At 28.6% G+C, this 57,671-nt stretch carries 50 protein-coding genes, 1 other RNA gene and 1 riboswitch (3 of these 52 only partly in view); of the genes, 28 read left to right on the forward strand and 23 right to left on the reverse strand.

Going from position 1 to position 57,671, the window contains the following annotated elements; all coding sequences use genetic code 11:
* Positions 1-2, reverse strand: partial view of a HAMP domain-containing sensor histidine kinase gene (locus MKD34_RS02795; protein ID WP_240219625.1) — a 2-nt sliver only. The gene continues 1,351 nt to the left of window position 1, outside the view; only 2 of the gene's 1,353 nt are visible here; only part of the start codon is in view: it crosses the left edge, with 2 bases visible at positions 1-2; its stop codon lies off the left edge, out of view.
* Positions 1-639, reverse strand: partial view of a response regulator transcription factor gene (locus MKD34_RS02800; RefSeq protein ID WP_023051169.1) — the 5' portion only. The gene continues 18 nt to the left of window position 1, outside the view; 639 of the gene's 657 nt are visible here — the first part of the coding sequence; the start codon lies at positions 637-639; the stop codon falls past the left edge of the window. The genes MKD34_RS02795 and MKD34_RS02800 overlap by 20 nt, the downstream gene beginning before the upstream one ends.
* Positions 640-650: 11 nt before the next feature.
* Positions 651-1,970, reverse strand: coding sequence for a ribosome biogenesis GTPase Der (der, locus tag MKD34_RS02805; RefSeq protein WP_023051168.1), 1,320 nt, complete (start codon positions 1,968-1,970; stop codon positions 651-653).
* 2 nt (positions 1,971-1,972) lie between these two features.
* The gene (locus MKD34_RS02810) at positions 1,973-3,679 is read right to left on the reverse strand and encodes a YgiQ family radical SAM protein (RefSeq protein WP_240219626.1); all 1,707 of its coding nucleotides are present in this window, start codon (positions 3,677-3,679) and stop codon (positions 1,973-1,975) included.
* A gap of 6 nt (positions 3,680-3,685) precedes the next feature.
* Positions 3,686-5,293, reverse strand: a complete 1,608-nt coding sequence (locus tag MKD34_RS02815; protein WP_023051166.1) for a putative manganese-dependent inorganic diphosphatase — start codon at positions 5,291-5,293, stop codon at positions 3,686-3,688.
* 193 nt (positions 5,294-5,486) lie between these two features.
* Here MKD34_RS02815 and MKD34_RS02820 point away from each other — a divergent pair, with 193 nt between their 5' ends.
* The 8 genes from MKD34_RS02820 to MKD34_RS02855 all read left to right on the forward strand — a co-directional run bounded on the left by MKD34_RS02820 (position 5,487) and on the right by MKD34_RS02855 (position 12,562).
* The gene (locus MKD34_RS02820; protein ID WP_240219627.1) at positions 5,487-6,245 is read left to right on the forward strand and encodes a TatD family hydrolase; all 759 of its coding nucleotides are present in this window, start codon (positions 5,487-5,489) and stop codon (positions 6,243-6,245) included.
* 9 nt (positions 6,246-6,254) lie between these two features.
* Positions 6,255-6,629, forward strand: a complete 375-nt coding sequence (gene acpS / locus MKD34_RS02825) for a holo-ACP synthase (RefSeq protein WP_240220050.1) — start codon at positions 6,255-6,257, stop codon at positions 6,627-6,629.
* Positions 6,626-7,045, forward strand: a complete 420-nt coding sequence (locus tag MKD34_RS02830) for an NAD(P)H-dependent oxidoreductase subunit E (RefSeq protein WP_240219628.1) — start codon at positions 6,626-6,628, stop codon at positions 7,043-7,045. The genes acpS and MKD34_RS02830 overlap by 4 nt, the downstream gene beginning before the upstream one ends.
* A 19-nt stretch (positions 7,046-7,064) precedes the next feature.
* Positions 7,065-8,169, forward strand: a protein-coding gene (gene prfB, locus MKD34_RS02835; protein ID WP_185891789.1) for a peptide chain release factor 2 whose coding sequence is annotated in 2 segments (ribosomal slippage) — positions 7,065-7,136 and positions 7,138-8,169 — 1,104 coding nt in all. Because the reading frame shifts where the segments join, the coding sequence is not laid out codon by codon here.
* Between the two features lie 73 nt (positions 8,170-8,242).
* Entirely contained in the window at positions 8,243-9,751 is a 1,509-nt protein-coding gene (gene gltX / locus MKD34_RS02840; RefSeq protein WP_185891787.1) for a glutamate--tRNA ligase, read from the forward strand.
* 115 nt (positions 9,752-9,866) lie between these two features.
* Positions 9,867-10,775 (forward strand): hypothetical protein, encoded by a 909-nt coding sequence (locus tag MKD34_RS02845; RefSeq protein ID WP_240219629.1) that lies wholly within the window; start codon positions 9,867-9,869, stop codon positions 10,773-10,775.
* A gap of 9 nt (positions 10,776-10,784) precedes the next feature.
* Complete coding sequence (locus tag MKD34_RS02850; RefSeq protein ID WP_240219630.1) at positions 10,785-11,240, forward strand: DUF2147 domain-containing protein; 456 nt, start codon at positions 10,785-10,787, stop codon at positions 11,238-11,240.
* Positions 11,241-11,254: 14 nt separating this feature from the next.
* A complete protein-coding gene (locus MKD34_RS02855) occupies positions 11,255-12,562 on the forward strand; it encodes an ATP-dependent nuclease (RefSeq protein ID WP_240219631.1) in 1,308 nt (435 codons plus the stop codon).
* 38 nt (positions 12,563-12,600) lie between these two features.
* On the opposite strand, the gene MKD34_RS02860 is transcribed toward MKD34_RS02855, so the two are convergent.
* The 4 genes from MKD34_RS02860 to MKD34_RS02875 are packed head-to-tail and all read right to left on the reverse strand — an operon-like array spanning position 12,601 to position 16,145.
* On the reverse strand, positions 12,601-13,368 hold the full coding sequence (locus tag MKD34_RS02860) for a sulfite exporter TauE/SafE family protein (RefSeq protein WP_240219632.1): 768 nt from the start codon (positions 13,366-13,368) through the stop codon (positions 12,601-12,603).
* Positions 13,369-13,399: 31 nt separating this feature from the next.
* Positions 13,400-13,936, reverse strand: coding sequence for a chromate transporter (locus MKD34_RS02865; RefSeq protein WP_240219633.1), 537 nt, complete (start codon positions 13,934-13,936; stop codon positions 13,400-13,402).
* Positions 13,933-14,463: a chromate transporter gene (locus tag MKD34_RS02870; RefSeq protein WP_023051155.1), complete on the reverse strand. Its 531-nt coding sequence runs from the start codon at positions 14,461-14,463 to the stop codon at positions 13,933-13,935. The genes MKD34_RS02865 and MKD34_RS02870 overlap by 4 nt, the downstream gene beginning before the upstream one ends.
* 59 nt (positions 14,464-14,522) lie before the next feature.
* Positions 14,523-16,145, reverse strand: coding sequence for an ABC-F family ATP-binding cassette domain-containing protein (locus MKD34_RS02875; protein WP_240219634.1), 1,623 nt, complete (start codon positions 16,143-16,145; stop codon positions 14,523-14,525).
* Between the two features lie 165 nt (positions 16,146-16,310).
* Between MKD34_RS02875 and MKD34_RS02880 the strand changes: the two genes are divergently transcribed.
* The 3 genes from MKD34_RS02880 to efp are packed head-to-tail and all read left to right on the forward strand — an operon-like array spanning position 16,311 to position 19,005.
* Positions 16,311-17,267 carry an NADH:flavin oxidoreductase gene (locus tag MKD34_RS02880; protein ID WP_240219635.1) on the forward strand — a complete coding sequence of 319 codons (957 nt, stop codon included), beginning with the start codon at positions 16,311-16,313 and terminating at the stop codon, positions 17,265-17,267.
* Complete coding sequence (gene earP, locus MKD34_RS02885) at positions 17,267-18,430, forward strand: elongation factor P maturation arginine rhamnosyltransferase EarP (RefSeq protein ID WP_240219636.1); 1,164 nt, start codon at positions 17,267-17,269, stop codon at positions 18,428-18,430. The genes MKD34_RS02880 and earP overlap by 1 nt, the downstream gene beginning before the upstream one ends.
* An 11-nt stretch (positions 18,431-18,441) precedes the next feature.
* Positions 18,442-19,005: an elongation factor P gene (gene efp, locus MKD34_RS02890; protein WP_023051151.1), complete on the forward strand. Its 564-nt coding sequence runs from the start codon at positions 18,442-18,444 to the stop codon at positions 19,003-19,005.
* A gap of 77 nt (positions 19,006-19,082) precedes the next feature.
* On the opposite strand, the gene ffs is transcribed toward efp, so the two are convergent.
* The 4 genes from ffs to MKD34_RS02910 all read right to left on the reverse strand — a co-directional run bounded on the left by ffs (position 19,083) and on the right by MKD34_RS02910 (position 22,963).
* Positions 19,083-19,182: signal recognition particle sRNA small type (gene ffs, locus MKD34_RS02895), an RNA gene on the reverse strand.
* A gap of 58 nt (positions 19,183-19,240) precedes the next feature.
* Entirely contained in the window at positions 19,241-20,506 is a 1,266-nt protein-coding gene (locus MKD34_RS02900; protein WP_240219637.1) for a hypothetical protein, read from the reverse strand.
* A 63-nt stretch (positions 20,507-20,569) separates the two neighbouring features.
* Positions 20,570-21,295, reverse strand: a complete 726-nt coding sequence (fabG, locus tag MKD34_RS02905) for a 3-oxoacyl-[acyl-carrier-protein] reductase (protein ID WP_023051817.1) — start codon at positions 21,293-21,295, stop codon at positions 20,570-20,572.
* A 78-nt stretch (positions 21,296-21,373) separates the two neighbouring features.
* Complete coding sequence (locus MKD34_RS02910) at positions 21,374-22,963, reverse strand: ClC family H(+)/Cl(-) exchange transporter (RefSeq protein WP_240219638.1); 1,590 nt, start codon at positions 22,961-22,963, stop codon at positions 21,374-21,376.
* Between the two features lie 158 nt (positions 22,964-23,121).
* Here MKD34_RS02910 and dapF point away from each other — a divergent pair, with 158 nt between their 5' ends.
* Positions 23,122-23,955 carry a diaminopimelate epimerase gene (gene dapF / locus MKD34_RS02915; RefSeq protein WP_240219639.1) on the forward strand — a complete coding sequence of 278 codons (834 nt, stop codon included), beginning with the start codon at positions 23,122-23,124 and terminating at the stop codon, positions 23,953-23,955.
* Positions 23,946-25,256 carry a hemolysin family protein gene (locus MKD34_RS02920; RefSeq protein ID WP_240219640.1) on the forward strand — a complete coding sequence of 437 codons (1,311 nt, stop codon included), beginning with the start codon at positions 23,946-23,948 and terminating at the stop codon, positions 25,254-25,256. Before dapF ends, MKD34_RS02920 begins: the two co-directional genes overlap by 10 nt.
* A 31-nt stretch (positions 25,257-25,287) precedes the next feature.
* On the opposite strand, the gene MKD34_RS02925 is transcribed toward MKD34_RS02920, so the two are convergent.
* The 5 genes from MKD34_RS02925 to MKD34_RS02945 form a co-directional block, all read right to left on the reverse strand.
* Positions 25,288-26,463, reverse strand: coding sequence for an NAD(P)-dependent malic enzyme (locus MKD34_RS02925; RefSeq protein WP_023051821.1), 1,176 nt, complete (start codon positions 26,461-26,463; stop codon positions 25,288-25,290).
* A 24-nt stretch (positions 26,464-26,487) separates the two neighbouring features.
* Positions 26,488-27,030, reverse strand: coding sequence for a Fe-S-containing hydro-lyase (locus MKD34_RS02930; RefSeq protein ID WP_185891776.1), 543 nt, complete (start codon positions 27,028-27,030; stop codon positions 26,488-26,490).
* Complete coding sequence (locus tag MKD34_RS02935; protein WP_240219641.1) at positions 27,027-27,869, reverse strand: fumarate hydratase; 843 nt, start codon at positions 27,867-27,869, stop codon at positions 27,027-27,029. The genes MKD34_RS02930 and MKD34_RS02935 overlap by 4 nt, the downstream gene beginning before the upstream one ends.
* 91 nt (positions 27,870-27,960) lie before the next feature.
* Positions 27,961-28,458: a PTS sugar transporter subunit IIA gene (locus tag MKD34_RS02940; protein ID WP_240219642.1), complete on the reverse strand. Its 498-nt coding sequence runs from the start codon at positions 28,456-28,458 to the stop codon at positions 27,961-27,963.
* Positions 28,459-28,606: 148 nt separating this feature from the next.
* The gene (locus MKD34_RS02945) at positions 28,607-29,629 is read right to left on the reverse strand and encodes a threonine aldolase family protein (RefSeq protein ID WP_240219643.1); all 1,023 of its coding nucleotides are present in this window, start codon (positions 29,627-29,629) and stop codon (positions 28,607-28,609) included.
* Between the two features lie 114 nt (positions 29,630-29,743).
* Positions 29,744-29,841, forward strand: a riboswitch (purine riboswitch).
* Between the two features lie 90 nt (positions 29,842-29,931).
* Between MKD34_RS02945 and MKD34_RS02950 the strand changes: the two genes are divergently transcribed.
* Entirely contained in the window at positions 29,932-31,218 is a 1,287-nt protein-coding gene (locus MKD34_RS02950; RefSeq protein WP_240219644.1) for an NCS2 family permease, read from the forward strand.
* A gap of 24 nt (positions 31,219-31,242) precedes the next feature.
* Here MKD34_RS02950 and brnQ (MKD34_RS02955) read toward each other — a convergent pair whose 3' ends face one another.
* Positions 31,243-32,502, reverse strand: coding sequence for a branched-chain amino acid transport system II carrier protein (gene brnQ, locus MKD34_RS02955; RefSeq protein ID WP_240219645.1), 1,260 nt, complete (start codon positions 32,500-32,502; stop codon positions 31,243-31,245).
* 307 nt (positions 32,503-32,809) lie between these two features.
* Here brnQ (MKD34_RS02955) and MKD34_RS02960 point away from each other — a divergent pair, with 307 nt between their 5' ends.
* The 4 genes from MKD34_RS02960 to MKD34_RS02975 all read left to right on the forward strand — a co-directional run bounded on the left by MKD34_RS02960 (position 32,810) and on the right by MKD34_RS02975 (position 37,310).
* Positions 32,810-34,159, forward strand: coding sequence for an alanine/glycine:cation symporter family protein (locus tag MKD34_RS02960; RefSeq protein ID WP_240219646.1), 1,350 nt, complete (start codon positions 32,810-32,812; stop codon positions 34,157-34,159).
* Positions 34,160-34,189: 30 nt separating this feature from the next.
* Positions 34,190-35,044, forward strand: coding sequence for a WYL domain-containing protein (locus tag MKD34_RS02965; protein ID WP_240219647.1), 855 nt, complete (start codon positions 34,190-34,192; stop codon positions 35,042-35,044).
* A gap of 128 nt (positions 35,045-35,172) precedes the next feature.
* Positions 35,173-36,405 carry a branched-chain amino acid transport system II carrier protein gene (gene brnQ / locus MKD34_RS02970; protein ID WP_240219648.1) on the forward strand — a complete coding sequence of 411 codons (1,233 nt, stop codon included), beginning with the start codon at positions 35,173-35,175 and terminating at the stop codon, positions 36,403-36,405.
* Between the two features lie 143 nt (positions 36,406-36,548).
* Positions 36,549-37,310 carry a formate/nitrite transporter family protein gene (locus tag MKD34_RS02975; RefSeq protein ID WP_023051832.1) on the forward strand — a complete coding sequence of 254 codons (762 nt, stop codon included), beginning with the start codon at positions 36,549-36,551 and terminating at the stop codon, positions 37,308-37,310.
* A gap of 40 nt (positions 37,311-37,350) precedes the next feature.
* On the opposite strand, the gene MKD34_RS02980 is transcribed toward MKD34_RS02975, so the two are convergent.
* The 4 genes from MKD34_RS02980 to MKD34_RS02995 are packed head-to-tail and all read right to left on the reverse strand — an operon-like array spanning position 37,351 to position 41,769.
* Complete coding sequence (locus MKD34_RS02980; RefSeq protein WP_240219649.1) at positions 37,351-38,124, reverse strand: SDR family NAD(P)-dependent oxidoreductase; 774 nt, start codon at positions 38,122-38,124, stop codon at positions 37,351-37,353.
* 12 nt (positions 38,125-38,136) lie between these two features.
* Entirely contained in the window at positions 38,137-38,655 is a 519-nt protein-coding gene (locus MKD34_RS02985) for a shikimate kinase (RefSeq protein ID WP_023051834.1), read from the reverse strand.
* 5 nt (positions 38,656-38,660) lie between these two features.
* Positions 38,661-38,990, reverse strand: coding sequence for a DUF1904 domain-containing protein (locus MKD34_RS02990; protein WP_023051835.1), 330 nt, complete (start codon positions 38,988-38,990; stop codon positions 38,661-38,663).
* A gap of 1 nt (position 38,991) precedes the next feature.
* A complete protein-coding gene (locus MKD34_RS02995; protein ID WP_240219650.1) occupies positions 38,992-41,769 on the reverse strand; it encodes a M16 family metallopeptidase in 2,778 nt (925 codons plus the stop codon).
* A 135-nt stretch (positions 41,770-41,904) separates the two neighbouring features.
* Between MKD34_RS02995 and MKD34_RS03000 the strand changes: the two genes are divergently transcribed.
* The 10 genes from MKD34_RS03000 to MKD34_RS03045 all read left to right on the forward strand — a co-directional run.
* Positions 41,905-43,521, forward strand: coding sequence for a putative glycoside hydrolase (locus MKD34_RS03000; RefSeq protein ID WP_240219651.1), 1,617 nt, complete (start codon positions 41,905-41,907; stop codon positions 43,519-43,521).
* Between the two features lie 68 nt (positions 43,522-43,589).
* Positions 43,590-44,447, forward strand: a complete 858-nt coding sequence (truB, locus tag MKD34_RS03005; protein WP_240219652.1) for a tRNA pseudouridine(55) synthase TruB — start codon at positions 43,590-43,592, stop codon at positions 44,445-44,447.
* Between the two features lie 18 nt (positions 44,448-44,465).
* A complete protein-coding gene (gene typA / locus MKD34_RS03010; RefSeq protein ID WP_023051839.1) occupies positions 44,466-46,271 on the forward strand; it encodes a translational GTPase TypA in 1,806 nt (601 codons plus the stop codon).
* A 19-nt stretch (positions 46,272-46,290) separates the two neighbouring features.
* On the forward strand, positions 46,291-47,091 hold the full coding sequence (locus tag MKD34_RS03015) for an ankyrin repeat domain-containing protein (RefSeq protein WP_240219653.1): 801 nt from the start codon (positions 46,291-46,293) through the stop codon (positions 47,089-47,091).
* 126 nt (positions 47,092-47,217) lie between these two features.
* Positions 47,218-48,564: a TrkH family potassium uptake protein gene (locus tag MKD34_RS03020; RefSeq protein WP_274722689.1), complete on the forward strand. Its 1,347-nt coding sequence runs from the start codon at positions 47,218-47,220 to the stop codon at positions 48,562-48,564.
* A 16-nt stretch (positions 48,565-48,580) separates the two neighbouring features.
* Positions 48,581-49,237 (forward strand): potassium channel family protein, encoded by a 657-nt coding sequence (locus MKD34_RS03025; RefSeq protein WP_240219654.1) that lies wholly within the window; start codon positions 48,581-48,583, stop codon positions 49,235-49,237.
* A gap of 15 nt (positions 49,238-49,252) precedes the next feature.
* Positions 49,253-51,142: a tRNA uridine-5-carboxymethylaminomethyl(34) synthesis enzyme MnmG gene (gene mnmG, locus MKD34_RS03030; protein ID WP_240219655.1), complete on the forward strand. Its 1,890-nt coding sequence runs from the start codon at positions 49,253-49,255 to the stop codon at positions 51,140-51,142.
* On the forward strand, positions 51,143-51,847 hold the full coding sequence (rsmG, locus tag MKD34_RS03035) for a 16S rRNA (guanine(527)-N(7))-methyltransferase RsmG (protein ID WP_240219656.1): 705 nt from the start codon (positions 51,143-51,145) through the stop codon (positions 51,845-51,847). It abuts the gene before it with no gap.
* 26 nt (positions 51,848-51,873) lie between these two features.
* Positions 51,874-56,211, forward strand: coding sequence for a translocation/assembly module TamB domain-containing protein (locus MKD34_RS03040; RefSeq protein WP_240219657.1), 4,338 nt, complete (start codon positions 51,874-51,876; stop codon positions 56,209-56,211).
* Positions 56,212-56,228: 17 nt separating this feature from the next.
* Positions 56,229-57,671, forward strand: the 5' portion of a protein-coding gene (locus MKD34_RS03045) for a BamA/OMP85 family outer membrane protein (protein ID WP_240219658.1). It continues 642 nt past the right edge of the window; 1,443 of the gene's 2,085 nt are visible here — the first part of the coding sequence; it begins with the start codon at positions 56,229-56,231; its stop codon lies off the right edge, out of view.

The following is a 57,671-nucleotide window of genomic DNA, read 5'->3' on the forward strand; positions in this document are numbered from 1 at the left end:
ATAACCAACTCCTCTTACACTTTTAATATAATTATCACAACTTCCAAGTTTTTTTCTTAACCGTTTTACAATAGTATCTACTGCTCTTTCATCACCAAAAAATTCAAATCCCCAAACTTCATTAAGTAAAGTTTCACGAGAAAAAATTATATTTTGATTTCTTAAAAAAAATTCTAAAAGTTGTGCCTCTCTTCGAGGAAGAATATTACTTTCTTCAGGAGTATCAAGTTTAAATGTATTGAAATCAAAAGTGATATCTCCAATTTTAAAAAATGTGTCATTACTAAGTTTAAATAATTTTTTTAACTTAATAATGAGAAGCTTAGGAGTAAATGGCTTTGTGATATAGTCATCAGCTCCTAATTCAAGTCCTTTAATTTCATCAAATTCACTATCTCTAGCAGTAACCATAATTATAGGTACTTGAGATAATGCCTTCAACTTTTTACAAATCTCCCATCCGTTCATACCAGGAAGATTTATATCTAATAATATAAGATCAGGTTTTTCTTTATAAAAACAATCAATTGCTTCATCACCTCTGTGAGTTATAACAGTTTCAAATCCCTCATTTTTTAAAGAATCTGAAATAACTGTAGCAAGAGATTTTTCATCTTCAACAATAAGAACTTTCTTCATAATTAAAATCCTTAGCTATTTTTGTGTTCAAAAATAACGTCAATAGGAGTACCTTCAAATCCAAAAGACTCTCTTAATTTATTTTCGATATATCTACCATATGAGAAGTGAACTAACTCAGGGTAGTTACAGAAAAGAACAAATCTAGGTGGTGCAGTAGAGATTTGTGTAGCATAATTTATTTTAACTACTCTACCTTTTCTTGTAGGTGGATTATTCATGATAATAGCATCACTGATAACAGTATTTAATAATCCAGTTGAAATTCTCTTGTTGTATTCAGCAAATACAGCTTCTGCATGCTCTAATAACTTAGTTGTTCTTTGCCCTGTTAAAGCTGATACGAATTCGATTGGTGCATAAGATAAGAATGGTAACTCAGCATAAAGCTCTTCTCTCATCTTTTTCATTGTGTCATTTTTCTTATCTGGAATAGTATCCCATTTATTTATAACTATGATAATTGGTTTTTTCTCTTCATAAGCAATACCAGCAATTCTCTTATCTTGCTCAGTTAATCCTTCACTTCCATCAATCATCCAAATACATACATCAGCTCTTTTTATAGTTTTGATAGCTCTTAAAACAGAATAATACTCTAAACTTTCCTCAACTTTAGATTTTCTTCTGATACCAGCAGTATCTATAAGGATATATCTGTTACCATCAAATTCAATAGCCGTATCAATAGCATCTCTAGTAGTACCAGCTATATTACTAACAATAGTTCTTTCTTCTCCTGATAATCTATTAACAAGAGATGACTTTCCAGCATTTGGTCTACCAATAATAGCTAATTTAAGACCTTCTTCCTCTTCATACTCTTCAACTGTTTGATCAATAATATCTACTACTAAATCTAACATATCTCCAAGGTTTACTTTGTGCTCTCCTGAAATAGGAATTAAATGCTCAAATCCTAATCCCCAGAAATCATAAACATCGTCTTGTTGAGCTTGGAAATTATCAATTTTATTAACACAAAGGATAACAGGTTTTTTCTTTTTTCTTAAAAGGTAAGCAACCTCTTCATCTAATGGATTTAAACCATTTTTTCCATCTACAACGAATAAAATAACGTCAGCTTCATTCATAGCAACTTCAGCTTGCTGTTTTATTTTAGTCATCATAAAATCATTATTTCTAGGCTCAAGTCCTCCAGTATCAACTAGAACAAACTCTTTTCCAGCCCACTCAGTTTCTCTATATAGTCTATCTCTTGTAACTCCTGGTTGGTCATCAACGATAGCTACTCTATCTCCAACCAATTTATTAAATAGTGTCGATTTTCCAACATTTGGTCTTCCAACGATTGCAACAATAGGTTTCAATTTTAATACCTCCTAGTTTTATTTGTTTGAGTGATAATATCTTTTTGTTTTTGCTTTTTACCGTTATCCTTTTCAACAAATATTTTTTTATTGTTAAGTGGATTCATTTCAGTATAATACATAAGTGTAGAATAAGTTGATGGAGTAGGAGTAAAAATTTGTACCTGCTCTGGACTTATTTTTAGTTCAGAGGATGCGAATCTTTTTAAATCTAACATATCTTTTTCGTTACACCCAGGGTGAGCAGCAATTAAATAATAAGTTAAAAACTGTTTTTTATCATGTTTTTTATTTAACTCATAAAAACGATTTTTAAACTCTTTTAAGATGCTTTTCCCTTGTTTTCCCATAAGAGAAAGAATTTTATCCTCTGTATGCTCAGGAGCAATTTTCATCTGCCCTGAAATATGGTCTTTGATAAGTTCTTCAAGATATCTATCACCAGATTTGTTATCATCTAAAATCATATCATATCTAATTCCAGATGCAATAAATATTTTTTTAATTTTATCTATTGATTTTAACTTTTTCAAAAGAGAAATTTGTCTAGAATGATCAAGTTTTAAAGCAGGGCAAGTTTCAGGATAAAGACATCTTTTGTGAGAACAAGCTCCATGATTTAATTTCTTAGTACATTCAAGACCATACATATTAGCTGTAGGACCACCTACATCCGATATATTTCCTTTAAATCCTTTTGAATTAGCTATATTTGTAACCTCTTTAACGATAGAGTCTTCACTTCTAGAAATAACTGTTCTTCCTTGATGAACAGCAATTGCACAGAAATTACATTCTCCATAACACCCTCTATGTGTAGTAACAGAGTGTTTTATAGTGTCTAATGCTTTAACATGTCCATCTTTTTTATAATAAGGATGGACATCTCTTTCAAAATCTAACCCATAAATATCGTCCATCTCTTGAGAAGTGAAATTTTCACAAGGAGGATTTTGAATGAAGTATCTATCAGCATTTTTTTGATAAATTCCCTTAGCAGTTATAGGATCACAATTATGATAGAAAAGTTCGAAAGCTTTTACAAAGTTTTCTTTTTTTTCAACACATTCTTCAAAACTTGGAAGAGCTAAATATCCTTCTTTAGGTTCTTTAGAAATGTAACCTATACCTCTAATATTTTTCCAGTCTGTTTTATTTTTTAATGCATTGGCCAATTCAAGCATAGACTTCTCTCCCATACCGTATGAAAGAATATCAGCTTTAGCATCAAAAATAATAGGACGTCTTAACGAGTTACTCCAGTAATCATAATGAACTACTCTTCTAAGACTAGCCTCTATTCCCCCCAATACAATGGGAACAGGACTATTTTTAAAGAAACGACGAATTAGATTTGTATACTGAATAGTAGCTCTATCAGGTCTTTTATTATTAATTCCACCTGGAGTAAAATCGTCACTTTTTCTTCTTTTTTTTACAGCAGTATAGTTAGCAACCATTGAATCTACACAACCAGCAGAAACTGCCCAATATAAATTGGGAGTTCCTAATCTAGTTATGTCTTTATCAGAATTAATATCTGGTTGAGCGATTACTCCTACTTTAAAACCATGCTTAACTAACCATTTACCGATAATAGCAGTACCATTATAAGAAGTATCTAAATAGGTATCTCCAGATACAAGTATTATATCTAAAGAGTCCCAACCTAATTTTTTAACCTCTTCCATTGTAGTAGGTAGAAACATTTAAAATCACACTCCTTGAGAAGCAGCCATTAAGAAAGGAACAACTTGTTTCTTTCTAGATACAACACCATCAACCCATGCTGTATTATTAGTTAAAGTTGTATGGAATCCTCTTTCAACAAGCGTTGGCTCACCAACAACAAGTAGCATAGATCCAGCTTTAACGATATCTGTAATAACTAATACAGATAATTGATAATCATTTTTAGCATTTGTTTCAGCCATTGCTTTTTCAAGAGAAGCTTGTTGATCTAATACACCTTTAACGTCAACAGTATTAACTTGAGAAATAGCTAACTTTACACCATTCATAGAAAACTCTTTTTGATCCATAGTTAAAATCTCTTCAGGAGTTTTATCAGAAAGAGACGTACCAGCAATAAGCATATCCATACCAAAAGCCTCGTAGTTTTCTATACCAGATATAGCAGCTAGTTCTTTTACAACTTGGATATCTTTTTCTGTACAAGTAGGTGATTTAAATAGTAGTGTATCAGATAAAATAGCACTTAACATTAAACCAGCAATCTCTTTTGGTGGTACAATACCAGCTTCTTTATATAAACCGTAAATAATTGTACAAGTACATCCAACAGTTTCAGCATTTATTTTAACAGGTTCGTTTGTTTCAAAGTTTCCGAACTTGTGATGATCAACAACTTGAATTATTTTAGCATCCTTTAAACCAGCAACTGATTGAGCAGCTTCATTATGATCAACTAAAACAACATTTTTTCTAGTAAAGTTGATTAAGTTTTTTGTTCTTATAGTACCATAAACTTCTCCATTTTTATCAACAACTGGGAAGTTTGTTTGTGTAGATTCCTTCATAATATCTTTAATATCAATTAAATAATCATCTGTAGAGAATGAATAGAATTTTTCATGATTCATTATTGATAAAATTGAAACTGATTGAGATATTAATGGTATTGTTTTAAATAAAGATTTATTAACTCTTAAAATAGGAGTTTTAGAATCTCTAGGTAAAATAACATCATCTTTATCACAACAAAGAATAATCATATTAACACCTAAATCGATTAAATCATCGATAGAGTCAAGTAGTGTTGTAGTAATAACGATATCACCAGCTGCGATGTTTCTATACTCACTTACACCTTTTAAGCTAGCTTCTATTTTACCAGAAGGATATTCTCCACTGATAACTTCTCCTTCTAAAACATCTTTTAAATTTTCGTAAGTTGTGTAGTATTTAGAAAACAATTCAGAATAATCAATGTTTAAGTAAGCATTAGCAATATCTGAAACATGAATCATTCCTCTTAGGTGATTCTTACTATTAACAACAGGTAAGCTAGAGAAGTTTTCTTCTGTCATTATCTCTAAAGCTCTTTTTAATGAATCTTTATGATTAATAGTTTTCTTTTCAACACGAGTTAAATCTGATATTTGAGCACTTACTGTTGAAAGTAGTTTTGGTGCATCTATATTAAAGCTTTTTAAAACAAATTCAGTTTCCTTACTAATGTTCCCTAATCTACAAGCTTGAGCAGACTCTCCTTTTAATTCTTTTAGTCTAGCTAATGAAATAGCTGAGCAGATTGAATCTGTATCTGGATTTCTGTGTCCAAAAATTAAAATTGGTTCCATGTAAAATACTCTCCTTTTTCTTTATAAGTCTATTTATTATTTTATCATTTTTTTGAAAATAGAACAACAAAATCTTTACTTTTCTTATAAAAAAACATAAATATTAAATAGAGTGTAGTAGAATCTGGAAAATATACTGTTATTGTGATAAAATATATTAAAAGTTTTTTGAAAATTCAAAAGAGGTGAAGTTATGAAATTAGTGGATACACATTGTCATTTAGATAATGAAAAATTCGATGAAGATAGATTAGAAGTAATAGAAAGAATAAAAGAAAATTTAGAGTTTTGTGTAAATATAGGATATGACTTAGCTAGTTCTAAAAAAAGCTTAGAGTTAGCCAAAGAATATGATTTTATATATGCTGTAATAGGAGTTCATCCAATTGATATAGCTGAGTATAGCGAAGAGGTTGAAAAAGAACTTGAAATCTTAGGAAAGAATCCAAAGGTTGTAGCTATTGGTGAAATAGGATTAGATTATCATTGGATGACAGAACCTAAAGAGGTTCAACAAGAAAGATTTAAAAGACAACTAGAGCTTGCAGAAAGATTAAATAAACCGGTTGTTATCCATACAAGAGATGCTATGGAAGATACTGTTAATATTTTAAAAGAGTATCCAAACATAACAGGAGTTATTCATTGTTATCCAGGATCTTTAGAAACAGCAAAGCAATTGATTGATAGATTTTACTTAGGAATTGGTGGAACTTTAACTTTTAAAAATAGCAAAAAAGCAGTTGAAGTTGTAAAAGATATTCCTTTAGATAGAATAGTTATTGAAACTGATTGTCCATATTTAACTCCAGAACCTTTTAGAGGAAAAAGAAATGAACCTATTTATGTTGAATATGTAGCAAAGAAAATAGCTGAAATAAAAGAGATTAGCGTTGAAGATATTACAAAAGTAACTACAGAAAATGCTAAGAAGTTATATAGAATAGGTTAGAATATGGCTATGAAATTTATAGGAATAGGAAATGATATTGTAGAAATAGAAAGAATATCAAAAGCTATTGAAAAAAATGGTTTTAAAGAGAGAGTCTTTACATCAAAGGAGATAGCCCAAATACAGGAAAAAGGAGATAAAGCAGAAAGTTATGCAGGAAGGTTTTCGGCTAAAGAAGCTATATCTAAAGCTTTAGGAACTGGAGTAAGAGGGTTTAATCTTGTGGATATAGAGATTTTAAATAACTCTTTAGGAAAACCTGAGGTAACTTTAAAAGGGAATTTAGAAAATAAAAACGATAGATTTATAGTAGAGATATCAATATCTCATTGTAAAGAGTATGCAACAGCTGTTGCAATAATAATGGAAAGAGAGGTAAAATGAAAGAGTTTTATCAAGAATTAGATAATTATATAGAGAATTTAGAAGATAAAAAAAACGATTATAAGGTTTTATCTTTTGTTGTAGATGAGTTAGGATATTTACCAGATGAAGTTTTGAATTATATAGCTAAAAAAATGGATATTTTTCCATTTTCATTAGAAAGTACAATAAAATTTTATCCTAAGTTACAAAAGGCAAGAACTAAAAATTATGTTCAAATTTGTACAGGAAGAAATTGTATTCAACCTGGTTTAAAAGAAAAACTAGCAGAATTAAAATCAGAAGTTGATTTTCCAATAGAGGAGAGGCACTGTTTAGGACGATGTGGAAAGGGAAGAGCTCTAAAGATTAATGAAGAGTATTATTCGTATAAAACATTAGAAGAATTAGAAAAGTTATTATTAAATTTAAAGTAAATATTAGGAGGAGTTTTTAATGGATATTTTGGAATTAAAAAGAGAATATAACCAGTTTAAAAATCAAATAGATGCTATAAGGGGGTCTCTTTGACTTAGATGGTAGAAGAGAAAAGATTGCCACTTTAGAGAAAAAAACACTAGAGGATGGGTTTTGGAATGATAAACTTACTAGTGGAAAAATAATAAAAGAGATGAACGAAGAAAAAGATATTGTAAAAGAGTTTGAATCTATAGAAAATATGTTTTTTGATGAGGAAGTTTTAATAGACTTTGTTTCTATGGGAGAAGAAGATTTTGCTGATGAGTTAGAGGAAAAGCATAATAAACTTATGCATATGATTGATAACTTTGATACTAAGATGCTTTTAGATGGAGAATATGATAGCAATAACGCTATAGTTACAATTCACTCAGGAGCAGGAGGAACAGAGGCTTGTGACTGGGCTGATATGCTTTATAGAATGTATATGAGATGGTTTAATACTAGAGGATTTAAAGTTACAGAGATGGATTATATGGCAGGAGATTCTGTTGGAATAAAATCAATCACTCTTCTAGTTGAAGGAACAAGAGCATATGGGTATTTAAAAGGAGAAAAGGGAGTTCATAGACTTGTAAGAATATCACCTTTTGATGCTAACAAAAAAAGACATACATCATTTGCATCTGTTGATATAATGCCAGAAGTTGATGATACAGTGGAGATAACAATAGATTCAGGAGATTTAAGAATAGACACATATAGAGCTTCAGGAGCTGGAGGTCAGCACGTAAATATGACTGACTCAGCAGTTAGAATAACTCATATTCCAACGGGAGTAGTTGTAACTTGTCAAAGGGAAAGATCTCAGTTAAGTAATAGAGAGACAGCTATGAAACTTTTAAAATCAAAACTTTTAGAGCTTGAGATGAAGAAAAAAGAGGAAGAATTGAAAAAAATTCAAGGAGAACAAAGTGATATAGGTTGGGGAAATCAAATTAGATCGTATGTATTCCAACCTTATACAATGGTGAAAGATCATAGAACAGGAGTAGAGTCAGGAAACATAAGAGCTGTTATGGATGGAGACATTGACGACTTTATAAATGGATATCTGAGATGGTCAAAAAATAAAAACTAGTAAGTAATCTTGAAATTATTATCTATATGGATTATAATATAGGGTACAAATTACAAAAAAGGGAGAGATTATAATGGAAAGAAGAGTAAGAACAAGAATCGCGCCTTCTCCAACAGGAGATCCACACGTAGGAACAGCTTACATTGCGTTATTCAACTTAGCTTTTGCTTATAAAAATGGTGGAGACTTTATATTAAGAATAGAGGATACTGACCAAAATAGATACACAGAGGGATCAGAGCAAATGATATTCGATGCTTTAAAATGGCTAGGATTAGATTATGCAGAAGGTCCAGATGTAGGAGGACCAGTAGGACCTTATAGACAGTCTGAGAGATTCCACTTATATGGAGAGTACGCACATAAATTAGTTGAAAAAGGTGAAGCATATTACTGCTTCTGTACTCAAGATAGATTAGAAAAGTTAAGAGAAAGACAAAAAGCTATGGGAAAAGCTCCTGGATATGATGGTCATTGTAGATCTCTTTCTAAAGAGGAAATTGAGGCTAAGTTAGCAGCTGGTGAAGAGTATGTAATCAGACTTAAAATGCCTTATGAGGGAGAAACAATAATAAAAGATAGACTAAGAGGAGATATCGTTTTTGAAAATAATAAAATAGATGATCAAGTTTTATTAAAAGGAGATGGGTTCCCAACTTATCACTTAGCAAACGTTGTAGATGATTACTTAATGAATATTACTCATGTAATTAGAGCTGAAGAGTGGATTGCATCTACACCAAAACATATTCAATTATATAAAGCGTTTGGATGGCAAGAGCCAGAATTTATACATATGCCACTTCTTAGAAACTCTGATAGAACAAAGATATCTAAGAGAAAAAATCCAGTATCACTAAACTGGTATAGAGAAGAAGGGTATCTAAAAGAGGGTATCGTAAACTTCTTAGGATTAATGGGATATTCATTTGGAGAAAATAAAGAGATCTTTACACTTCAAGAGTTTAAAGATAACTTTGATATAGACAAAGTATCTTTAGGAGGACCTGTATTTGACTTAGTTAAATTAGGTTGGGTAAATAATCAACATATGAGAATGAAAGATTTAAAAGAGTTAACAGAATTAGCTGTTCCATTCTTTAGAAATGCAGGATTAATTGGTGAAGAGTTAACAGAGAAAGAGTTTGATACTTTATCTAGAGTAGTTGATATCTTAAGAGAGGGAGCTCAAACTATAAAGGAAATTGTAGATCAATCAGAAGTTTATTTTAAAGATGAGTATACTTTACCAGTTGTAACTGAAGAGACAGATAAAAAAGAAGTAAAAGGAATTGAAAGACTTTATACAGTTATTCAAGATGAAACTGGAAAGAAATCAATAAACCTATTCCAAGAGAAAATAGCGGCATGTGATGAGGCTATTTCTATTGATAGAGCTAAAGAATTATTAAAAGAAACTTTAGACGAAGTTGGAGAGGGACCAGGAAAGGTATATATGCCTTTAAGAGCAGTATTAACTGGACTTCCAAAAGGAGCAGATCTTTATAACCTAGTTTCTATTATTGGTAGAGATAGAACTTTAGCAAGAATAGAGAGAATGAAAAAATTATATAACATTTAATGAATAGTGGAGTTTTTTAACTCCACTTTTTTTAGCAAAAAATAAAAGAAAAATCCAAATAGAAAGTAATTACTAATATAATTATTTGGAAATACTGGAAGTATAGGAGGGCATTATGAAAAATCATATTTTACTTGGCAAACTATTAATGAATGCCTTTAAAATTTTAGGAAAAGCACAAAATGAGATTGAAAATGATTTGAAAAATTTTAAGTTTACAAAAGAGTTAGAAATAGATTTTAAAAATATAAATTTTAAAGAGTCATTTAAAAAGAATTTTTTTACACTATTAATAATATCAATTCTTTTAGAGAGTAAAGTTTCAAAAAAGCATATTGTTAGTTATAGTAAAATAATAACGTATTTAAGACAGATAGTGACCTCGACTGATAATATTATAGATAATGAGAATAAGGGGTTAATATTTATAAAAAATTTAAAAAATAAAACAGTATCAAATAGTTTAATAATGTTGACCTGCCAAAATTTTTTAACAAAAGAATGTTTAGAATTAAATGAAGGAAAAGATTTAGCGGTGAAGAAAATATTTGACAAAATATATCTTATTGCCTTGAGTGAAAGTTTAAGAGATAAAGCTCAATATCTAGAATATCCAACTGAGAAATATATTTTGGAAAAAATTCATAGTGGAATAGGTGGAGAGTTATTGAAGATAAGTTTAGAAGCACCTTTAGCAATTGAAGAGAATATAAAATTAAAAGAGTATTCAAACGGAATATTTGAAATAGGGATGGCTTTACAAGCTTTAGATGATTTTTTTGACATAGAAGAAGATGAAGAAAGTGGAAAAATAAATCTTTTAAAATCAGCATTACTTTATAGTGAGAAAGGTGAAGAAGTCGTAAGAGAAGAGTATCTAAAAAAAGTATCAGAAAATGCGTATAATGGGTTTAAAATTTTAGAAGATAATGAGTTTCCAATTAATAAGAAGGAAGCTAAAAAAGTCTTGAAGAAACTTTTCGAATTAAGAGGTTTAAAAGAATATGTATCTATTTTAGATTAAGGAGGAAGGATGAAAAAATATTTTATAATCTTATTTTTAGTCATAGTTAGTCAGCTTTTTTCTAAAGATCCGTATATTGGATATTGGGAGATGCCAGATGGAAAAGTAATAATTCAGATTGAAAAAGTAAACAAAGAGTATGTAGGATATGTAAGATGGTTAAAAGATTTAACTTATCCAGCAGGTGACCCTATGGAAGGGATTGAACAGATAGATAGAAAAAATCCTAATTCAAGTTTAAGAAATAGAAAAATTATGGATTTACAAGTTGTTGGAGGTTTAAAATTAAATAAACAAGGAACTTCATTAGTAGATGGGTGGATATATGATTCTTGGAATGGAAAAAAGTATTATGGTTCAGCTAAAGTTATTGATGATAATACATTAAGTTTAAAAGGATCAATTGATCCTTGGGGAGTTTTAGGTTATTCTATGAAAGTTAAAAGAGTACAACTACCAAAATAAAAGTAGGTGAAAAAATGGAGATAAAAAGATTAAGCATAAAGAATTGGCAGAATATTACCTATTTGAATATTGAGTTTGAAAAATTATTAATATTAATTGGTGAATCCAATAAAGGTAAAACTAGTATTTTAAAAAGTCTTTCAGCTATCTTAGGAAAATATGAGATTCAAAATAGTGATTTTAAAAATGAAAATATGGAAATAGAGATAAAAATAAAATATTTTGAAAAAACTTCAGGTTTTTGTACTTTTAAATTATTAAAGAGATTAGGAGAAGAGAGCAAATATTTTATTTTAAATCATGGAAAAGAAAAAGAATTGAGATTTGATGAGGTTAAAAATAAACTTTTCACAATAAATGGAATAATAATTACATCTAAAGATGTAGGAGTCTATAATGCGTTATGCCAAATAAGAGATATTTTTATTTTGGAAAATAATGAGAGTAAAATAGTAAAAGAACTAGAAAGTAAAATTCAATATTTAAAAGATAATTTTTTATCTCAAAGCTTACAAAGGAAAGTATTATTTAGTTTTTTTAAAAATATCTTGGATGATATTGAATACTATAGAAATAATTTAAATGGAAGATTGGAGAATCTTTTTTTAATATTTGAAGAACCTGAATTACATTTAAGTCCTCAAAGAAGTAGAGAGATGTATTCTTTGTTAATTAAATTATCAGAGATTGGAGTCCAAATAGTTATGGAAACTCACTCAAGTTATTTTGTTGGATTGAAGCAGTATAAATCAATTTGTCTAATAAAAAAAATAAAAAATGACATAAAAGTTTATCAATATACTGGAAAACTTTTAAATGGTGATGAAATAAAAAATTTTAATATGAATTATTGGATAAACCCGGATAGGGGAGAGATGTTTTTTGCCAAAAAAGTAATATTAGTTGAAGGACAAACAGATAAAATAGCACTATCTTACTTAGCTAAAAAACTAGGGATTTATAATTATAATTATTCAATAGTAGAATGTGGAAGTAAAAGTATTATTCCGCAATTTATAAAAATTTTAAATGCATATAAGATACCATATGTTGCAGTTTATGATAAGGATAATCACAAGTGGAGAAATGAGACTGAAATAGAAAATTCTAATATGAAAAATAAAAAAATAAAAGGACTTATAAATAAATATATAGGTGATTATATAGAGTTTGAAAATGATATTGAGGAAGAGGTTTATCAAGAAGAAAGAGAAAGAAAAAATTATAAAAATAAACCATACTATACTCTCCAAAAGATAAGTGAAGATGAATACAAAATTCCTTTGAAATTAGAAGAAAAAATAAAAAGAATATATAAATAAAGATAGAGATTAAAAAACTCTATCTTTTTTATAAAATATCAATTAAAAGCTTTATAAACATTGAAAATATTTAATAAAATTATAAGGATAATAGAAATATTGAATATCTTTTCAATATATTCATTTGATAATCGATGATTAAGTTTTGCTCCAATAAGTCCTCCAAGAATACCACCTATAACCATTAAAGGTAACATTTCTAAATTATAAATAGAAAATCCTGTTCCAATAGAGATTAAAAACAGCTTTGAAAATTGAGATAATAAAATTATAAATACAGAGCTAATAGCAGCATTTCTAGTAGGAAAAGAAAATAACATAATTAAAATAGCTACATTAATTGGTCCGCCTCCAATGCCAAGAAATGAAGCTATTCCACCGAGAGAAAGTCCAACTAAAAATATAATAAAAATATTTTTAATTTTATATTTTGGAAGATAGTCTTTAAGCAAAACTAAACTTAAAAGTACTATTAAAATTAAAGCTTGAATTCCTTTTCCAAAACTTTCATTTTTAAAAAGAGTTAAAAAAATATCAAAAGATTTTTTTCCAATACCCCCTCCCAGAATAGATCCGATAGCTAAAATAATTGTATTAAAGTCAGCTTTAAATCCAGATTTAAATTGTTTAATAGTAGCTACAAGTGCCATGGAAAAAACTGTAACAGAAGATAGAACTCCTACTGTAGAAAGATTATAGTCTCCTAAAGCATCAAGAACAGGCTTAATAATTACTCCCCCACCAAGTCCAGCTAAAGATCCTAAAGTTGTAGCACAAATAGCAGTTATAAAATAAATAAAAAACATGAGACCTCCTAAGATGTTAAAGTGAATATATTTAAAAAATGAAAATACCAAGTAAAGATGTCAGTAGTAAAATAATTATAGGATTGATTTTAGAAATATATTTAGTTCCTAAAAAAACAATAAGAAAAATAAAAGTTGCCTTGATTCCTTGAGAGTAATCATTTACAAAAAAAGTTGGTTTAGCAATAATTATTCCAGCAAAAGATATAAGAGCTAGAGTAACAGGTTTCACGCCTCTAAAGAATAAGTCTTTTTTAGGATTATCTTTTATTTTATAAAAAATGCTAGCTACAATGAGGATAACTATAAAAGAGGGCAAGGCAGAACTAAAGGTAGCTACAAAAGCTCCAGGAATTCCAGCAACCTGATGTCCAACAAAAGTTGCTGTATTAATAGCGATAGGACCAGGTGTAACTTGAGATATTGCAATAATATCTAAAAATTGTTGTTCTGTTAACCAATTTTGTCTAAAAACTACATCTTGCATAAGAGGAAGCATTGCCAACCCACCACCAAAAGAGAAAAGTCCTATTTTAAAAAATTCATAAAAAAGTGTAAAGTATATCATCTGTCCCCCTTAATAGTGAAAAATATAATGCAACCAATTCCAAAAAATAGAATTAAGAATATAGGTGATACATTAAACAGAACTAAACTTAACAGAGATATAAAAAATATAGAATAACTTAATTTATCAACTAAAGTATTTTTAGAAAGTTTAATAACAGAAGATAAAATAAGTGCAGCAATTCCTGCTCTTAGACCAATAAATAGTTTTTGCATTACAGGATTTAGAAAACTTTTGGCAAAAAATGCAGAAATTATAATAATAACTAAAAGAGAAGGACCAACAACTCCTAAAGTAGCAGCAATAGAACCTAAAACACCCATACGTTTTTTTCCAATAAAAGTAGCTGCATTAATAGCAATAGGACCAGGTGTCATTTGTGAAATAGAGATTATTTCAAGAAGCTCATCTTTATCAATCCATTTTTTTCCATAAATCATTTCTCTCTCTATAAGTGGAATCATGGCGTATCCACCTCCGAAGGTAAACATTCCAATCTTAAAAAAAGTAAGAAAAAGTTCTAACATAAAAACCCCCTTAATTGAAATAAAAGCAGAGGAAGACCTCTGCTTTTTATATTTGTTAATTATACATTGTACATGTCTTTAATTTTAGCTTGTAACTCTTCATCAGCTATATAATCGTCATATTCCATTAACTTATCAATAATTCCACTTGGAGTTATTTCGATTATTCTGTTAGCTACAGTTTGGATAAACTCATGGTCATGAGCTCCAAATAATATAGTTCCTTTAAAATTAGTTAAAGCCTTGTTAAGAGACGTAATTGACTCAAGGTCTAAGTGGTCAGTAGGGTTATCAAAGATTAAAACATTTGCATTAGTAAGCATCATTCTTGATAACATACATCTAACTTTTTCTCCTCCAGAAAGAACTTTAGCTTTTTTAGTAGCTTCTTCTCCAGAGAATAACATTCTTCCTAAGAATCCTCTAACAAAAGCATCGTGTTGATCAGGAGAATATTGTCTTAACCAATCAATTAAATCTAAATCGCAGTTCTCAAAGAATGCAGAGTTATCTTTAGGCATATATGCTTGAGTAGTTGTAACTCCCCATGTATAAGTTCCACTATCTGCTTCCATTTCACCAGATAATATAGAGAATAAAGTTGTTTTAACAATATCATTTTGAGAAATGAATACAACTTTATCATTTGTATTTATTGTAAATGATACGTTATCTAAGATCTTAACTCCATCGATAACTTTTGTAAGATTTTCAACTTTAAGAAGATTGTTTCCAGCGTCTCTTTCAGGTTTGAATTCAACAAATGGATATTTTCTATTAGATATTTGCATATCTTCAAGTTGTAATTTCTCAAGTTGTTTCTTTCTAGATGTTGCTTGCTTTGATTTAGATGCGTTAGCACTGAATCTAGCAATGAACTCTTGAAGTTCCTGTCTCTTTTGATCTAATTTTTTATTCTTATTATTTATTAATGTTTGCATTAATTGGTTAGACTCATACCAGAAGTCATAGTTTCCAACATACATTTTAACTTTTCCATAGTCGATATCAGCTATGTGAGTACAAACTTTATTTAAGAAGTGTCTATCGTGAGATACAACAATAACAGTAGTATCTTCTAAATTCATTAAGAACTCCTCAAGCCAAGCTATAGCTTGAATATCAAGTCCGTTTGTAGGCTCGTCAAGTAATAGAACATCAGGATTTCCAAATAAAGCTTGAGCTAGTAAAACTTTAACTTTATCAGGTTCGCTTAACTCTCTCATTAATTTATAGTGTAAGTCAGCTGTTATTCCAAGACCTGTTAAAAGCATCTCAGCTTCAGTTTCAGCTTCCCATCCATTTAACTCAGCAAACTCTCCTTCAAGTTCAGCAGCTCTCATACCATCTTCATCAGAAAATTCAGTTTTAGCATAAATTTCATTTCTCTCTTCAATTATTTTCCAAAGCTTAGTATGTCCCATTAAAACAACGTTTATAACTGACTCATCTTCATGAGCAAAGTGATCCTGTTTAAGAACAGCCATTCTTTTATTTTTATCAAAGATTACTTCTCCCTCAGTAGGATCTAAATCCCCTGAAAGTATTTTTACAAATGTTGATTTTCCAGCACCGTTAGCTCCAATAAGTCCATAACAGTTTCCAGGAGTAAATTTAACGTTTACATCCTCGAAAAGCTTTCTACCAGAAAATCTCATACTTAGATTACTAGTTGCTATCATTTAAAAACTTCCTCCTAAATATTTATAATATAAATTTAAATTTTGAACACATATCTCAAATATTATATCATGAATTTTAAGAATAGGAAATATAATATATTTTCTTTTTTTTTAAATTATGTTAGAATATTCTATAAAATTTGTGTAAGAAAGAGAGGAAAAAGAGTGAATTTATTTACTCCTTTAGATATAAAAAATAAGAGGTTAAAAAACAGAGTTGTTTTACCACCTCTAGTAAGATTTTCTATGGTAGGAAAAGATGGGTATGTAACGGAGGGTCTTTTAGAGTGGTATAAAGATGTTGCAGAAGGTGGTACAGGATTAATTATTGTTGAAGCCAGTTGTGTAGCAGAAGATGGAAAATTAAGAGATAACCAAATAGGAATATGGGATGATTCTTTTATTGAAGGATTGTCAAAAGTAGCTAATATTGGTAAAAAATATGATGTTCCAATGCTAATTCAAATTCATCACGCAGGATTTAAAGATGAAGTGGCAAGAGTTTCAGAAGAAGTTTTAGATAAAATTTTAGACCAATTCGTAGAAGCGTTTAAAAGAGCAAAAAAAGCAGGATTCGATGGAGTTGAAATACATGGAGCTCACACATACTTGATATCTCAATTAAACTCTAGATTGTGGAATATCAGAGATGATAAATATGGAGGATCTTTTGAAAAAAGAATGTATTTTACAAAAACTTTAGTTGAAAGAACAAAGGAGTTATTTGATGATAACTTTATATTAGGCTATAGAATGGGAGGAAATGAGCCTGAATTAGAAGATGGAATAGCAATAGCAAAATATTTAGAAAATATAGGAGTTGATTTAATCCACGTATCTTCAGGTGTTCCAAATCCAGAAAAAAAACAAGAAGTAAAAATAGATATTCCTAAAAATTTTCCATTTGATTGGGTGATTTATTTAGGAGTTGAAATAAAAAAGCATGTTAATATTCCTGTAATAGGTGTAAGAAATATTAAAAGTGAAGAACAAGCAAGTACGTTGATAGAAAATGGAATGTTAGATCTTGTAGCAATAGGTAGAGGAATGATAGCAAGACCTAATTGGGTAGAGTTTGCTAAAAAAGAGTATTATAAAAGAACAGGAAAAATGGTGAAGTAATGATTATAAAAAGTTTAGATATATTTTGTGAAATTATCGATAATTTTGGAGACATTGGAGTAGTGTATAGACTTGCAAAAGAGTTAAAAACTTTTTATAATGATAATGTTAAAATAAGAGTTATTTTAAATAGAGTAAATGAATTTGTGAATATGAATAAAAAAGCGAAAGATACAGACTATCAAGAGATAGATGGAATTATTTATATGACAAATGAATATTTAGCTAAAAATATATGTACATTTTCTCCTGCAAATGTTATAATAGAGGCCTTTGGATGTAACATTTTAGAGACGTATTTGGAAAAAGCTAAACTAGAATCATCGCTATTAATAAATCTGGAGTATTTGTCTGGGGAAGATTGGATAGAAGGGATACACCTTATGGAGTCACCTCTTGGAGCTGAAAAATTAAAGAAATTTTTCTTTATGCCAGGATTTACAGAAAAAAGTGGTGGAGTAATAGTAGATAAGTTGTTTTTAAATAGAAAAAAAAGTGTTTTAGAAAATAAAAAGTTTTATTTAGAGAAATATATACCCGAAATAGATGAAAGTTATTTTTTGGGAACGATATTTAGTTATGAAAAAAACTTTTTACCATTAATAGATGTCTTGTTAGAAAATGGTAAGCAAAATTGCTTATTAATACTTGGTGAAAAATCTCAAATGAGTATAAATAAGATAATTGAAAATTTAAATTTCACTTATTCAAATGAAGGAATTTATAAATATAAAAACATTCTAATTAAATTTATGCCATTTTTAGAACAAGAGGAATATGAAGAATTGATAAATTTAGCAGATTATAATTTTGTTAGAGGAGAGGATTCTTTTGTAAGAGCTTTACTAACGGGAAAACCCTTTGTATGGCACATATATTTACAAGATGAAATGGCTCATATGGATAAGATTGATGGTTTTATAAAAAGATATGATGAAACTTTAAAAAGTTTAGAATTAAATAAAGGATTAGATATTCACACAAAGCTATTAAGAGATTATAATTTAAGAGATAGTAACTCTTTAGAGTTGGGAAATGAAAAATTTGATGATTTTTTTAAAGAGTTTGAAAATATTTCAAAACTTTCTCAAAGCTACTCAGAGTACATTGAATTAAAATGTAATCTTATAGATAAATTAAATGAATTTATTTTAAAATATTAGGAGGTTCAATTATGAAAACTGCTCAAGAATTAAGAGCTGGAAGTACAGTAAAGATTGGAAACGATCCTTACGTAATTTTAAAAGCAGAGTATAACAAATCAGGAAGAAACGCTGCTGTAATGAAGTACAAAATGAAAAACTTATTAAACGGAAATATATCAGATGCTATATATAAAGCTGATGATAAAATGGACGATATCAGACTTGATAAAGTTAAAGCTGTTTACTCATATAACGATGGAGATTTCTATGTATTCTCAAATCCTGAGACTTGGGATCAAATCGAGTTAAAAGATGAGGATTTAGGAGACGCTTTAAACTATTTAGAAGAAGGAATGGAATTAGAGGTAGTTTATTACGAATCAACTCCAGTTGCTGTTGAGTTACCAACTTTCGTTGAGAGACAAGTAACTTATACTGAGCCTGGATTAAGAGGAGATACTTCTGGAAAAGTAATGAAACCAGCTAAAATAAATACTGGATTCGAAATTCAAGTACCTTTATTCGTTGAGCAAGATGAGTGGATCAAGATTGATACAAGATCTAACGAATATGTAGAGAGAATTAAAAAGTAATAAAAATTAGGTTGAAGATTATATCTTCAACCTTTTTTTATTTAATAGAAAAATATTCAAAAAAAAAATGCCACAAGGGATAACAAGAGTAATCTTATACCCGTATTAAATACCTTAGTGCTGCTTCCTTCCAGATCTGACACGGTTCGATAATAATACGCCATAAGGCTCCTGCCACCACACTTGTGACATATGTAATTATATCATTAAATAAATAAAAATACAAGTAAAAAAATTAGAAAATATTTTTAAAAAAATTTTTGATTCTATTCTTTTTTTCTTTAAGATTATTTTCATATTTATTTTTTAATTGATTTTCTAAAAAAACACTAAAAAGTTCTCGATTATTTATTAAAGTTCTCTTAACTTCATTTGGAATTGAAGTTTTGATTGTAACAATATCTGTATTATTAGAAAAATGATTAGTGATAGATAAAGTATGATAGTTATTTTCGGTTAATTTTATAAGCTCTTCAAGAATATTTTTTTTAATATCATCTAATTTAGGAGAGTTTAAAATAAAGTCTTTATTTAATTTAATCTTATCAATAGTAGTTGTACCATCAATTTTAAGATTTTCTCCAGAAATAGATATTAATTGTTCACTAGATAAAGTACCATTTGAAATATAGTTATTTACTTTATAGAAAGAATCAACATTAAAATTAGAAAGACTAATATAAATATTACCAACTAAAGTATGTGTATTAATATCTCCATAAACTTTACCGCTTCCATTTTCATGTGCTAAGGATATATTCAAAGGTAAAGAGATATTTTTAGATAAATCAGTATTAAAATCTTTAAAAGAACCATTAAAATCTATTTTTGATATTTTTCCAGAAAAAGATATATTTTCGATAAAAATATTTGTATTTTTTTCTAAATTACTATGACTTTTTATTTTTAATAAAAAATCCTTTGTTTTTTTAGAAAAATTATTAATTTGTTCTTTAAGTTCAATGTTGAACTCTTTTTGTATAATTACATCAATATAATCAGTATTTTGAATTAAAAAATTTATTAAATTATTAGACAGAGTTTTAGAAAAATTATCTTTATTAAAACTAGAGCTAAAAAATTTAGATAAATTTTTGTCAAACTGTATTTTATTGTCAATTTCTTTAAGAAATTCAGTAGTTTTTTCATTTGAATTATTTGTATTGGTAAGGGATGAAGATATCAAGTTATTATTAAAGCTAATTCCATTAAGAGTTAAATTATTAATAGTAAAGTTATTTTTAGATTTTAAAAAATTTTTGAAGTCCATTTTACATTCAATTTTTTCAATTGAAATATTATATTCAATTAAAGATAAGTTTTTTAATTCAAAAGAGTTATTAAAAAAACTAAAATTAGCTTTTTTAATAGTTACTTCTTGTTTAAAAGAAGTTGAAAGTTGTTTTGTGATAATATTTTTAAAATATATATTTTTTCCAAAAAAAAGAATAATTAAAAATATTAAAATACTAGATATAATAACTAGCATTTTGTTTTTCATAAAATCCTCCTAAAATATTAAAGGCAAGAAATAAATTTCCTGCCTTTAAATAATTTTTTTTGATTATAGTGCTAATCCACCACTAACTTCAATTGTTTGTCCAGTAATGTATGAAGACTCATCACTTGCTAAAAATAATACAGTATTAGCAATATCTTCAGGCATTCCTAATTTTCCTAAAGCTGTTCTCTCAAGCATTCCATTGATAACATCTTCTGGTAAAACATCAGTCATTGGAGTAGAGATAAATCCAGGAGCAACACAGTTAGCTCTAACTTGAGCACCTTTTCTAGCTAATTCTTTAGCCCATGTTTTAGTCATTGCGATAACTCCACCTTTAGTAGCAGCGTAGTTAGCTTGACCAATGTTCCCATATAAACCTACAACAGATGATATAGTAACAATTGAGCCCTTTTTATTTTTAGTCATTAAAGGAGCAACAGCTTGAGTCATATTGAAAACTCCTTTTAAGTTAACGTTAATTACAGCATCCCAAGCATCTTCACTCATTCTTACAAATGGTGCATCTTTAGTAATACCTGCATTGTTAACAAGAATATCGATTCTACCAAATTCATCTTTTATTTTTTTTACTAATTCTTTAATAGCATCTCTATCAGTTACATTTAAAATTTCATGTCTAACATTAGTTTGTTCAAAAGTAGCTTCACCCATATCACACGATATAACTAATTCAGCACCTTCAGAAGCTAACTTCTCAACTATAGTTCTTCCAATTCCTCTAGCACTTCCAGTAACTAAAGCAATTTTTCCTTCTATTCTATTCATATAGATCCTCCTATAAAATACATGTGTCATTTAATAGTATAATCATTTTAAAAAAATGTCAATAATTTCCTGAAAAAATTAGTGAGATGTTCCCATTTTGAATAGAGTTTCGTTTAATTTATCAGCTTGTTTTTCTGGAAGTAAAAGAACTAAAACATCACCAGCAAGAATTTTACTACTCCCTTTAGGAATATATTCAGTTTCTCCTCTTCTGATGGCAACAACAAGAGTATTTTTAGGCCAAGTAACATCTCTTATTAATTTCTCATCAAATTCAGATTCTGCAGAAACAGGAATGCAAATTAGAGTTTTTTCGTGATGCTCGTGACGATCTTCTTCTAAATCATCCTCAATTTTTTTCTTAGGCATTCTATCGTATAAGATTTCATAAATAGGTTCTAATTTTAGAATATCTGTAATATAGTATGCTACAATAGAAACTGTTGCAATTGCTAAAAGATGATCAAAGCTACCAGTCATTTCTAAAATTAGAATAACTCCGGTTATAGGAGCTCTAACAACAGCAACAAAAAATCCAGCCATTCCCAAAATCATATAGTGAATAACAAAATCACTATGAAGATTAAAAGTTGTTATAAGCGTTAGTGCATAGATTTTTCCAAGAATAGCACCTAAAACAAGCATTGGTAAAAATATACCACCTTGAAATCCAGTTGCATACGATATTGTTGTAAACAATAGCTTAACAACAAAAACTAATAAAAGAAATAGTATTGTTTGATTAAGGTGAGGCAACTCTTCAACTAAATGATGTCCACCACCAGTTATATCTGGCATAATAAAACATATAATAAATGATAACGTCATAACAGATGATATTTTAATAGATCTTGGAAGTTTGATATCTTTGAAAATATCTTGTGTTTTAACCAAAGAAACAGTAAAAAGTTTTCCAAAAAATGCAATAACAATCCCAAAAACTATAAAAAATAAAAATTGAAAATAAGGATTAACATCTGTAGGGTATTTAACATTTAAATTAAAAGATGGATCCATTCCAAATATTCTTCTAGCTACGAAATTAGAACAAATGCTAGCTAGGAATGTACAGATAATAAGTTTAGAAGAAAAGAAACGGTGAAGTTCTTCCATACTAAAAACAACTCCAGCTAATGGTGCGCCAAAGGCTCCAGCTAAACCAGCACTTGAACCAGCTGTTACAAGATATTTTTCATCAGTATAATTTCTTTTGAAAATTTTAGTAAATCCATATCCAATATACGATCCTAATTGTACTGAAGGTCCTTCTCTACCTAAAGATAAACCAGCTCCAATACCAAGCAAACCACCAAAGAATTTAACTAAAAGTTCTTTTATCCAAAAGATATAATCTAGTTTTCTTAAAATTAAAGCTTTAACTTGTGGAATACCACTTCCACCTGTTGTAGGAAATTTTCTAGATAAATAATCTACAAAAAGACCTATAACGATAAAAATTCCCCATATTAAAAGAAGTTTAGAGGGATTTGTAAGAAATTCCCTACTAATATAGTGTTCTCTGAGATTACCGGCAACTCCTAAACCATACCTATAGATAGATACGATAACTCCAGTAATAACACCTACAAGAAGAGAGAGACCATACAGACCTCTATTTCCTTTTTGGAGAAGTTCAACATGATTTTTGATTTCTCTTTTTCTGCTCATAAAAATCTCCTTGATGACATATTGTACTACTTGGGAATATTAACATAAAACCTATAAAAAGTAAAGTAGAATCAAACAAAAGTGAAGGGGGTTGCGTTAAATGAAAGGATAGGGTAGAATATAATGTAATAGAACGTTATACTAATGAGGTGATTAATTTGAAATTCAATAAAATGCAAGGAGCTGGTAATGATTTTTTACTTTTTGATGGAGTAAAAAATAAATATGAAAATTATTCGAAGATAGCCAAAAAACTTTGTGATAGACGTTATGGAGTTGGAGGAGATGGTATAATGATTGCGGAGGAGAGTCAAAAAGCTGATATAAAAATGGTTTATTATAATTCAGATGGTTCAAAAGGTGAGATGTGTGGAAATGGAATTAGATGTTTCTCAAAATTTATTTATGAAGAGGAAATCGTAAAAAAAAGCGAAATAACAATAGAGACAGGCGATGGAATAAAAACAGCTTATTTAACTATAGATGATAAAAATAAAGTGCAATCAATAATGATATCTATGGGTAAAGCAAGATTAAATTCTAAAGAGATTCCAGTATTAATAGAAAAAAATAAAGTTATAAATGAAAAAATAAGTATTGATGGTGAAGATATAATTTTTTCAGCTGTATTAATTGGAGTTCCACATGCGGTAATAATAAGAGAGGATTTGGAGAGTGTTGATGTAAATACTCTGGGAGCAAAGATTGAAAAAGATAAATTATTTCCTAAAAATATAAATGTAAATTTTATTCAAATTTTAGATAAGTGTAGAATAAAAATAAAGACATGGGAAAGAGGAGCTGGAAGAACACTAGCTTGTGGAACAGGATCATGTTCAGGAGTTTATATTTCTAATTTATTAGGATTAGTTGAGGATGAAGTAGTTGTAGAAACAGAGGGCGGAGTATTAAAAATTAAATTACAAGGGGATGAAGTATTTATGATAGGAACAGCAGAAACCACATTTAAAGGAGAGATAATATGGGAATAGCAGAAAAATTAATGTTTATTCTTTTTTTAATTTTGATAAGTGCATTCTTCTCTATGGCAGAGATATCTTTGGCAGGAGCAAGAAAAATTAAATTACAGTTATTAGTAGATGAAGGTAATGAAAATGCAAAAAAAGTTATTAATCTTCAAAGTAATCCAGGTAACTTTTTTACAACTGTACAAATAGGATTAAATATAGTAGCTATATTAGCTGGTATAATTGGAGATGGAATATTATCACCAATAATAAATAAATATATAGGAAATCCAACAATAGCATTTTTGATATCATTTATATTTGTAACAGGATGCTTTATTGAGTTTGCAGATTTAATACCAAAAAGATTAGCAATGGTTTATCCAGAAAAAATAGCGCTTACTTTAGTAAATCCAATGACTTTAACAATAAAGATTTTAACACCGATTGTATTTATATTTAGTGGTGTGGCTAATTTAGTTTTTAAAGTGTTTAATACACCAAACTCAAGAGATGAATTAATAACTCATGATGATATTTTTGCATTGGTAGATGCAGGAGCAGAAGCAGGAGTAGTACATACAAAAGAGCATCATCTAATTGAAAATGTGTTTGAACTTGAGCAAAGATGGGTATCATCAGCAATGACAACAAGAGATGAAATAGTATATTTTACTTTAGAAGAAACAGAAGAAAGCATAAAACAAAAAATAGCAGAGTATCCACATTCTAAATTCTTGGTTTGTGAGAGTGATATAGATTCTATATATGGATATGTTGGTTCAAAAGATATTTTACCTAGAATTTTAAAAGGAGAATCTAGTGGACTTCAAAATATAAAAGAGATAACAAATAGAAATATTTTAATTATTCCTAATACACTTACTCTTTCAGAGATGCTAGATAGATTTAATGAAGCTAGAGAAGACTTTGCCGTAATATTAAATGAGTATGCTCATGTTGTAGGAGTTATAACTTTAAATGATGTTGTTTCAACTTTAATGGGGGACGTAGTTTACCCAATGCAAGAGGAGTATATAATAAAAAGAGGAGATGGCTCTTGGCTAATAGATGGAGTTACAGCTACTGAGGATGTAAAAAAAGTTCTAGAAATAGAAGCGTTTCCAGAAGAGGATAGCTATGAAACAATAGCTGGCTTTATGATGTATATGTTGAAAAGTATACCTAAAAAAGGTGCTCACATAGAGTTTGATGGTTATAGTTTTGAAGTGGTAGATGTAGATAACTTTAAAATAGATCAACTTTTAGTTATAAAAGAGGAAAAGAAATCAGAGGATGATTTAGAAAATAATGAGAATGAATAAAAAAAGGTAGCTTTACAAGCTACCTTTTTTATTATCTTGTTATATTTTGTTCTTTAGCAATTCTTTTAACCTCTTCAGCAACAACAGTAGCCACTCTTGGATCAAAAGCATTTGGGATAACATATTCTGGCGTTATTTCATCGTCTTGAATTAATTTAGCAATTCCAACGGCTGCAGCAATTTTCATCTCTTCAGTTATTTTTTTAGCTTTAGCATCAAGAGCTCCTCTGAAAATTCCTGGGAAAGCTAAAACATTATTAACTTGATTAGGGTAGTCCGATCTACCAGTACCTACAATTTTTGCGCCTCCTGCAATAGCGTCTTCAGGCATAATTTCAGGATTAGGGTTAGCCATAGCAAAAACAATAGCATCCTTATTCATAGTTTTAACCATATCAACTGATAAAATATTAGCAGCAGAAACTCCTATAAAAACATCTCTTCCAATAACAGCTTCTTTAAGTCCACCTTTAATATTTTCAGGATTTGTAATATCAGCTATTTCTGATTTTAAGAAATTGTAGTTAGCTTTATCGTCTCTGTTTATAATACCATCAATATCATTAACAACAATATCTTTTGCACCCATTTTAATAAGAAGTTTGATAATTGAACTACCAGCAGCACCTGCTCCACTAACAACAAATTTAGCAGATTCAAAAGATTTATTAACTAATTTAAATGAATTGATAAGAGCAGCTACAACAACAATAGCTGTTCCATGTTGATCATCATGGAAAACAGGAATATCAAGTTCATTTTTTAATCTTGTTTCAATTTCGACACATCTAGGAGCAGAAATATCTTCTAAATTTATACCCCCAAATCCAGGTGCGATTAATTTAACAGCTTTAATAATCTCTTCAGTATCTTGTGTATCTAAGCAGATAGGAAAAGCATCAACATCTGCAAATTGTTTAAAAAGAATAGCTTTTCCTTCCATAACAGGGAGAGCAGCTTCAGGACCAATGTTTCCTAAACCTAGTACAGCAGAACCGTCAGTAACAACAGCAACCATATTTCCTTTAGATGTATATTTATATACATTTTCAACATTTTCTTTTATTGCTAAACAAGGAGCAGCAACTCCAGGAGAATAAGCTAAACTTAGTTCCTCTTTATTTGTAACAGCAACTTTTGACACAACTTCAATTTTTCCTGAATGAGTCTCGTGTAGCTTTAAAGATTTTTCAAAAACTGTAGACATAATATATTACCCCTTTAATTAAATTTATTTTGAGCTATTTCTAGCTATTTCATATAGGTCATTTCCTTCGCAATCATTTATAACGATTGCTGGGAAGTCAACAACTTCAAGTCTTCTAATTGCTTCAGCACCTAAATCCTCGTAAGCAATGATTTCACTACTTTTTACAGACTTAGCAATTAATGCGGCAGCTCCACCAACAGCTGCAAAATATATAGCTCCATTTTTAACAATAGAATCTTTAACTTTTTGATCTCTTGCGCCTTTTCCAATCATTCCTTTTAAACCTTGATCTAAAATAGCAGGAGAATATGAATCCATTCTATAACTAGTAGTAGGTCCACAACTTCCAATAGGTTGTCCAGGTTTAGCAGGAGTAGGTCCAGCATAATAGATAATTTGTCCTTTTACATCAAAAGGTAGTTCTTTACCTTCTTCTAAAAGTTTAACTAATCTAGCATGTGCAGCATCTCTAGCAGTATAAATAACACCAGTTATAGAAACGGCATCACCAGATTTTAATTTTTTTATATCTTCATCTCTTAACGGAGTAGTTAATTTTATCATAATGTTACCTCCTTGTGTCTAGCAGCATGGCAATTTAAGTTAACAGCAACTGGTAAAGATGCAAAGTGACACGCTTGAGTTTCAACTTTAACAGCAAGAGCAGTAGTTTTTCCACCAAGACCTTGAGGACCAACATTAGTATCATTTATTAATTTTAAAAGTTCAGCTTCTAACGCTGCAGCAATTGGATCAGGATTAATATCTTCAATTTCTCTTAGAAGAGCTTCTTTAGCTAATTCAGCACATCTTTCGAAGTTTCCACCAATTCCAACACCAACAACGATAGGAGGACAAGGATTTCCACCTGCGTTTTTAATACTATCAACAACAAATTTTTTGATACCCTCTACTCCATCAGCAGGTTTGAACATTTTTAATGTACTCATATTTTCAGACCCACCACCTTTAGGGGCTACAATAATTTTAACTTTATCAGAACCAGGTACAAGTTTAGTATGAATAACAGCAGGAGTATTGTCCTGTGTATTAACTCTATCTAGAGGATGTCTAATAACAGATTTTCTTAAATATCCATCTTTATATCCCTTAGCAACTCCAGCATTAACAGCAGAGTAAATGTCTCCATTGATTTTAACTTCAGTTCCAATTTCTAAGAAAACAACAACAAGACCAGTATCTTGACACATAGGAACATTATCCTTTGCAGCAATCTCGTCATTCTCAATAATTTGACTTAAAATAACCTTCCCCAATTCACTAGTTTCTGTTTTTTGGCATTCTTTAATTTTGTTTAAAACGTCACTGCCAATAAAGTAGTTAGCTTCAATACAAAGTCTAGCAACTTCATTAGTAACTAAATCTAAATCTAGTACTTTCATTTTTCCTCCTTAAATTTCCGTGTATGCTTTTTTATTAATAAAGAAAGGTACCATCCTTTCCTAAATAGTAAAGAGGCACCTTCTTAAAAAACTACTTTTTGATTTTAACTCTCATTAAAAGGTCTCCTATTTTAACATCTCCAGAAGCAACTACTTCAAGCGCTTCAACTTGGTCCATGTTTGCAATAATAACAGGAGTTTTTGTTGATTTAGCATGTTCTTTAATGTAAGCTAAATCATATTTAATAAGCTCATCTTTAACCTCTACAGTTGATCCAGGTTCAGCAATTCTAGTGAATCCTTCTCCATTTAATTTTACTGTGTCAATTCCAAAGTGAACTATTAACTCAAGTCCGTTAGGAACTTCAAAACTAACAGCGTGGTTAGTAGCGAAAATATCAATTTCACCAGCAACAGGTGAGCAAATTGCTCCTTCAGCAGGATCAATTCCACATCCATCCCCAATCATTTTTTGAGAAAAAGCGTCATCTGGTATTTCGCTTAAAGGAATAACTTTTCCGTTTAATGGTGAATAGATATTAAACCATTCATCCTCTTTTTTCTTTTTAAAGAAATCAAATAATCCCATAGTCAAATCTCCTTTCAAATAAAATGCGAAATATATGTAATATTATTTCACATTTAGTTCATTAAATCAATAATATTTTTTAAAAAAAGCATACAAAGAATAAAAGAAAAATCTATGTACTATAAATAAATTATATCATAAGATTTATTTATTTTCCTAGCAATTCTTTTATTTTTTTAATAAAATTATCAACATCCTCTTTTGTGCTGTCAAAAGATGTAACAAGTCTTACTTCGTGGATATTTTCATTCCATATATAGAAATAAAAAGACTTTTGAAGTTCAGAAATTATTTCTTTAGGTAAAATAGCAAAAACAGCATTAGCTAAAACTTCTTTTGTTACAGGTATTTTAATTTTTTCTAATTCTAATTTTAAATATTGAGCAATATCATTTGCATTTTTAGCACATTCAAACCAAACATTGTTTTTTATATAAGGAATAAATTGAGCAGACATAAATCTCATTTTTGAATACAATTGAAGATTTTGTTTTCTTATCCAAGAAAATTCTTTAGCTAATTCTTTATTAAAGAATATCAAAGCTTCACCAAACATTAAGCCATTTTTAGTACCACCAAAAGATAAAACATCAACTCCTAAATCTCCAGTCATTTCTTTAAAAGAACATCCTAAAGCTACAGCAGCATTAGAAATTCTTGCTCCATCCATATGCAAAAGCATATTATTTTCCTTAGCAAAATTAGAAATAGCTTTAATTTCATCTAATGTATAAACAGTTCCATATTCTGTAGTTTGGCTGATTGAAATAATTTCAGCTTTTGGTTTATGAAAGTTGTTTTTAAAAGTTAACCATTTTTTAGCAGATTCTAAGTCAAGTTTTCCATCTGTACTTGGAACTGTAAGAAGTTGCATACCAGTTATCTTGCTAGGCGCTCCAGTTTCATCTTGTACAATATGAGCATTCTCAGGAGTTATAACAGCAGATGCTCGAGCTTTCATTCCTTCTAGTGCTAATACGTTAGCTCCAGTACCATTAAATACAAAAAATACTTCAACATCCCCAAATATATCTTTGAAGCATTCAATTGCTTCTTGAGTGATTTCATCTGCTCCATAAGCAGAAACATGGCCGTTATTAACTTCAATTATTTTTTCTAAAATTTTCTGATGAACACCACTATAGTTATCACTAGCAAAAGATTTTTTCATAAATTATATTACCTCCCAGTATATTTATTTTAATACATTATAGTTTTTTTCTTTATAAAAAGCAAAAATAAATAAAACTTGACAAAATTGGAAGAAATCTTTAATATTTAGATAAAGATTATATTTAATTTGAACCATATATACTCCGAATATGGCGGAGAGTTTCTACGAGCTACCTTAAATAGCTTTCTATGGGTCACAACTTAGTATTTTTTATTAAGTTTTTTGACCTGTTTTTGCAGGTCTTTTTTATTTTAGTCAGTAATTATTATAAAATATTAAAATAAATCTAGGAGGGAAACATGGAAAAATTGTTTCAATTAAAAGAGCACGGAACGACAGTAAAGCAGGAGATAATAGCAGGGATTACAACATTTTTAACAATGGCATATATCATATTTGTTAATCCCTCAATATTATCAATGACGGGAATGGATAAAGGTGCATTAATAACAGTAACATGTTTAGCATCAGCGATAGGAACAGCTATAACAGCATTTTGGGTAAATGCACCATTAGCTATGGCACCAGGAATGGGATTAAATGCATTTTTTACTTTTACACTTGTTTTAGGAAATGGAGCAACATGGGAACAGGCTTTAGGAGTCGTATTTATATCTGGAGTTATCTTCTTAGCTCTAACATTTTCAGGATTGAGAGAGAAAATAATTGATGCTATACCGGCTGAAATTAGGTTAGCTGTGGGAGCAGGTATAGGTTTATTTATAGCTTTTATAGGAATGCAGGGAATGGGATTAATTGTAAGTAATCCAGCAACAGTGGTGGCTTTAGGAAAATTTAATTTAAATGTTGTTTTAGGATTAGTAGGTTTTGCAATCATGGGATTCTTAGAGATGAAAAAAGTTAAGGGTGGAATTTTAATAGGAATTGTGGCTACAACAGTTTTAGGAATTATATTTGGTGCAGTTCAATTACCATCACAAATAATATCAATGCCTCCAAGTCCAGCACCGATAGCTTTAAAACTTGATGTTTTAGGAGCAATTAAACCGATATTTTTAGGATCAATTTTTTCATTTATGTTTGTTGATTTATTTGATTCTTTAGGAACTATAATGGCTTGTGCTCATGAAGCTGAAATGATAGATGAAAAGGGTAAGATAAAAAATGTTAGTAAAATATTAGAAGCTGATGCAATAGCAACAGTAATAGGTTCTTTATTAGGAACATCAACAACTACAACATTTGTAGAGTCGGCTTCAGGAATAGCAGTTGGTGGAAGAACAGGATTAACAGCATTAACAACAGCAATATTATTTGCTATTTCATTATTCTTTTCTCCAATTATTGGAGTTGTACCAGCGTTTGCAACAGCTCCAGCTCTTATACTTGTAGGAGTTTATATGTTTAAAAATTTATTAGATATAGATTTCCATAATATAGAAGTTGCAATACCTTGTTTCTTAATAATAATAATGATGCCATTAACTTACAGTATATCAATTGGAATTTCTTTTGGATTTATTTCTTACATATTAGTATGTTTATTTGGTGGGAAAATTACACATGTAAAGCCTATAATGTGGGCGATAGGATTTTTCTCAGTTGTAGAATTAATGTTTAAATAAAAAAAGGAGCTAAGCTCCTTTTTTTTATGCATTCTTTTTTAAAGTTAGTTTTTCAGTTTTAAAGATAAAAGACATTCCAAAAGCTATTAAAGCTGGTATAACCCAAGGAAATCCGTGATTAGCAAGAGGAATAAAGCTTAAATCTACTTTTAACATTTCAGCTATACTGATTATTAAAGTTACTGCAACAACAGATTTAAAGGTAAAGTGATTTTTAATACCAAAAATATTTAGTAAAATAAGAACGATAGTAACTGGATAAAGTATTACTAAAACAGGTACAGATAAACTAATTATATAGTCTAATCCAGCAACAGAAAGTATTGTTGAAAAAATACAAATTCCAAGAGCTATTTTTTTATAAGATATTTTAAATAGTTTTGAAAACCATTCACTAGCTAAAGCAACTAATCCTACAGAAGTTGTTAAACAAGCTGCAGCAACACAAATTCCAAAAGCTATTTTCCCAATATTTCCAAGAGTCATTTCTGCTAAAGTTAGTGTTGTTTGAGCAGTTGTAAGACCTTTTATACTACTAATTTGTGCTCCTAAATAAATTAAGCTTAAATAGATAAATCCAAGACCAATAGCAGCAATAAATCCAGCATTACTTAAAAAAGATTTTTGTTCATTTGTATCAGTTACTCCCTTTCCTTCAAGTCCCCTAATAATTATAACTCCAAATAGAACAGAAGCTAAAGCGTCCATTGTCTGGTAACCGCTAACAAATCCATAAGAGAAAGGATTTCCATTTATTATAGAGTCAACAGGAGTTCCTAAATCGCTAGTTATTCCTAAAATAGTTATTAATGAAAGAATCAATAAGATAATAGGTGTTAAAAATTTACCTAGAATATCAGTTATACTTGATTCATTTAAAACTAAAAATAAAGTTACTCCAAAGAAAATAACAGATGTTAACACAGCTATAATAGTAGGGTTTGAATTAGGAAATAAGGGTAAAACTCCCATTTCAAAAGTAGTTGATCCAGTTCTTGGTATAGCAAATAGAGGACCTATAACTAATATTAATATAGTAGAGTAGATTGTATTAAATTTATTTGAAACTTTATTTGCAAACTCATCTAGACTTCCAACTTTTGTGAATGCAAGAATTCCAAGTAGTGGTAAACCAATTCCAGTTAGAAAAAATCCTAGACCAGCTTCAAACCAATCTTTTCCTACAGCTACTCCAACAGAAGGTGGGAATAGTAAATTTCCTGCTCCAAAAAACATAGAGAATAGAGCGAAACCTAAAATTAAAATTTCTTTCTTTTTATTCATTGTAACCTCCAAAAAATTAGTATTATTGTAATAAAAAAATGTGTGTGTTTAAATAATTAGAAAAATTGTATCAAAAAATCAGGAAAAAATCAAGAATAAAATAATGAAAAAAAGGTATGAATGTACTAAAAAAATAGTATATAGAACAATAAAGTTTAGAAAAAAATATAAGAACCCTTTAAAAACAACAGGTTTGTTTTCCAAAAATACGAACAAAAAAATAAAAAAATTGTTATCTATTAAACAGGAAAAATAAATGTTAGGATTATTTTATAAAATATTAAGGATAAATTAAGGAGGAGTTATTATGGAAATATTGAAATCTATAATAAATGGAACTAATGCAATTTTGTGGGAAAAAAATGTGCTTGTAGTAATGCTTATTGGAATGGCTTTGTATGCTAGTTACAAAACTAAATTTATGCAAATTAGATTATTTGGAGAAATAGTAAAAACTCTAAAAGGTGAAAAAACAAATGGAGAAAAAATAAGTTCGTTAGAGGCTTTTTATTTGGGAACAGCTTGTAGGGTAGGAGCAGGAAATATAGCTGGAGTTGTAGCAGCGATATCAATAGGAGGACCTGGTGCATTATTTTGGATGTGGATAGTGGCATTACTTGGGGCTTCAACAGCATTTGTTGAATCAGTTCTATCTGTAGTTCACAGAGAAAAAGATTCTAACGGAAATTATAAAGGTGGAACGCCTTGGGTTATAAAAAATAGATTAAAAAAGAAATGGTTAGGGATAATTTATGCAGTAGCTTCTGTGATATGTTATATAGGAGTTATTCAAGTTATGGCAAACTCTGTAACTGAATCAGTAGTTGGAGCTTATAAATTAAATCCAACAATAATTTCAATAATATTAGCACTATTAGTTGCATTAACAATTTTCGGAAAAGGAAAAAAAGATAAAATTGTGACAGCATTAAATAAAATTGTTCCTGTAATGGCTTTTATGTATTTAGTAGTTGTATTATATGTCCTTTTAACTAATATAACAGAAATACCAATGGTCTTTGGAAAAATATTCTCAGCAGCATTTGGAATAAATCAATTTGCAGGAGGAGCTTTGGGTGGAGCAATTATGCAAGGGGTAAGAAGAGGATTATTTTCTAATGAGGCAGGAAGTGGCAATGGGAATTACGCAGCAGCCTTAGCAGATGTAGATGAACCTGTAAAACAGGGAATGATCCAATCGTTAAGTGTTTTTGTTGATACATTAGTTATTTGTAGTGCAACAGCCTTCGTTGTATTATTAGCAAATGATTCTGGTTTAAGTGATTTAAATGGAATGGTACTATTCCAAGAAGCTTTAAAGAGTCATATTGGCTGGATAGGAATACCTTTTACAGTAGTAATCTTATTTTTCTTTTCTTTTAGCACAATACTTGGAGTTACTTTTTATGGAAGAAATGCATTGCAATTTATTAGTGAAAATCCTAAAGTAAATACATGTTATCAATTAATAGTTGTGTGGATGGTTTATATTGGTGGAGTTGAGCAAAATTATTTTGTCTGGTCTTTAGCTGATTTTGGATTAGGATTAATGACTGTAATTAATATTGTAGCGATAGCTCCGCTAATAAACGAAAGTATTGTATATTTAGAAAAATACGAGCAAAAATTAAAGGGATATGCTAAAATAAACCCATAAATTATTATAGAGTTATGGGGGAACTGAAGTATGAAAAAAGTAAGGGTTACAGTTTCAGAAGACATTTGGAGACTTTTAAAAAAAGATTCAGAAGAGTTTGGAATAAACAATAATAAATTATGTAATTTTATTTTAGATAAATTTAAATACACTAAAAAATTTGATATTGATAAGTTTATAGAGCCTCAAGGAAGACCTTTAAAAAAAGTTATACAATTTGACTTAAATGTAGCTAATAAAGGTATATATTATGATATTTTAAAGGCAAATGATGTAGAGATAGAAGCTGAATTTTTTAGAGATCTTTTTGAAATATACTCATCACAATTTAAGTATCAACGAGAAATCTTTATATTTCAAGATACTTACAAAATAGTTTTAGAAGCTATAAAAAATAAATCAAAAATGAGAATACTTTATATGGAAGATAATTTAATAATATCTCCATATTTTATAAAAAGAGAGGATCAAGGAGATGAAAATTTTATATTTGCTTATGATGATGAGAATAAAATTTATAGAAGCGTAAAATTAAAAGATGTTGTCATTTTAGGTGTGTTAAACGAAAAAATTCAAATTAGAGATAAAAAATATATTGAAAATATGAGAAAAAATTTTGATCCATTTTTAGGAGAAAGATTATTAATAAAAGCTATTTTTACTCCAATAGGAGAGAGTATGTTAAAAAGTTTTACTAACTATAAACCTAAACTTATAAAAAAAGATGAGAATATCTATCAGTTTGAAATGACTTTAGAGAATGCCAAGTTTTACTTTGCTTCTTTTCTAAAAGAAGTTACAATAATAGAGCCACAAAAATTAAGAGATGAACTAAGAAGTTCTTTTTTACAAGCATATAAAATTTATGATGATAAAAAAAATTAAAAAACTTGAAAAAGTAAAAAAAAAGTGTTATTATTTACAAAAATTAAAATTAATTATCAAAATAAAGGCAATCTTTTCTAAATAGGTTGCCTTTTTAATAATATTTATTTTATATGGGGAGGAAAAGAATGAATAAAAGAAAAGAGATTTTAGTTTTGGGCTTGGCATTATTTTCGATGTTTTTTGGGGCGGGGAATTTATTATTTCCACCATCTCTTGGAGTAGCGGTTGGGCAAAGTTGGCTTATAGCAGGAATTGGATTTTTTATAACTGGAGTTGGGTTACCATTACTTGGAATTCTTGCTTTTACAAAAGGTGGAAGTTTAGATGAGTTTGCAAGTAAAGTTTCTAAAAAATTTAATACAGCATATTTAACAACATTAATTTTAGTAATTGGACCACTATTTGCAATTCCAAGAACGGGATCAACTACTTTTGAAATGGGAGTATTACCACTAATAGAAGGGATAGATCCTAAAATAGCTGCAATAGCTTGTTCTGTTATATTTTTCGGGATAACATTATTTTTAGTTTTAAATGAATCTAAAGTAACGGATGTTTTAGGAAAATTTCTAACACCAATTATATTAATAATTTTAGCTTTAATAACAATCTTTGGAATTTTAAATCCAATTGGGCAACCTGTGGCAAGTGTAATAGAAGGAAGTCAATTTTCATATGGATTTATAAATGGTTATCAAACAATGGATGCATTAGCTTCAGTTTTATTTGGTGTAATAATAGTAAAAGGATTAGAAGGAAAAGGTGTTACGGATTCTAAAGAACAAAAAGTTTTTTTAACTGGAGCAGGATTTATAGCAGCATTAGGATTAGGACTAATATATTTTAGCTTAATTTACCTAGGAGCTCAAATTAGCAGTATACAAAATTTGTCCACAGCTCAAACAGCGCTAATGGTAGCTGAATTAACATTAGGAAGTTCAGGAAAGATTGCATTTGGTATTTGTGTAGCAGCAGCATGTTTAACAACTTCTGTAGGATTAACAGCATTGGTGAGTGATTGGTTTTCAAAGTTAACAAATGTATCATATAAAAAAGTAGCTATTATAACATGTATATTTTCAGCAATATTAGCAGTGGCAGGTTTAGACTATATCATAAGTTTAGCTGTACCAGTTTTAGTAATTCTTTATCCAGTTACTATTGTATTGATTGTTTTAAATATTTTTGGAGTTGAAAATAGAAATTGTTTTGCCTTTGCAACGATAATTACTTTAATTATAAGTATTTTAGAAGTTTTAAAAGTAAACTTATCATTTATACCTTTGTCAAATTTAGGTTTTGCATGGATTATTCCAGCAATAATTGCCTTTTTAATTGGAAAAGTTATAAAAAATTAACTAGAAAGTTTGTTTGTATATACTTAATATATTAAAATAGAACTCAATCATATTTTGATTGAGTTTTTTTAATATTATCTTGAAAAAAAAGGATAAAGGGTGTATAATCTCAAACTGTATGAAAAAAAATCAGGAGGGAAAAAGTGAAGGTTTATTTAACAAACAAAGAAACAACAGAGCAAGTTCTTCTTTTAGGAGAGAATAAGGGACATTACTCGTTTACTAAAACTACTTTACTAGGATTTATGGGAGGAGTATACATAGCACTTTCAGCTTTAGGAAATTTAATAGCTAACTTTACTGTAGGTGGAGGCGCTGGAAAATTTATAGGAGCAGCTGTTTTCCCAACAGGATTAATGCTTGTTGTATTGGTAGGAGGATCATTATTTACAGGAGACTGTTTGGGATTGCTAGCTTTTACTAAGGGAAAAGTAGAAAAAACAACATATACAAGAAATTTATGTGCAGTATGGATAGGGAATTTTTTAGGATCAATATTTATAGCGTATGTGTCTTACTTAGCAGGAAATTATTCATCACCAGAATTTTCTAAATATGTAGTTGGAGTTGCAGAACATAAAGTTCATCTTACATTTACAGAAGCAGTAGCAAGTGGATTTTTATGTAACGTATTAGTTGCTATTGGTGTATGGTTTGCTTTAGCGGCAAAAGATTTAGCAGGAAAAATATTAGCTATTTGGTTTCCAATAATGTTATTTATCTTAGGAGGATTCCAACACGTGGTTGCTAACATGTACTATGTAAGTATAGGGAAAATACTGATGTCAACAGTATACTCACCAAGTGAAATGGCAATTCACTTTTTAGCTGTTACAATTGGAAACTTTTTATCTGGAGCATTATTCTTACCGTTAATATATAAAAAATTATATATGAATGATTAATTAAAAAGGAGTAGAAATTTAATTTCTACTCCTTAATTTTTTATTTTTTTCTATGAACAGTTCTTCCATCAGCTTGATGATTAGGTGTCATTGCAATTTCTGTTAATTGTATATTTTCAGGAAGACTAGTAGCATAAATAACAACATTTGCTACATCGTCGGGAGTTAAGGCATCGATACCTTTATATGTATTATTAGCCTTTTCAAGATCTCCTTTAAATCTTACTTTACTAAATTCTGTTTCAACTAAACCTGGTTTGATATTAGTAACTCTGATATTTGAATCAACTAAATCAATTCTTAAACCATCGGAAAAAGTTTTAACAGCAGCTTTAGAAGCACAATAAATTGCTCCACCTGCATAAGCAGCATCCCCAGCGATAGAACCGATATTAACAACATATCCAGAGTTATTTTTTAACATTAAAGGAACTATAGCACTTGTAACATAAAGCATTCCTTTAATATTAGTATCAATAACAGTGTCGATATCTGTAGGAGAGGCTAGATAAACTTTGTCTAGACCTAAAGCTAATCCAGCATTATTGATTAAAATGTCAATTTTTTTAAAAGACTCAGGTAAAGATTTTACCTTATCTTCAACATCTTTGCTATTACGCACATCAATAACTAAAGTATGAACTCTTATACCATATTTTCTAATTAATTCTTCTTTTAAAGAATCAAGTAAATCGGAACTTCTAGCAGTTAAAATTAGGTTTGCACCTTTTTCTGCATACGCTAAAGCACAACTTCTTCCAATACCTTTTGTTGCTCCAGTAATAAAAATAGTCTTACCGTATAAATTGTTCATAGAAAAACCCCCTTAGCTTAATATATAAGCATTTTTTATTTTTTCAACACTATCATAAATATTTGTGTTTGAATCTATTTTAATTGAAAAATCAGAAGATATTTTGTACAATGTTTGTCTTTTATCGTACAAGTCTTGTATTGTTTGTAACATGTCTTCTGAGTTTGTAAGAAGTGGTCTAGTTTTACTTCTTTTCACTCGTTCGTAAATAGTATTAACATCACAATCTAAATAAACAACAAAAGAAGTGGATTTTAGATTTTTAATATTAACATTATCAATAATTGCTCCACCACCAGTGGAAATAACTATATTGTTATCTTTAGATTCTTCTTCAATAATAGATCTTTCTAAATCTCTAAAATATTTTTCTCCATGCTCTTCAAATATTTCAGGAATAGTTCTTTTTTCCTTCATAGATATGCAACGATCAATATCTATGAATTTCATATCTAGGCTTCTAGCTAGAATTCTACCTATAGTAGTTTTTCCACTTCCCATAAAACCTATAAGAGCGATATTAGCTTTCATAAAAATTAAAAATGTTCCCCATTATCATAATAATTTGAACCTTCAAGGGGATAGAAGATAACAGTAGTATCGTTGTTGTTTGTTAATTTTTTACAAAATTTTGTGATGAAATCTGCAACAATATTTTTAGTTTCTTGTCCTCTGTCAAACCAAGCAACATCAACAAAAGTATAACCAGGAACGATTGCTCCATCGAAAATATACTCAGTTTCAGTATGCTCAATAGTAAACCAAGTTCTATCACATTGTACAATTGAAGTAAGTCCATCAATTAATTCTTTACTATTTTCAATTAAACTTTTTTTATCAATACCTCTAAATTTTAAATGTGGCATTTTATTCCTCCTTTTCTGGCAAAAGAATAACTTCTACACAGTTTTTTATATTAAGTGCTCTATTAGAAAAATTTATAATAGAGTTATAGTTTACTGTCTTATTATACCTCATAGGAGTATAAAATTCATAGTCAGATATTAAATTTTTTTTCTCTAGGTAATTATTCCAAAAATTATTGGTATTTAATGCAGTCTCAAAATTTAGTTTATAGTTTTTTTGAATATCTAAAATTTTATTTTCTGGAAAAGTTCCTTTTTGAATATTTTCAATAGTATTTTTGACTTTAGATATAACTTCATCAACTCTTTTAGTATCTGTACTAAACATAATTTGAAGATAATTTTCACCGAAATTTAATTTTTCAAGGTTAGAATATGAAGAAATAGAATAAACACCACCAATTTTTTCTCTAACATCTTCGATTAGGAGTATATTTAATAAATTAGAAAAAGCTCCATATAAAACTCTATTTTCTAATGAAAAATTACTTTGATAAGGAAAAGTTAAAATAACTGTAGCTTTTTTATCAATTCCTTTAATAATAGTTTTTTTAACAGACTCAGTAGGATAAACTACATTTAAGTCTTTATATTCTAATTGATTAGCATTTATAGGAAGATTAGCAAAGTAATAATCTAAATTTTTAATTAAAGCTTGCTCATCAATAGAACCTGTAACAACTAGTTTATAATTTTTAAAATTACTAAATAAATGTTCAAATGTATTTAAAAGAGATTCTTTGTTAACATAAGAAATATCATCTATTTCTAAAGGAATTTTTCTTGGATGATTGTTATTTAAAGTTTCTAGATATGTTTTTTTTAATAAAGCTTTAGGAGAAAAGTCTCTATTTTTTATTAACTCTCTATTTGTTTTTAAATTTGATTCAATAATATTTTCATCAAATTTTGGATTAGAGATAAGTGTTCTAAAAAACTTTAATGCTTCAGAAAGATTCTCTCTATTTGTAGATATTGTAAACCCTTGTGTATAATCATCAATAAATGGTTCAATACTAAAATTTTTTCCTTTGAAATATAACTCTAGAGAGCTATAGTTAATATCTCCTACTCCAGAATTGGAAAGAATTTCTGGAAGGAAAAGTGAATTAATGTATTCAGGGTATTCTAAACTAGAGCTACCTTGTAATTTAGTTAATTTAAAAGTTATCTTATCTTTATCAAAGTTAGTTTCTTTATAAAGAACTTCTATTCCATTTGAAAGAAGTAGTTTTGTATAATCTTTTTCTTTTGTAATAATTTTAGAAGTACCGGGTATTAAACTTAATTCTGGTAATTCAGTTTTAAAAGATTTTTCTTCAATAGAGGTTGTATTTTTTGTTAAAAGTAAATCAATTAAAGATTTAATTTCATTTGTTTTAGGTAGCTTATCTTTCATATTTTCTCTAGAAGTTATTAAAACGTCGTAATTTAAAGAAGTAAGATTACTGGCAATATTTTTTAAATCATCAATAGTTATACTTTTTAAAATATTTTCAGTTAATTCATATTCCGCATCAGGTTCCATAAAAATATTATTATTTAAAATATAATCAATGATAGAATCCATGTAGATATCATTTTTAATACTTTCTTTATTGTTAACAATAGTCTTTAGGTTGTTTAAAAGATTTATTTTTTCATTTTCTAATTCTTGAGACGAAACTCCATTTAATGAAATACTTTTTAAATTATCAATTATATCTGTTATAGATTTATTTATATTTTCGTCCTTTATAAGTGCTGAAATTGCATAAATTCCAGTGTTTTTATTAAGAGGAAAATTATAAATAGAGGAATATACAAAAGGTGAATCTTTATCTTTAGATAAAATAGAAAATCTAGTATTTAAAATAGAATTAAGTAAGATTTTTTCTAAGTTGTTCTTAAATGAGGCTATAGTGTTGATAGTAGATATAGGTTCTTTCCACATTAAATTAAAATTAGTTGTAGTAAGTTCAGGATCAGTAAAAATAGTAACTGAATCCTCAAGGGGTAAAGCTATTTCATAGTCTGTACTAACAATATTTGTTTTGTTTTTTAATGATGCAAAATTATTAGTAATAAGGTGTTTGATATCTTCAGGATTAAAATCTCCAACAGCAATAACAGCCATATTTTCTGGTTGATACCATTTTTCATAATAGTTTCTAAGTTTTTTAGAAGTTGCATTCTTTATAGTTTCAGGAAAACCTATAGGAAATCTCTTAGAATACCAAGAATCACCATATAAGATTTTCTTTTGTAAATCTCCAACTCTTTGAGAAATTCCCTGTCTTAGTCGCCACTCTTCAATAATTATGTTTTTTTCACTTTCAACATCTTTTGGATCGAGAGTTACCTCTGATGCCCATTCTTTAAGAACATTAAAACCAGTTTCTAAATCTGACTTAGAAGTGGGAACTTGAAGTTTATAAACCGTTTCAGAAAAACTGGTATATGCATTTAAATCTCCACCAAAACTCAAACCTAAAGATTGAAGATATGTAACAAGCTCATTTTTTTTATATTCTGTAGTACCATTGAAAGCCATATGTTCTAAAAAATGTGCTAATCCTTGTTGATCTTCTTCTTCGTAAAGAGAGCCAGCTTTTACAACGAGATTTAAAGATGCCCTATTTTCAGGTTTTTTATTTTTAAATATATAGTAATGCAAACCGTTTTCAAGTTTTCCGGAAATTAGATTGTTAGATACTTGTAGATTTGGTTGGTTACTCGCAAAAATAAAAAGTTGTAAAATTAAAAATATTATAGTAAATGGAAATATTCTTTTTTTCATTGATAAAACCTCCTCGTATAAGTTAAAGATATTTAGATAGTAACATTTTATAAGTTTTATTAAAAGGATTATTTAGTAGATTTTTTTAGATAAAATTGTTAAAATATGACGAATAAATAATAAATGGAGGATAACGTGAGAGTAAAGGACAAAAAGAAATTCTTTAGATTTTTAATACTAGTAACAATTTTTATTTTTACAATTTCTTGTGGGGTTAAAAGATTTGTTTTTAATGATGAACCTAAAAAAGTAGAAATGGTAAGTGATGAAATAAAAGTGGATGTTTTATCTTTAAATAAAGTGAATACAGACACAGAATTAAAAAAAAAAGATTCTATTATAGAAGAGGATAAAAAAGAGGTAGAGTTAAAAAGTATAGCTGAACAAAAAATGCCTGAAATAAAAGAAGAAGCATTAATAAATGAGCAAAACGAACAAAAGAATATTGAAAAAAATACAGTAAATAACTCAAGATATATTAAAAATCAAACACTGTTTGTTTATAAAGATGAAATGCAAAAAGAAAAAATAGACACTTTGAGAAAAGGTACAAGAGTTGATATTATAGATGAAAAAGAAATAACTGTAAATGATAAGAAAAAATCATTATTAAAGATTCAATATAAAAAAGATTTAAAAATCAAGAATGGTTGGATAAGTAAAGTAGATTTAGCAAATAGTTTAAATGAAGTTTTGCCAAAAGAATGGAAAAATTTAGATTTTGCAACAGATTATCCAACTAATAATTTTAGTAATAATCCAAGAGTGGATGTAAAGGGAGTGTATTTAAATATTTATACAATTGGAAGTACTAAAAAAATGGAGAGACTTATAAATCTTGCAAATACAACAGAAATAAACGCTTTTGTAATAGATATAAAAGATGATAATGGAGTATTATCTTTTGAAATGGAAGCTCCTAAAAAATTTGGGATACCAGTTACGAAAAATTATCCAATAAAAAATATAAAAGAATTTATGAAAAAAATGAAAGAAAATAATATATATACTATAGCAAGAATTGTTTCATTTAAAGATCCAACGTATGCAAAAGCAAATCCGGATAAAGTTATTATCTCAAGAGATACAGGAAAACCATATACAAATAGCGATGGAATAATTTGGGTATCAGCCCACGATAGAAATCTTTGGGATTATAATTTATCAGTTGCAGAAGAAGCAGCAAAAGCAGGATTTAATGAAATTCAATTTGATTATGTGAGATTTCCAGCTTCAAATGGTGGAAAATTAGATGCAAAATTAAATTATAGAAATACTAAAAATGAATCAAAACCAGAAACTATTCAAAAGTATTTAAAGTACGCAAAAGAAAGATTAAATCCATTAGGTGTTTATACAAGTGCGGATGTTTATGGACAAGTAGGAACATTTAGTGATGATATGGGATTAGGACAACACTGGGAAGCTGTAACTCAAGTTGTAGACTATATTTCACCAATGATGTATCCAAGTCATTATGGAAATGGAGCTTATGGAATAGCAGTTCCAGATGCACAGCCATATAAAACGATATATTACTCATTAAAAGATTCTATAAATAGAAATGAAAATGTAAATTCACCAGCAGTAATAAGACCATGGATTCAAGCTTTTACTGCAAAATGGGTAAAAGGATATATTCCTTATAATGAGAAAGAAATAAGAGAGCAAATTAAAGCGATGAATGACTTAGGAGTAACAGAGTATTTATTATGGAGTCCGAGCAATAACTATAAGATTACAGGTAAATAAAAATAAATGTTTAAAAAAAGTATAGTGTATGATATAATGTCATTTGAACTAATTTAAAGGAGAAAAGATTGGAAGGAATAATAGTTGTAGATAAACCTATCGGTATAACTTCCTTTGATGTTATAAGGGTTTTAAGAAGAAATTTAAAAGAAAGAAGAATAGGACATACAGGAACTTTGGATCCTTTAGCAACTGGAATTCTAGTTATTTGTGTAGGGAAAGCTACAAAATTAGCACAGGATATAGAAGGATATGAAAAAGAATATGTTGCAGATTTAGAACTTGGTTTTAAAACAGATACCTATGATATAGAGGGAAAAGTTTTAGCTAAAGTAGAAGAATTTAATATTTCTTATGAAAATTTTGAAGAAACATTACAAACATTTAAAGGAGATATAAAGCAAATACCACCAATGTATTCTGCTATAAAAGTGGATGGAAAGAAGCTTTATGAGTTAGCAAGAGAAGGTGTAGAGATTGAGAGAAAGGCTAGAGATGTTAGTATAAAAAATCTAGAGACTATATCTTTTGATGGAGTAAAGGCTAAAATTGATTGTACAGTTTCAAAAGGGACATATATTAGAAGTCTAATTTATGATTTAGGTGAGAAATTAGGAACTTTTGCAACAATGACTGGTTTAAGAAGAACTAGGGTTGGAGAAGAGGATTTAGTAAGAGCATTCACGTTAGAAACTATTGAAAAAATGGTATCAGAGAATGATTTTTCTTTCTTAGTTTCAATAGAGGATTATTTTAAATTTCCTAAAGTAGATATTGAAGATGAAAATGATTTAAAACTTTTTGTTAATGGCCAAAGATGTAAAAAAAGAATAAATGAAGGAAAATACAGAGTTTATTCTAAGAATAATTTTATAGGCTTAGGTGAGGTTACAAAAGGATTATTAAAAGGTTACAAATATTATTAATTATAGAGAGGAAGAAATATGAAGATTAAAAACATTGCAATTATTGCACACGTTGACCATGGAAAAACAACTTTGGTTGACTGTTTATTAAGACAATCTGGAGTTTTCGGAGCTCACGAACTTGAAAAAGTTGCTGAGAGAGTAATGGACTCTAATGATATTGAAAAAGAAAGAGGAATAACGATATTCTCTAAAAATGCTTCAGTAAGATATGGAGATTGTAAAATTAATATTATAGATACTCCAGGACACGCGGACTTCGGTGGAGAAGTTCAAAGAATTATGAAAATGGTTGACTGTGTTGTTTTACTAGTAGATGCGTTTGAAGGACCAATGCCACAAACAAAATACGTATTAAAAAAAGCTTTAGAGCAAGGACATAGACCAATAGTTGTAGTAAATAAAGTAGATAGACCAAATGCAAGACCTGAAGAGGTTTTATACATGGTTTATGATTTATTCATCGAATTAAATGCTAACGAATTACAATTAGAGTTCCCTGTTGTATATGCTTCAGGAAAAGCTGGTTTTGCTAAAAAAGAGTTAAATGATAATAGTGACAATATGCAACCTTTATTTGAAACAATAATAGAGCATGTTGAAGATGCAGAGGGAGATAATAACAAACCTACGCAATTTTTAATAACAAACATTGAGTACGATAACTATGTTGGAAAATTAGCTGTTGGAAGACTTTATAATGGTACATTAAAAAGAAATCAAGATGTTATATTAATAAAAAGAGATGGAAAGCAAATCAGAGGAAAGGTTTCAGTTCTTTATGGATATGAAGGTCTAAAAAGAGTTGAAATTCAAGAAGCTTTCTCTGGAGATATAATCTCAGTTGCAGGGTTAGATAATATCGACATTGGGGAGACAATTGCTGATTTTAATGAGCCAATTGCTTTACCAGTAATTGATATAGATGAGCCAACTTTAGCAATGACATTTATGGTAAATGACTCTCCATTCGCTGGAAAAGAAGGTAAGTTTGTAACATCTAGAAATATTTGGGATAGACTTCAAAAAGAGCTTCAAACAAACGTTAGTATGAGAGTAGAAGCGACAGAAAGTCCAGATGCTTTCGTAGTAAAAGGAAGAGGAGAACTTCAACTTTCAATACTTTTAGAGAATATGAGAAGAGAAGGATTTGAAATTCAAGTTTCTAAACCAAGAGTTTTATTAAAAGATATTGATGGAGAAAAATATGAGCCAATCGAATTAGCAATGGTTGACGTTGATGATGCGTTCGTAGGTGTTGTAATTGAAAAAATGGGTATCAGAAAGGGAGAAATGATAACAATGACTCCTGGAACTGATGGATATACAAGATTAGAGTTTAAAGTACCTGCAAGAGGATTAATTGGATTTAGAAATGAGTTCTTAACAGATACAAAAGGAACAGGAATCTTAAACCATTCATTCTATGATTTCGAATTATATAAAGGTCCAATTCCAACAAGAGCTAAAGGAGTTTTAATCTCTTTAGAGCAAGGAACAACTGTAGCTTATGCTTTAGGTGGATTACAAGATAGAGGAGTATTATTTACTGATCCAGGAGTAGCTGTTTATGAAGGAATGATTGTAGGAGAACATAACAGAGATAACGATTTAGTTGTAAACGTATGTAAGGCTAAAAAATTAACTAACATGAGAGCATCAGGAAGTGATGATGCAATAAAGCTAGCTACACCTAGAAGATATACTTTAGAGCAAGCTTTAGATTATATAGCGGATGATGAGTTAGTAGAAATTACTCCAACTAATATCAGAATAAGAAAGAAATTCTTAAAAGAGGGCGACAGAAGAAAAAACTCTAAATAATAATTAAAGAGGTATATCTATGAAAAAATTATTGTTTGTAATTTTACTATTATCAATCTTTGGAGGTTGTAGTGGTTTAAGTACAAAAAAGTATACGGAAGAAGAAATTATAGCAGCAGTAGTTGTAGATAATGTGTATATTTTAAATAGAGCAATAAAAAATGGTTTTAACATAGATCAACAATTAAAAAATGGAGATACTCTTTTAAGCTTAGCCTTAAAAGAGGACTCTTTACAAGTTATAGCTAGTTTACTATCAAATGGAGCAAATATAACTAATGATTTGCCTGCAAAAAAGAATATAGGAACTGATTTAATAATTTCAGCAAGACCCCCAATTTTTTATGTAAATAGTATGGAAGCTTTACAAATGCTTTTAAATGATAAAGCTGAAGTAAATGTATTTACAAGTGATGGTGAACTTCTTTTGAATTTTTATATAAAAACAAGACCACAAGATTTAGCTATAGCCTTAATAGAAAATGGAGCTGAACTTAGGACTCTTGACTCTAGTGGGTGGTATACAATATTTTGGGCTGTTAATATTGAAAATGAGGATATCTTAAAAGCACTATTAAAAAAAGATAGTGGACAATATTTATTGAAAGATAAAAAAGGAAATTATCCAATATATTATGCTAATTCAAAAGAAATTATAAAAGAATTATTAAATGGTGAATATAATCTTAAAGAAAAAAATGTATATGGGGAAAATATATTAGGAGAAGTATATTTAAAAGTTAAAAAATTAGGTTATGATGATTTGATTCCTATTTTATTGAAAAAAGGAGTAAATCCTAACTATACCTCATATAAATAGAAAATTATAAAAGTTAAGACAAGGATAGAATTTATTAGTTCTATCCTTGTTAACTATTTAGTGAACTTGAAAAAATGACAAAAATAATGTATAATTTCAAAAGCATTTTTTCATAGGAGGAAATAAATGATAAGAAAACTTTTAAGCCCTATAGATAGATTATCTTTTTCTAGAAAGTTAATACTAGGATTTTTTACAGCAATAATTTTAGGGTCGATATTACTATACATGCCATTTTCTCTTCAAGATGGTCAAAAGATAAGTTTTTTAACAGCAATTTTTACAATAACATCAGCAATATGTGTTACAGGATTATCAGTTATTGATATAAGTAAGGTCTTATCTTTTCAAGGTCAAATAATACTTCTTATTTTTATTCAATTGGGTGGTTTAGGAGTAATGACTTTTTCATCTTTATTTTTTCTTTTAATCGGGAAAAAAATTGGATATAAAGATAGAGAGTTAATAAAAGAGGAAAGAAATGCTGAGAATAGTGGAGAAGTTGTAGATTTTATAAAAAAAATAATAATAATTGTTTTTTTAATAGAAGGAATAGGAGCATTTTTTTTAACATTGGAATTTTTAAAAATTTTTGATTTTTCAAAGGCTCTATATTATGGAATATTTCATTCAATATCAGCTTTTTGTAATGCAGGATTTGCACTATTTTCAAATAATTTAGAAAACTATCCAGGAAGTGTATTAATGAATATGACGGTAGCGTATTTAATAATATTAGGTGGAATAGGATTCTCAGTAATAAATTCTGTATTAGTAGCAGTTCGAAGAGATGTAAAAAGATTTACGTTAACATCAAAAGTTGCTATATTAGTTTCAATGTTTTTAACATTTGTTGGAATGATTTTATTCTTTTTATTAGAATACAAAAACCCTTTAACAATTGGAAGTTTAAATTGGTTTGATAAAGTTTTAGCATCTTTTTTTCAAAGTGTAACAACAAGAACTGCAGGGTTTAATACAGTTCCTATGGGAGCACTAAAACCGGCAACTATATTTATGTTTTGTATTTTAATGTTTATTGGAGCTTCTCCAGGATCAACTGGTGGAGGAATAAAGACAACAACAATAGGAGTAATAATTTTTTATGTTATAGGAGTTGTCCAAGGAAAAGAAAATATAAATGTTTTTAATCGAAGAATAAGCTGGGATATATTAAACAGAGCTTTAGCAATATTAATAATATCAATTATATACGTTTCTATAGTAATAATGGCAGTTATGACAATAGAAGATATGAGTTTTGAGAAAGTTACATTTGAAGTGATATCTGCTTTTGCAACTGTTGGATTATCAATGGGTATAACGGCAGATTTAAGTGTAATGTCAAAGATATTAATAATAATAACAATGTTTATAGGAAGATTAGGACCTATGACATTTGCTTTAGCCTTAGGAGAGAAAAAAGTTAAACAAAACTTAAGATATCCAAAAGAGAATATTTTAGTAGGTTAATTAATGGAGGGAAATTATGAAACAGTATGTAGTTATAGGTATGGGAAGATTTGGTTCAAGTGTTGCAGAAACTTTGTATAAAGCAAATGAAGAAGTTTTAGCAATAGATGAATCTGAAGATATAATTCAGGAAGCTGTAAATAGTGGAATAGTTGAAAATGCAGTTGTTGCAGATGCAACAGATGATAAAGAATTAAATAATATTGGATTAGAAGGATTTGATGTTGCTTTTGTATGTATTGGAGCTATAGAACCAAGTATAATGGTGACTTTAAACTTAAAAGAATTAGGCGTAAAAAAGATAATTGTAAAAGCAGTATCTAGAAGACATGGAAAAGTTTTAGAAAAAATAGGTGCAAATCAAGTTGTATATCCTGAAGAATATATGGGAAAAAGAGCCGCAATGGCTGCAATGGATCCTAATATGATAGAGCATTTTAGATTTTCAAAAGATTTTTTATTAGCAGAAATAAAATCACCTGAAATTTTTTGGAATAAAACACTTATAGAATTAGATATAAGAAAAAGATATAATGTAAATATTGTTGGAATAAAAAAAGGTAATAGAAATTTTATTCCAAATTTATCGGCAGATACTATAATTGAGCAAGGAGATATTCTTCTTGTTATAACAGATGCCAAGACAGCAGCAGAACTAAAGAATTTAAAGTAATAGAGAGGAGTAAAAATGCAAAATTTTGATGTTATAGTTGTAGGTGCAGGACACGCAGGGTGTGAAGCCGCATTAGCAGCAGCGAGAATGGGAGCTAAAACAGCTATCTTTACAATATTACTAGATAATATTGGATATATGTCTTGTAATCCATCTTTAGGAGGACCAGCTAAGTCTCACTTAGTAAAAGAGATTGATGCTTTAGGTGGAGAAATGGGAAGAAATATAGATAAAACTTTTATCCAAATTAGAGTATTAAATACAAAAAAAGGTCCAGCAGTAAGATCTTTAAGAGCACAAGCAGATAAAGTTAATTATAGTAAAGAGATGAAGAAAACTCTTGAAAATACAGAAAATTTAGACGTTATTCAAGGAATGGTAACAGAAATTATTGTTGAAAATAACAAAGTTGTAGGAATAAAAACAAAAGAGGGTGTAGAATATAAAGCAAAAGCCGTAGTAATAGCAACTGGAACATTTATGAGAGGTTTAATTCATATTGGAGAGAAACAGTTCCAAGGTGGAAGAATGGGAGAATTGTCTTCAGAAGAATTACCAGTTTCATTAGAAACTTTGGGATTAAAATTAGGAAGATTTAAGACTGGAACACCTCCAAGAATAGATGCAAGAACAATAGATTACTCAAAAGTAGAGATTCAACCAGGAGATAAAGGAGTTTTAAAATTTTCAAGTAGAACAACTGCAGAAGAAGTTTTAACAAGAAAACAAATCCCATGTCATATGGTATTTACAAACCAAGAAGTTCACGACACAATAATATCAAATAAAGATAGATCACCTTTGTTCAATGGAACAATTCAAGGAACAGGACCAAGATATTGTCCATCAATAGAGGATAAAGTATTTAGATATCCAGATAAAGATAGACATCATTTATTCTTAGAAAAAGAAGGATATGATACTAATGAAGTTTACATTAGTGGATTCTCTTCGTCATTACCAACAGACGTTCAATACAAGATGTTGAAAGGAATAGAAGGACTTGAAAATGCAAAAATAATGAGATATGCTTATGCAATTGAATATGATTATATTATTCCAGAAGAAATAAAATATAGTTTAGAAACTAAAAAAGTAGAAAATCTATTTCTAGCTGGACAAATAAATGGAACATCAGGTTATGAAGAAGCAGGATCTCAGGGACTTATGGCAGGAATAAATGCTACAAGAAAAGTATTTGGAAGAGAGCCAATTATTTTAGATAGAGCAGATTCATATATAGGGACACTTATTGATGATTTAGTTTCAAAAGGAACAAATGAACCATATAGAATGTTTACAGCAAGAAGTGAATATAGATTAGTTTTAAGAGAGGATAATGCAGATTTAAGATTATCTAAAATAGGATATGATATTGGTTTAGTTTCTGAAGAAGAATACGCAAGAGTTCAAAAGAAAGAAAAGGATGTTGCTGAAATAATAGAAAAATTAGAAAAACAGCATGTAGGAAGTAGTAATCCAAGAGTTAATGAAGTTTTAATAAAAGCTAATGAGCCAGAAGTAAAATCTGGGATAACGTTATTAGAGTTATTAAGAAGACCAGAAGTTACTTATTCTGATATTAAATATATATCAGAACTAATAGAAAAATTTGATTTAGGAACTTATGATGAAGATACAGAGTATCAAGTTGAAGTACAAGTTAAATATTCTGGATATATTCAAAAATCATTAAAGATGATAGAAAAGCATAAAGGATTAGAAACTAAAAAACTTCCAGAAGACATGGATTATGATTCTTTAGAGAATATGCCAAAAGAAGCAAAAGATAAACTAAAGCAAGTAAGACCATATAATATTGGACAAGCTTCAAGAATTTCAGGAGTTTCTCCAGCAGATATTCAAGTTCTATTGATGTATTTAAAGTTGAAAGGAAATAAATAGATGAGAGAGTATTTAGTTGAAGGAATAAAAAAAATAGGATTACAATATACAGATGAAAAAATAGAAAATTTAATAAAATATTTAGAGTATTTAGTAGCTTATAATAAGCATACTAATTTAACAGCAATTAGAGATACAAAAGATGCTATAGAAAAACATTTTTTAGATTCACTTCTTTTGCAGAATTTATTAGATGAAAAAAAAGGTAAAAAAGCTATAGATATTGGAACAGGAGCAGGATTTCCAGGAATGGTTTTGGCTATTTTTAATCCAAATATAGAGTTTGTATTAATGGATTCTGTGGGAAAAAAGACAACATTTTTAGAAAATGTAAAAGAACTATTGAATTTAGAGAATGTAACGATAGTTAATTCTCGAGCAGAAGATTATATAAATGCAGAAAATAGAGAGAGCTTTGACATAGGCCTTTGTAGAGGAGTTAATAAATTAAATGTTATTTTAGAATATATGATACCTTTTATAAAAGTTGATGGTTATTTTTTAGCTCAAAAAATGGCTGGAACAGAGGAAGAAGGAGAAGCAACTAATGCACTAGAAACTTTAGGTGCAAAAATTGTGAAAATACATAGATATAAGTTGCCAAATTATGGCGATGAAAGACTTGTTGTTGAGATTTTAAAAGAAAAATCAACAGACAAAAAATACCCAAGAAGAGCTGGAGTGGCTTTAAAAAAACCATTATAAATATACTAATTAGGGAGGGAAGAGATATGAAAATTTTTGAAAAATACAAAAAATTAATAATCATATGTCTTCCCATTTTTATTTTTTTGAGTGGAGCATTGTTGATTAAGTATAATTTACCAAAAGTTGTAGAAATTATATTAAAAATAGCGGTTGGGCCAACAATATCTTCTCAAGAGATTAAATTTCCAAAATTTGGCGAAATTGATATAACAGATGTAGTGTTATCAAAGGGAGATGATATAATTGTAAAAGCTCCTAAAGTAATTATAACATATTCAAAAGAATCACTTAAAAATTTTAGATTAAAAGAGATTAATGTTGAAAAACCTTGGGTACATATAGAGCGAAAAGGTGAGAATATAAATATTATAGATGCTTTTTCTAATGGAAATAAGGAGAAATCTGCATCAAAAGCAGGAACAGCTGTGCCAATAGATATAATAGCAGTTAAAGGTGGAGAGCTTTTATTTAGAGATACAACATATTCAAGAGAAATAAAACAGGAGTTAGATAATGTTAATGGATATGTTGCGTTTGATAAAATAACAGGTATTGATTTAGAATTTAAAGGTGAGCATGAAAAAGAAAAATATGAATATCGATTTAATAATCTAAACGAACCACTAGATATGAATATAATTTTGAAAGATATTACAGTAAAACCAGAGCTTATTCAGTATGGTTATGATGATAGAGATATAAGTGGAGCCACAGGAATATTTGATATGGATTTAACTATCGCAACAAGTGGATTAACAGGAAAAGCTGAACTTAAAAATGGAACAGTTACTTATAATGGATTAAGTAGTAAAGTTGAAAATGTAAACGGTACAATCGATTTTAAAAAAGATAAAATTGATGTTAATTTTACATATCTCCTAGAAAATAATTCAGGAACTTTTGATGTTTTTTATTCAGAAAAGTCAGGAGTGAAAGTTGATTTTAGATTTAAAGATTTACCTTATTCTGTTGCTAAAAATTATAAATTATTAGGAGATTTAAACTTGCCTTTAGATAATTTAAAATTTAAAAATGTTGATGTTCAATTATCTTATGAAAAAAGTCAAGGTTTTAAAGCAGAAATTTTATATAATGGATATCCATTTATTTCTTCGGGAGTCAATATTAGTAATTTAAATGGTAAAGTTTTCTTTAAAGATGGAATATTAACTTTATCAGGAAATAATCTAAATATATTAGTTCCTGGATTAGAATATAAAAGAGATTTAACATATAATGTTAACTTAGATTTAAATGGAGAGGATTTGAAGTTTGATGTTATTTCAAATTTTATTAATTTAAATGGCGAATATAAAAAGAAAGATGAAATATTAAACTTATATCAAGATAAAAAGCTTGTAATGTCTTATAATTTAAAAACTCAAACATTAGAGTTGTTAGATTTAGCAGGTAGTAGTTTACTTAATAATTATGACTTCTTTTTAAAAGCTCGAGAAAAGGATAAAATAATTAATTTTGAAGAGATTTCAATGGTTAATAAAGATGGACAAATGGTTTTGCAAATTATTGGAGATTTAAATAGAGAAAATTTAAAATATAAATTTAAAATACACACAAAAAATTTTCAAGAAAAAAGCTTGTTTGCTAATCTAAATTTAGATACAAAATTGGATTTTATAGGTGAAATAGCTGGAGAAAAGGATAAATTTATTTTGCGAGGAGTTATTAATGATTTAAAAGCAGAAAATAAAGATATTCTCCTAGATGCTTACGCTAATATATCGGTGGTTAATGATAATGGATTACAGGCTAATATTCAAGGAGAGTTGAGAGAAGGCAAATATAAAAAAATTAAAGTTCAGGGAATAAAAATTGATTCAACGTTTGATAACGGAAAGCTGATGATATCTGATGTAAGAAATAAACTATTCAAAGTTCAAGGAGAAGTTAATGTGTTTGATAAAACACTAGACTTAGGTTACCACATAACAGGTTTAAAAAGTAGTGAATTTGAAAAAACTGATATAATCTTACTTTTAGAAAATGTATATGGAAATATTACAGGAACTTTCGAAGAATTTCAAGCTGATGCACAAGTTAAAGCAGCTTATTTAGAAATGCCAAATAAAGCTTTAATATCAATGAATGGAAATATTGTTTACGAAGATGACACAGTAAAAATAGATAATTTTAAATTAAATCAAAGTTTAGCAACTGTAGAATATAATTTAAAAGAGAAAACTGGAAAATTTATATTAAATATTTTAGAGGAAAATCTTTCAAAATACTATAATTTTAAAGCACTAAAATATCGTATTTTATCTAGAGTAAATGGAAAAATATCTAATGGTGTTATTGAAGCTGATGCAGGAGTCAATATAGATAGAGTATACTTCAATGGTGATATATTACCAAATTTAACATCAAATTTAAAATATTTAAAAAATGATAAAGAAAATATTTTGTATATAGATAACTTAGATATCTTAAGTTTAGAAGGTAAAAGAATTTTGTTTTCAAAGGGTAGTGTTGATTTAATTGAAAAAAAGATAGATTATGATATTCCAAAACAAACATTATATTTAAAAGATTTTCAAGGAATTATAGATGTGAAAGATATGAGTGGAAGTATTGGGATAGAAAGTAAAGTTGAGGGTTATTTAGATAATCCAAAGTATACTTTAAATTTATTTGATGGAGAATATGAGATTAAAGGATTTAATTTTGATAATATCTCTTTAGAATTAATAGGTGATAAAAATATTTTAAAAATTAATGAAATTTTAGCTTATTATGAAAATAATATGATAAAAGGAAAAGGAGAATATACAATTTCAAATCAAGAGTACAATTTTAATATCTTTTCAAAAAATATTGATTTAAGTTTTTTAAATGCAATTTTATCAAAAGATAATTTAAAAGATATTAAAGGAACAGCTAATATAGATGTACGCTTATCAAGTAATTTAAAGGAAAATAGTGGATACATAGATTTAATTGATTTTAATGCGAATTTACCAAAAGCTTTACTAAGTTTAAAAAATTTAAATATGGTCTTAAAAATTGATAATGAAAGATTAACAGTTAATTCTTTAGAAGGAAAGTTAAATGATGGAGAAATAAAAGGAAAAGGTTATTTAAAATTGCCATCAATAGAGGATATTAAAGCAGATGATGAATTCTATAAAAATTTAGATTATGCATTTAATATAACTTTAAAAAATATGATTTATCAATTGAAAGATTACTTTAAAATAGATCTTTCAACAAATTTAGTATATTCAGAAAATAAAGTATCAGGAAATGTTATTATAAATAATGGTGAAATAACTGGGATATTGAAAGAAGATAAAGGCTTGATTTTAACAATTTTAAACTTTATAATAGATAAGACTAGAGCTATAATAGGTGAAAGCAAAAGATTAGGAAAAGATTTTGAAATAAAAAGTGGATTAAATGAAACTCCAGAATTTAATATAGGAGTTATGATAAGAGATGGTATAAATATAAATATACCGGATATATCTACGTTTGCTCAAGATGTTCAAGGTGTCTTATTAGGTAGGTTTAATATTGTTGGAAAAAATGAAAAAATAGGTGTAGTTGGAGAATTGGAAATACAAAAAGGAAGTTTTGTACTTGGAACTGAAGATTTTACAGTAACAAGAGCATTGCTTTTAGCAGATAAAAAAAATGGACTAATTTCAGATTTTAATCCAAATTTAATATTTGATGTATCATCCTTAACAGCTAATGGAAATGTAGAAATCTCTTTACAAGGAGAACTAAATAGTTTAAGATTAAATATAGTAACAAATCAAGGTAGTGAGAGTAGTAGTTTAAAAAATCTTTTCGATGGAAGTGGAGAAGGTAACGATAAAAACGTAGTAGCATTACTTTTTAAAACTATCATTGATAGTCAAATTTCAAGTACATTATTACGACCTATATCAAGAACTATTCAAAATGTTTTTCATATATCTAAGTTTAGAATAGTATCAGATGTCTTTAATCAAGAGGTGTTGGCTAACTCTGATGATCCTAAAACTCAAGATCCAAATGTTTTTGGATTTGGAGCATATTTGGAAGCTGAAAACCCTATATATAAAGAAAAATATTTCTGGATTTTAAAACTAGGAATAATTGATGGAACAAAGTATGATATAGGAGGGGCTGATAGCGAGAGTCAAAGTAATGAGTTTTCTAATTCTGTAAATCAATTAGATTTTAAGATAGAGAGAAGATATAAATCAGGATGGTCTTATGGTGTAGGAGTAGCAAAATTAAATGATGCAAATATGATTGATGAAAAGAAAAAAGGAAATTTAAATTATTATGTTGATTTTAAGTTTGAAAGAAAATATAATAGTATAAAAGATATTTTTTATAATAAAAAATAATTGGAGGGCAATTTGGGATGAAAAAGCACCTAATCGGAATAATATCACTAGTAGCTTCTATAGTTTCATTTGGAGCAGAAGGAGAATATTTAGTAAAAGGGGTAGAATTTAAAAATTTAAACGAAATACCTCAAGATGTTTTAATACAAAAGATGAGTTTAAAGAAAGGTCAAGTATTCTCAACAGAGGGATTATTGAAAGACTATAACAACATAAAGAAAAGTGATTATATAGACGAGTTAGCTATTTACCCTCAAGTTTATGATGGAGGAATAAAGTTAGTAGTAGATGTAAAAGAAAAGAAAGATACGAGAGAACTTTTAGAAAAACAAGGTATTTTACCAGCTTCAGAAAGAGAAAGAGTTGATACGACATTAGTTGTATCAAGTTTAGAAATAATTGGTAGTGTAAATGTACCAGTAAATGAAGTTGCAAAGAAAATACCAATTAAAGTTGGAGGATATTTTTCTAAAAATAAGATAATAAAAGGACAGAGAGAACTTTTAGAAACAGGAATGTATAGAGAGGTTATCCCTGATGTTTATCAGTATCCTGAAGGATTAGTAGTTGTTTACTCTGTTATTGAAAATCCAATTATAAATGGAATTCAAATTACAGGGAATACAAAATACACGACAGAAGAGTTGAAAAGTTTAATCAATATAGAGCCAGGAAAAGTTTTAAATCTAAATAACCTTAGAGATGCTAGAGATAAGATCTTAAAAAAATATAATGAGGATGGTTATGTTTTAGCTGAAATAGAAGATATAGATTTAACTGGAGCTAATGATTTAACAATAGTAATCAATGAAGGTACAGTGGATAAAGTTAATTTTACAAAAATGGTAACTAAACAAAAAGGTCAAAGAAGAAAAGCTACAGATACTATGCTAAAAACAAGAGACTATGTAGTTGAAAGAGAAATAGAGATTCAACCTGGCGAAGTATTCAATATAAATGATTATAATGAAACTGTATCAAACTTAATGAGAACAGGATATTTTAAAAATGTAAAATATGAAACAAAACCAGCTCCAGGAGAAAATCAAGGTGTTGATTTAGTTCTTTTACTAGAAGAGGAAAGAACAGCAACTTTACAAGGTGCGGTATCTTATGGATCAGAGATAGGACTACTTGGTATGTTATCAGTGAAGGATATGAACTGGCAAGGTAAAGGACAAGAATTAGGAGTTACTTTTGAAAAATCAGATGAAAACTATACAAGTTTCTCTATTAATTTCTCGGACCCTTGGATAAAAGGTACGGATAGAATATCTTGGGGATGGAGTTTATATAAAAACGAATATGAAAATAGTGACAGTGTACTTTTCAACGAGACAGATACATATGGTGCTAAGTTAAATATAGGAAAAGGATTAACTAAAAACTTAAGATTAGGATTAGGAACTAAAGCTGAATATATAACAGAAAAGGCTGATAAATCGGAGTTAGCAAACTAT

Origin of the sequence: Cetobacterium somerae (assembly GCF_022430525.1) — a bacterium.
Classification (GTDB): domain Bacteria; phylum Fusobacteriota; class Fusobacteriia; order Fusobacteriales; family Fusobacteriaceae; genus Cetobacterium_A.

What these genes read in the sequence shown, in the direction of transcription:
- brnQ (WP_240219645.1), bottom strand. Translation starts at nt 32,502, where the DNA reads ATGAATAAAAAGAAAGAAATTTTAATTTTAGGTTTCGCTCTATTCTCT.
- MKD34_RS02935 (WP_240219641.1), bottom strand. Translation starts at nt 27,869, where the DNA reads ATGAAAGTACTAGATTTAGATTTAGTTACTAATGAAGTTGCTAGACTT.
- MKD34_RS03015 (WP_240219653.1), top strand. Translation starts at nt 46,291, where the DNA reads ATGAAAAAATTATTGTTTGTAATTTTACTATTATCAATCTTTGGAGGT.
- MKD34_RS02865 (WP_240219633.1), bottom strand. Translation starts at nt 13,936, where the DNA reads ATGATATACTTTACACTTTTTTATGAATTTTTTAAAATAGGACTTTTC.
- MKD34_RS03025 (WP_240219654.1), top strand. Translation starts at nt 48,581, where the DNA reads ATGAAACAGTATGTAGTTATAGGTATGGGAAGATTTGGTTCAAGTGTT.
- MKD34_RS02945 (WP_240219643.1), bottom strand. Translation starts at nt 29,629, where the DNA reads ATGAAAAAATCTTTTGCTAGTGATAACTATAGTGGTGTTCATCAGAAA.
- MKD34_RS02940 (WP_240219642.1), bottom strand. Translation starts at nt 28,458, where the DNA reads ATGGGATTATTTGATTTCTTTAAAAAGAAAAAAGAGGATGAATGGTTT.
- MKD34_RS02845 (WP_240219629.1), top strand. Translation starts at nt 9,867, where the DNA reads ATGAAAAATCATATTTTACTTGGCAAACTATTAATGAATGCCTTTAAA.
- fabG (WP_023051817.1), bottom strand. Translation starts at nt 21,295, where the DNA reads ATGAATAGAATAGAAGGAAAAATTGCTTTAGTTACTGGAAGTGCTAGA.
- MKD34_RS02855 (WP_240219631.1), top strand. Translation starts at nt 11,255, where the DNA reads ATGGAGATAAAAAGATTAAGCATAAAGAATTGGCAGAATATTACCTAT.
- MKD34_RS02810 (WP_240219626.1), bottom strand. Translation starts at nt 3,679, where the DNA reads ATGTTTCTACCTACTACAATGGAAGAGGTTAAAAAATTAGGTTGGGAC.
- MKD34_RS02900 (WP_240219637.1), bottom strand. Translation starts at nt 20,506, where the DNA reads ATGAAAAACAAAATGCTAGTTATTATATCTAGTATTTTAATATTTTTA.
- MKD34_RS02870 (WP_023051155.1), bottom strand. Translation starts at nt 14,463, where the DNA reads ATGTTAGAACTTTTTCTTACTTTTTTTAAGATTGGAATGTTTACCTTC.
- rsmG (WP_240219656.1), top strand. Translation starts at nt 51,143, where the DNA reads ATGAGAGAGTATTTAGTTGAAGGAATAAAAAAAATAGGATTACAATAT.
- acpS (WP_240220050.1), top strand. Translation starts at nt 6,255, where the DNA reads ATGAAATTTATAGGAATAGGAAATGATATTGTAGAAATAGAAAGAATA.
- earP (WP_240219636.1), top strand. Translation starts at nt 17,267, where the DNA reads ATGATTATAAAAAGTTTAGATATATTTTGTGAAATTATCGATAATTTT.
- MKD34_RS02830 (WP_240219628.1), top strand. Translation starts at nt 6,626, where the DNA reads ATGAAAGAGTTTTATCAAGAATTAGATAATTATATAGAGAATTTAGAA.
- MKD34_RS02850 (WP_240219630.1), top strand. Translation starts at nt 10,785, where the DNA reads ATGAAAAAATATTTTATAATCTTATTTTTAGTCATAGTTAGTCAGCTT.
- MKD34_RS02875 (WP_240219634.1), bottom strand. Translation starts at nt 16,145, where the DNA reads ATGATAGCAACTAGTAATCTAAGTATGAGATTTTCTGGTAGAAAGCTT.
- MKD34_RS02910 (WP_240219638.1), bottom strand. Translation starts at nt 22,963, where the DNA reads ATGAGCAGAAAAAGAGAAATCAAAAATCATGTTGAACTTCTCCAAAAA.
- efp (WP_023051151.1), top strand. Translation starts at nt 18,442, where the DNA reads ATGAAAACTGCTCAAGAATTAAGAGCTGGAAGTACAGTAAAGATTGGA.
- MKD34_RS02815 (WP_023051166.1), bottom strand. Translation starts at nt 5,293, where the DNA reads ATGGAACCAATTTTAATTTTTGGACACAGAAATCCAGATACAGATTCA.
- MKD34_RS02950 (WP_240219644.1), top strand. Translation starts at nt 29,932, where the DNA reads ATGGAAAAATTGTTTCAATTAAAAGAGCACGGAACGACAGTAAAGCAG.
- mnmG (WP_240219655.1), top strand. Translation starts at nt 49,253, where the DNA reads ATGCAAAATTTTGATGTTATAGTTGTAGGTGCAGGACACGCAGGGTGT.
- typA (WP_023051839.1), top strand. Translation starts at nt 44,466, where the DNA reads ATGAAGATTAAAAACATTGCAATTATTGCACACGTTGACCATGGAAAA.
- MKD34_RS02990 (WP_023051835.1), bottom strand. Translation starts at nt 38,990, where the DNA reads ATGCCACATTTAAAATTTAGAGGTATTGATAAAAAAAGTTTAATTGAA.
- brnQ (WP_240219648.1), top strand. Translation starts at nt 35,173, where the DNA reads ATGAATAAAAGAAAAGAGATTTTAGTTTTGGGCTTGGCATTATTTTCG.
- MKD34_RS02925 (WP_023051821.1), bottom strand. Translation starts at nt 26,463, where the DNA reads ATGTCTACAGTTTTTGAAAAATCTTTAAAGCTACACGAGACTCATTCA.
- gltX (WP_185891787.1), top strand. Translation starts at nt 8,243, where the DNA reads ATGGAAAGAAGAGTAAGAACAAGAATCGCGCCTTCTCCAACAGGAGAT.
- MKD34_RS03040 (WP_240219657.1), top strand. Translation starts at nt 51,874, where the DNA reads ATGAAAATTTTTGAAAAATACAAAAAATTAATAATCATATGTCTTCCC.
- MKD34_RS02965 (WP_240219647.1), top strand. Translation starts at nt 34,190, where the DNA reads ATGAAAAAAGTAAGGGTTACAGTTTCAGAAGACATTTGGAGACTTTTA.
- MKD34_RS02820 (WP_240219627.1), top strand. Translation starts at nt 5,487, where the DNA reads ATGAAATTAGTGGATACACATTGTCATTTAGATAATGAAAAATTCGAT.
- MKD34_RS02980 (WP_240219649.1), bottom strand. Translation starts at nt 38,124, where the DNA reads ATGAACAATTTATACGGTAAGACTATTTTTATTACTGGAGCAACAAAA.
- MKD34_RS02920 (WP_240219640.1), top strand. Translation starts at nt 23,946, where the DNA reads ATGGGAATAGCAGAAAAATTAATGTTTATTCTTTTTTTAATTTTGATA.
- MKD34_RS02985 (WP_023051834.1), bottom strand. Translation starts at nt 38,655, where the DNA reads ATGAAAGCTAATATCGCTCTTATAGGTTTTATGGGAAGTGGAAAAACT.
- MKD34_RS03020 (WP_274722689.1), top strand. Translation starts at nt 47,218, where the DNA reads ATGATAAGAAAACTTTTAAGCCCTATAGATAGATTATCTTTTTCTAGA.
- MKD34_RS02995 (WP_240219650.1), bottom strand. Translation starts at nt 41,769, where the DNA reads ATGAAAAAAAGAATATTTCCATTTACTATAATATTTTTAATTTTACAA.
- MKD34_RS02930 (WP_185891776.1), bottom strand. Translation starts at nt 27,030, where the DNA reads ATGATAAAATTAACTACTCCGTTAAGAGATGAAGATATAAAAAAATTA.
- MKD34_RS02860 (WP_240219632.1), bottom strand. Translation starts at nt 13,368, where the DNA reads ATGTTTTTTATTTATTTTATAACTGCTATTTGTGCTACAACTTTAGGA.
- MKD34_RS02960 (WP_240219646.1), top strand. Translation starts at nt 32,810, where the DNA reads ATGGAAATATTGAAATCTATAATAAATGGAACTAATGCAATTTTGTGG.